43 protein-coding genes (2 of these 43 running past the window's edge) are annotated in these 57,671 nt (G+C 62.0%); 19 read left to right on the top strand and 24 right to left on the bottom strand.

Going from position 1 to position 57,671, the window contains the following annotated elements:
• From PQQ86_RS03000 to PQQ86_RS02985, 4 genes are all read left to right on the top strand, one after another.
• Positions 1-2,201, top strand: the 3' portion of a protein-coding gene (locus PQQ86_RS03000; protein ID WP_408264830.1) for a hypothetical protein. 106 nt of this gene lie to the left of the window's left edge; only the last 2,201 of its 2,307 coding nucleotides appear in the window; its start codon lies off the left edge, out of view; it ends in the stop codon at positions 2,199-2,201.
• A gap of 180 nt (positions 2,202-2,381) precedes the next feature.
• The gene (locus tag PQQ86_RS02995; RefSeq protein WP_408264828.1) at positions 2,382-2,531 is read left to right on the top strand and encodes a hypothetical protein; all 150 of its coding nucleotides are present in this window, start codon (positions 2,382-2,384) and stop codon (positions 2,529-2,531) included.
• 64 nt (positions 2,532-2,595) lie between these two features.
• The gene (locus tag PQQ86_RS02990; RefSeq protein WP_408264826.1) at positions 2,596-3,048 is read left to right on the top strand and encodes a GDP-mannose mannosyl hydrolase; all 453 of its coding nucleotides are present in this window, start codon (positions 2,596-2,598) and stop codon (positions 3,046-3,048) included.
• 145 nt (positions 3,049-3,193) lie between these two features.
• On the top strand, positions 3,194-5,575 hold the full coding sequence (locus PQQ86_RS02985; protein WP_408264825.1) for a hypothetical protein: 2,382 nt from the start codon (positions 3,194-3,196) through the stop codon (positions 5,573-5,575).
• A gap of 25 nt (positions 5,576-5,600) precedes the next feature.
• Here PQQ86_RS02985 and PQQ86_RS02980 read toward each other — a convergent pair whose 3' ends face one another.
• On the bottom strand, positions 5,601-6,686 hold the full coding sequence (locus PQQ86_RS02980) for a glycosyltransferase family 4 protein (protein ID WP_408264823.1): 1,086 nt from the start codon (positions 6,684-6,686) through the stop codon (positions 5,601-5,603).
• A gap of 850 nt (positions 6,687-7,536) precedes the next feature.
• Here PQQ86_RS02980 and PQQ86_RS02975 point away from each other — a divergent pair.
• Positions 7,537-9,486 (top strand): hypothetical protein, encoded by a 1,950-nt coding sequence (locus PQQ86_RS02975; protein WP_408264821.1) that lies wholly within the window; start codon positions 7,537-7,539, stop codon positions 9,484-9,486.
• Between the two features lie 114 nt (positions 9,487-9,600).
• Here the strand turns inward: PQQ86_RS02975 and PQQ86_RS02970 are convergent, their stop codons facing one another.
• Entirely contained in the window at positions 9,601-11,139 is a 1,539-nt protein-coding gene (locus tag PQQ86_RS02970) for an amino acid permease (RefSeq protein ID WP_408264819.1), read from the bottom strand.
• Between the two features lie 68 nt (positions 11,140-11,207).
• Complete coding sequence (locus tag PQQ86_RS02965) at positions 11,208-11,984, bottom strand: SDR family NAD(P)-dependent oxidoreductase (RefSeq protein ID WP_097391422.1); 777 nt, start codon at positions 11,982-11,984, stop codon at positions 11,208-11,210.
• 326 nt (positions 11,985-12,310) lie between these two features.
• On the opposite strand from PQQ86_RS02965, the gene PQQ86_RS02960 reads away from it, so the two are divergent.
• Positions 12,311-13,294, top strand: a complete 984-nt coding sequence (locus PQQ86_RS02960) for a helix-turn-helix domain-containing protein (protein WP_408264816.1) — start codon at positions 12,311-12,313, stop codon at positions 13,292-13,294.
• A gap of 317 nt (positions 13,295-13,611) precedes the next feature.
• Here PQQ86_RS02960 and PQQ86_RS02955 read toward each other — a convergent pair whose 3' ends face one another.
• The 7 genes from PQQ86_RS02955 to PQQ86_RS02925 form a co-directional block, all read right to left on the bottom strand.
• The gene (locus tag PQQ86_RS02955) at positions 13,612-15,387 is read right to left on the bottom strand and encodes a tetratricopeptide repeat protein (protein WP_408264814.1); all 1,776 of its coding nucleotides are present in this window, start codon (positions 15,385-15,387) and stop codon (positions 13,612-13,614) included.
• A 152-nt stretch (positions 15,388-15,539) separates the two neighbouring features.
• The gene (locus PQQ86_RS02950) at positions 15,540-17,666 is read right to left on the bottom strand and encodes a S8 family serine peptidase (protein ID WP_408264812.1); all 2,127 of its coding nucleotides are present in this window, start codon (positions 17,664-17,666) and stop codon (positions 15,540-15,542) included.
• Between the two features lie 390 nt (positions 17,667-18,056).
• A complete protein-coding gene (locus PQQ86_RS02945) occupies positions 18,057-18,359 on the bottom strand; it encodes a hypothetical protein (RefSeq protein WP_408264810.1) in 303 nt (100 codons plus the stop codon).
• Positions 18,360-19,232: 873 nt separating this feature from the next.
• Complete coding sequence (locus PQQ86_RS02940; RefSeq protein WP_408264808.1) at positions 19,233-20,717, bottom strand: MFS transporter; 1,485 nt, start codon at positions 20,715-20,717, stop codon at positions 19,233-19,235.
• 79 nt (positions 20,718-20,796) lie between these two features.
• Positions 20,797-22,041, bottom strand: coding sequence for a CaiB/BaiF CoA transferase family protein (locus tag PQQ86_RS02935; protein ID WP_408264806.1), 1,245 nt, complete (start codon positions 22,039-22,041; stop codon positions 20,797-20,799).
• Entirely contained in the window at positions 22,038-23,015 is a 978-nt protein-coding gene (locus tag PQQ86_RS02930; RefSeq protein ID WP_408264804.1) for a hydroxymethylglutaryl-CoA lyase, read from the bottom strand. Before PQQ86_RS02930 ends, PQQ86_RS02935 begins: the two co-directional genes overlap by 4 nt.
• A gap of 324 nt (positions 23,016-23,339) precedes the next feature.
• Positions 23,340-24,233 carry a LysR family transcriptional regulator gene (locus PQQ86_RS02925; RefSeq protein WP_408264802.1) on the bottom strand — a complete coding sequence of 298 codons (894 nt, stop codon included), beginning with the start codon at positions 24,231-24,233 and terminating at the stop codon, positions 23,340-23,342.
• A 179-nt stretch (positions 24,234-24,412) separates the two neighbouring features.
• Between PQQ86_RS02925 and PQQ86_RS02920 the strand changes: the two genes are divergently transcribed.
• Complete coding sequence (locus PQQ86_RS02920; RefSeq protein WP_408264800.1) at positions 24,413-25,060, top strand: LysE family translocator; 648 nt, start codon at positions 24,413-24,415, stop codon at positions 25,058-25,060.
• Positions 25,061-25,107: 47 nt separating this feature from the next.
• Here PQQ86_RS02920 and PQQ86_RS02915 read toward each other — a convergent pair whose 3' ends face one another.
• Positions 25,108-26,010, bottom strand: coding sequence for a DMT family transporter (locus PQQ86_RS02915; protein ID WP_408264798.1), 903 nt, complete (start codon positions 26,008-26,010; stop codon positions 25,108-25,110).
• A gap of 63 nt (positions 26,011-26,073) precedes the next feature.
• On the opposite strand from PQQ86_RS02915, the gene PQQ86_RS02910 reads away from it, so the two are divergent.
• The gene (locus tag PQQ86_RS02910; RefSeq protein ID WP_408264797.1) at positions 26,074-26,991 is read left to right on the top strand and encodes a LysR substrate-binding domain-containing protein; all 918 of its coding nucleotides are present in this window, start codon (positions 26,074-26,076) and stop codon (positions 26,989-26,991) included.
• Between the two features lie 156 nt (positions 26,992-27,147).
• Entirely contained in the window at positions 27,148-27,936 is a 789-nt protein-coding gene (locus tag PQQ86_RS02905; RefSeq protein WP_408264795.1) for a sulfite exporter TauE/SafE family protein, read from the top strand.
• A gap of 10 nt (positions 27,937-27,946) precedes the next feature.
• Here the strand turns inward: PQQ86_RS02905 and PQQ86_RS02900 are convergent, their stop codons facing one another.
• Positions 27,947-28,195, bottom strand: coding sequence for a hypothetical protein (locus PQQ86_RS02900; RefSeq protein WP_097391412.1), 249 nt, complete (start codon positions 28,193-28,195; stop codon positions 27,947-27,949).
• Positions 28,196-28,532: 337 nt separating this feature from the next.
• Positions 28,533-28,886, bottom strand: coding sequence for a BON domain-containing protein (locus PQQ86_RS02895; RefSeq protein ID WP_408264793.1), 354 nt, complete (start codon positions 28,884-28,886; stop codon positions 28,533-28,535).
• 687 nt (positions 28,887-29,573) lie between these two features.
• Between PQQ86_RS02895 and PQQ86_RS02890 the strand changes: the two genes are divergently transcribed.
• The 3 genes from PQQ86_RS02890 to PQQ86_RS02880 all read left to right on the top strand — a co-directional run bounded on the left by PQQ86_RS02890 (position 29,574) and on the right by PQQ86_RS02880 (position 33,092).
• Complete coding sequence (locus PQQ86_RS02890) at positions 29,574-31,052, top strand: TAXI family TRAP transporter solute-binding subunit (protein WP_408264791.1); 1,479 nt, start codon at positions 29,574-29,576, stop codon at positions 31,050-31,052.
• A 167-nt stretch (positions 31,053-31,219) separates the two neighbouring features.
• Positions 31,220-31,864 carry a 2-hydroxychromene-2-carboxylate isomerase gene (locus PQQ86_RS02885; protein WP_097391409.1) on the top strand — a complete coding sequence of 215 codons (645 nt, stop codon included), beginning with the start codon at positions 31,220-31,222 and terminating at the stop codon, positions 31,862-31,864.
• 247 nt (positions 31,865-32,111) lie between these two features.
• Positions 32,112-33,092, top strand: a complete 981-nt coding sequence (locus PQQ86_RS02880; protein ID WP_408264789.1) for a LysR substrate-binding domain-containing protein — start codon at positions 32,112-32,114, stop codon at positions 33,090-33,092.
• A gap of 80 nt (positions 33,093-33,172) precedes the next feature.
• Here PQQ86_RS02880 and xdhC read toward each other — a convergent pair whose 3' ends face one another.
• Genes xdhC through xdhA form a run of 3 tightly spaced genes read right to left on the bottom strand, consistent with a single transcriptional unit; the run spans position 33,173 to position 37,716 of the window.
• Positions 33,173-33,739 (bottom strand): xanthine dehydrogenase accessory protein XdhC, encoded by a 567-nt coding sequence (gene xdhC, locus PQQ86_RS02875; RefSeq protein WP_408264787.1) that lies wholly within the window; start codon positions 33,737-33,739, stop codon positions 33,173-33,175.
• Between the two features lie 60 nt (positions 33,740-33,799).
• Positions 33,800-36,166 carry a xanthine dehydrogenase molybdopterin binding subunit gene (xdhB, locus tag PQQ86_RS02870; RefSeq protein ID WP_408264785.1) on the bottom strand — a complete coding sequence of 789 codons (2,367 nt, stop codon included), beginning with the start codon at positions 36,164-36,166 and terminating at the stop codon, positions 33,800-33,802.
• 26 nt (positions 36,167-36,192) lie between these two features.
• On the bottom strand, positions 36,193-37,716 hold the full coding sequence (gene xdhA, locus PQQ86_RS02865; RefSeq protein WP_408264783.1) for a xanthine dehydrogenase small subunit: 1,524 nt from the start codon (positions 37,714-37,716) through the stop codon (positions 36,193-36,195).
• A 389-nt stretch (positions 37,717-38,105) separates the two neighbouring features.
• Here xdhA and PQQ86_RS02860 point away from each other — a divergent pair, with 389 nt between their 5' ends.
• The gene (locus tag PQQ86_RS02860; protein ID WP_408264781.1) at positions 38,106-39,317 is read left to right on the top strand and encodes an MFS transporter; all 1,212 of its coding nucleotides are present in this window, start codon (positions 38,106-38,108) and stop codon (positions 39,315-39,317) included.
• 791 nt (positions 39,318-40,108) lie between these two features.
• On the opposite strand, the gene PQQ86_RS02855 is transcribed toward PQQ86_RS02860, so the two are convergent.
• From PQQ86_RS02855 to aspT (PQQ86_RS02840), 4 genes are all read right to left on the bottom strand, one after another.
• The gene (locus PQQ86_RS02855; protein ID WP_154566596.1) at positions 40,109-41,338 is read right to left on the bottom strand and encodes a pyridoxal-phosphate-dependent aminotransferase family protein; all 1,230 of its coding nucleotides are present in this window, start codon (positions 41,336-41,338) and stop codon (positions 40,109-40,111) included.
• 113 nt (positions 41,339-41,451) lie between these two features.
• The gene (locus PQQ86_RS02850; RefSeq protein WP_408201113.1) at positions 41,452-43,116 is read right to left on the bottom strand and encodes a bifunctional aspartate transaminase/aspartate 4-decarboxylase; all 1,665 of its coding nucleotides are present in this window, start codon (positions 43,114-43,116) and stop codon (positions 41,452-41,454) included.
• A gap of 103 nt (positions 43,117-43,219) precedes the next feature.
• Positions 43,220-44,902, bottom strand: coding sequence for an aspartate-alanine antiporter (gene aspT / locus PQQ86_RS02845; protein WP_408270032.1), 1,683 nt, complete (start codon positions 44,900-44,902; stop codon positions 43,220-43,222).
• Positions 44,903-45,021: 119 nt separating this feature from the next.
• Positions 45,022-46,704 (bottom strand): aspartate-alanine antiporter, encoded by a 1,683-nt coding sequence (aspT, locus tag PQQ86_RS02840; RefSeq protein WP_408264779.1) that lies wholly within the window; start codon positions 46,702-46,704, stop codon positions 45,022-45,024.
• Positions 46,705-46,827: 123 nt separating this feature from the next.
• Here aspT (PQQ86_RS02840) and PQQ86_RS02835 point away from each other — a divergent pair, with 123 nt between their 5' ends.
• Both PQQ86_RS02835 and PQQ86_RS02830 read left to right on the top strand, forming a co-directional pair.
• Positions 46,828-47,013 carry a hypothetical protein gene (locus PQQ86_RS02835; RefSeq protein ID WP_408264777.1) on the top strand — a complete coding sequence of 62 codons (186 nt, stop codon included), beginning with the start codon at positions 46,828-46,830 and terminating at the stop codon, positions 47,011-47,013.
• Positions 47,014-47,255: 242 nt separating this feature from the next.
• Positions 47,256-48,254 (top strand): 2-hydroxyacid dehydrogenase, encoded by a 999-nt coding sequence (locus PQQ86_RS02830; RefSeq protein ID WP_408264775.1) that lies wholly within the window; start codon positions 47,256-47,258, stop codon positions 48,252-48,254.
• On the opposite strand, the gene PQQ86_RS02825 is transcribed toward PQQ86_RS02830, so the two are convergent.
• Entirely contained in the window at positions 48,251-48,874 is a 624-nt protein-coding gene (locus PQQ86_RS02825) for a plasmid fertility inhibition factor family protein (protein WP_408264773.1), read from the bottom strand. The genes PQQ86_RS02830 and PQQ86_RS02825 overlap by 4 nt on opposite strands.
• An 89-nt stretch (positions 48,875-48,963) precedes the next feature.
• Between PQQ86_RS02825 and PQQ86_RS02820 the strand changes: the two genes are divergently transcribed.
• The 3 genes from PQQ86_RS02820 to PQQ86_RS02810 all read left to right on the top strand — a co-directional run bounded on the left by PQQ86_RS02820 (position 48,964) and on the right by PQQ86_RS02810 (position 52,551).
• The gene (locus PQQ86_RS02820; protein ID WP_408264771.1) at positions 48,964-49,788 is read left to right on the top strand and encodes a crotonase/enoyl-CoA hydratase family protein; all 825 of its coding nucleotides are present in this window, start codon (positions 48,964-48,966) and stop codon (positions 49,786-49,788) included.
• A 228-nt stretch (positions 49,789-50,016) separates the two neighbouring features.
• Complete coding sequence (locus PQQ86_RS02815; RefSeq protein ID WP_408264769.1) at positions 50,017-51,183, top strand: MFS transporter; 1,167 nt, start codon at positions 50,017-50,019, stop codon at positions 51,181-51,183.
• Between the two features lie 207 nt (positions 51,184-51,390).
• Positions 51,391-52,551 carry an MFS transporter gene (locus tag PQQ86_RS02810; protein ID WP_408264768.1) on the top strand — a complete coding sequence of 387 codons (1,161 nt, stop codon included), beginning with the start codon at positions 51,391-51,393 and terminating at the stop codon, positions 52,549-52,551.
• 138 nt (positions 52,552-52,689) lie between these two features.
• Here the strand turns inward: PQQ86_RS02810 and fahA are convergent, their stop codons facing one another.
• The 3 genes from fahA to PQQ86_RS02795 are packed head-to-tail and all read right to left on the bottom strand — an operon-like array spanning position 52,690 to position 56,773.
• Positions 52,690-54,018: a fumarylacetoacetase gene (gene fahA, locus PQQ86_RS02805; protein WP_408264766.1), complete on the bottom strand. Its 1,329-nt coding sequence runs from the start codon at positions 54,016-54,018 to the stop codon at positions 52,690-52,692.
• The gene (gene hmgA, locus PQQ86_RS02800) at positions 54,015-55,361 is read right to left on the bottom strand and encodes a homogentisate 1,2-dioxygenase (RefSeq protein WP_408264764.1); all 1,347 of its coding nucleotides are present in this window, start codon (positions 55,359-55,361) and stop codon (positions 54,015-54,017) included. The genes fahA and hmgA overlap by 4 nt, the downstream gene beginning before the upstream one ends.
• 47 nt (positions 55,362-55,408) lie before the next feature.
• Positions 55,409-56,773, bottom strand: coding sequence for an MFS transporter (locus tag PQQ86_RS02795; RefSeq protein WP_408264762.1), 1,365 nt, complete (start codon positions 56,771-56,773; stop codon positions 55,409-55,411).
• Positions 56,774-57,120: 347 nt separating this feature from the next.
• On the opposite strand from PQQ86_RS02795, the gene PQQ86_RS02790 reads away from it, so the two are divergent.
• Positions 57,121-57,671, top strand: the 5' portion of a protein-coding gene (locus tag PQQ86_RS02790; RefSeq protein WP_408270030.1) for a diguanylate phosphodiesterase. Its footprint extends 283 nt past the window's final position; the window shows 551 of its 834 coding nt (coding positions 1-551); its start codon is at positions 57,121-57,123; its stop codon lies beyond the right edge, outside the window.

The raw sequence follows: 57,671 nt of genomic DNA, 5'->3' as shown, positions 1-57,671 counted from the left end.
TGGCCATCATGGCCTCCTCGTGTAGTGCGGCAGCGGCTTCAGCCGGTCCTGACAGCGCAAGCAATGCCGATCTAACGGTCGACGGCAGAAAGTGGACACCATGCGCGGCGGAATATGGAACCTGCCGGTTCAGCGGTACGCGCGACGTGCTGTACGGCACCGTCGAGCAACATGTCATCAAGACGTTCACGACCAGCGCCGATTGCAATAACGGTGTGTTCGGCGATCCTGCGCCCGGGCTGGAGAAGCGCTGCGCGGTTGCGATCACTGCGGCTGATTCGGGCACGGCGGCCAAGGCCGAGGCCGCCGCCTCGGCGAAAAAAGACGCAGCGACGACCGCCGCTCCGGAATCTGCGGGCACGGTGCCCACTTCATTGAAGGCACCGCCCGGGCAGGGTCTGCGCTGCGCCTCGCCCACTTCACAGGTGCGCGCGGCCGCAAACGGCGATCTGCTGGAAGCGGACACGCCGAGCGACGGCACGCGCATGTTCGCAGCGGACAAACCGTTCGCGCTCGTCTTCACGACCCGAACTGCGCAGAACGACACGCTTAACTGGCAGATCCGCGACAGCTGGAATATCGTGCGTGCCAGCGGCCGCTTCACCGTTGTGGCGGGCGCCACGCTGTCGACCCTCAGTTGCGCCTCGACCGTTGCCGGCTACTTCGCCGTCTCCGCTTCGCTGGAACGCGCACATGGCCAGCTCGAATCGCGTGGCACACGTCCTGCGGGAATCGCCACCTTCGGCGTCCTGCCCGACACCTCCGCTGCATTGCCGGCCGTTCGCTTTCCCTACGAAGACCTGCACCGATTCGGCGGACAGGGCACTGCATACCTTGCGCCCGGGCAGCATTGCTGCGACGGCGACGGCTATCGGCCGGCCTATACCGCGCTCGGCCTCTCGTGGGCGAACGACAATCGCAACTGGTATATGGAAGAGCCGAAAAGCGCGGGCACGTTCGATCCCGCGAGCAAGCAGTTGCTGCCCTACTTCCGGCGCGGCGACATCATGCGTCTGATCCAGCTCGACGGTATTCCTCAGTGGGCAAGTCCGACCGGCAAGGAAACGCATAGCTATGCGCCGACCTCGCTCGCGCAAATGAAGGACTACATGGCCAAAGTCGGCGCGGAGTCCAACCGCACGCGGATGACCTACTTCCCCAAACAGCGCGACAACTATTATCAGGTGACGTGGGAACCGGACGCCGACGGCGGTCTGCCGTGGCGCGATACCGACGCGAATTTCGTCGCGATGTATAAGGCCGTCTGGGAGGGCATTCATCAGACGGACCCGCATGCCGTAGTGATGGGTGTGACGTATGCCTCGGTGCAAGTCAATGTCGAGAAAATGCGCCGTCTCGGTCCGCTCGGGATCGGCCGCTATATGGATGGCATGACTATTCACGGCTATTACGACATCGGCACGACACCATCGCACCCGCCCGAACGCGTCGCCGACTCAGGCAATCAGGGCACCGTGCCGGGCGCGCTGCCCGCCGCGATGCGTGCGCTGCGTCACGAGTTGCGTCTATACCTGAAGCCCGGCGCGCCGCTGTTCGTCACCGAAACCGGCATCAGCTACGACATCGGTGCGGCGTATGGCAAGAACTATCCGGGCGCGAACGTGCTGTATGCGCAAGCCGCAGTCGTGGCGCGCACGCATCTCATCCTGCTCGGCGAAGGCGCGGACATGACCTACGTTTTCTACCTCGCGGACATGCCGGACGCCGCGCCCGGCTACGGGGTTTTCTTCGAACTCGATCATCCGACTGGCGCCTATGGCGCCGCTCGCATCAGCCCCAAACCTGCCGCGCTCGCGGTGGCGGCAATGACGCGGATTATCGACGGGACGGATACGCTCGGGCCGCTCAAAGCTTTGCCAAAAGGCGTCTACGCCTACGCGTTCCGCCGGCTCGGCGGCGGCAAGATCGTGACGGCGTTGTGGACGCATGACAACGACGCCTGGAATGCCAAAACCGGCTTCAGCGCGGACCAGAGCGCGGACTATCGTCTGCGTGTCGACGCGCCCGGCACGTCGGGCGAAGTGACCGTGTTCGACATGATGGGCAATGCATCGAGCTTGCCGTATCGCGACGGTGTCGCGAACCTCAAGCTGTCGCCGGCCCCTATCTACGTGGTGTCCGTCAACGCCGGCGTGTTCAAGGACGCGGTCACGACGCCGGAGGGTTACGTGCCTCGCTAGATGTGCCGCGCAGGGTGCGGGGTGCGCATAGCGGCGGCCGTGCCCCCCTTCGATAGGCAACGCTTGCTGTCGAGACGCGGCGATACTTCGGCGTGATGTGACAGGGCAAGTGGTTTCTTACACCCGTAAAATCCAGACGAAGACTACCTCGCATGCATATCAACGCGCTGGAACCGAGAAATGAACGGCCTCGCATGGACAATGCTGGTGCTGGCCGGGATGGTTGGGGCGTTTCTCTTCGCCACGGTCGGCGCGATTCTGGTCGCACTGCTACTGGCGAATGTCTCAAACCGAATCACCCGGAATGATGAGCACCATGGCGACTACTAGCGCCTTCAACATCGCCTCACGATCACCCAGCGCTCAACGCGACGCGCGCCCTGCAGGAGATGGAATGCTGACCGAGATCGATTTCCTGGACGTGGTGCGTCTGACGCCGCTGGTCGCGATCGATCTGATCGTCAGCGACGCCGAGGGCCGCGTGCTGATCGGCCATCGGCGTAATCGCCCTGCCCGCGGCACATGGTTCGTTCCCGGCGGGCGCATTCTTAAAGACGAAACACTCGACGCAGCGTTCACGCGCATTGCCGACGCCGAATTGGGCATCGGCAGGCTGACGCGTTCGACCGCGCGCTTCGAGGGCGTTTTCGAGCACCATTACAAAGACAATTTCGCCGCCGAGCCTGACGTGTCGACGCACTACATCGTGCTCGCCTATGCCTTGCAGTTCACCAGCACTGTCTCGGTCGGCCGGCCCGACCAGCACAGCGACTATCTCTGGTTAGCACCTTCTGAGTTGCTCGCGCGCACCGATGTCCACGAGAACACCAAAGCCTATTTTCGCTAGCGGCAGCGCCAGGGCTACCGCCAACGGCCCCGCCACCCGCATGACCTATTGCCGTCGCGCAAAGTGATACCTACTGTGAGTTCGCCAACGTGGCGGCTCACGCCGGTACAGTATGATCGAGCTCACCGTCAGGGCTCGAATCAACATGCGATCATCGGCAGCCAGGCTCGTTCGCGATTCATCCATTGCTCTTCTAGCACTACTTTTTTTCGCTCTCCTTCCCAGCGCGGCGCGCGCGGCGGATTGCGGCGCCGGCACGCTGGTCACGGTCGTCGCCCACCTCGATGACGATCTGCTCTTTGTGGACCCCGCCATCAGCGAACGGCTCGACGCCGGCTGGTGCATCACCACCGTCCATCTGATCGGTGGCGCCAACGGTGCCGATTTCGCTTACGTGCAGACTCGCGAGCGGGCCTCGCGGCTCGCGTATGCGCGCATGGCCGGGGTGTCCGACGAATGGATCGAAACGAATATTCCGATCGCCGGCAAGCTCGTGCATCAGATGGTGCTGAAGGCCAAGCCGCAAGTCCGTCTGCTCGAATTCCGCCTGCCCGGCGGCGCCGTGCGCGGCGGGCGCGAACCGCTCGGCCTGCTGTGGGAACAGCACGCCACGCTTTCCACCTATCCGATGAACGCCGACGGTTCCGTGCGTGTGCAATACGACCGGGCCTCGCTGTCGGCCACACTGAAAGTGATCCTCGCCGGCGCGTCGCAGATCTACACGCTCAATCCGGACACCGTACCGTTTCTCGAACATCCCGATCACATCTACGCCGCGCGCATCACGCGTCACGTCGCCCAGACCCTGAACAAAAGCGTACCGATCGAATACCACATCACCTATCCGACCGGCGACTGGCCCGGCAATGTGCCGGCGGCCGAAGTTCAGCGCAAGCGTGACATCGTCGCCAGCTATTTTTCTGTCGACGGTAGCGAGTTTTCGCACGTATTCGGCGAGTTTCAGTGGGACGGTAATTGGGTCGCACGCCGCTATGCCTTCGCCGATCGCAGCGATCGCCACGTCGCGGATTTCCAGCCGCATCCCATTCAGCTCTTCAACGCAGCGGCGAGCCGTTGTCTAACTTCCGCAGGCAGCGGCCAGGCGCCGACACTCGCCGCATGCACGGGCTCGTCCGCACAACAATGGCGCTGGGATCCCGTGACGGTCTATCCCGGCAATCCGCGCAACGCCGCGCTCGTCAGCGTCGCGACTTCGCAATGCATCGCCGAGCGCGACGGTTATCTGATCTCCGAGACCTGCGATCAATGGGACATGGCGCAGCGCTGGACGCCGTGGGACTTCGGCCTCGTCTACACGCCGCTGCGGCACTGTCTCGGCGAAAACGACGGCAAACTCACCATGCGCGGCTGCACCCTGCTCACCACACGCTATCGGTGGGCGACCCAGCAACGCACCCAGGCAACCGATTTACGCCTCGCAACCGCGATGGTCGGCGACATCGGCGGCACGGGGGAGCAAGCCGCCGTCTATGTGCAACGACAACACGACGGACCCGGCTTCAATGTGTATGCGGCCTCGCTCGTGAAAGCGTCGCCCCCCGCGCTCTGGTACGCCGGCCTCGTCCCTTTCGATCCCCGCGCCACGGCGCCCAGTTGCGCGGATGACAAGCTGTGCTTCGATAGCGCGCGCTTCCTGCTCGGCGATTTCGACGGCGACGGCAAGGCCGACCTGATGGTGATCACCGCGCGCCAGGGTGGTACCGCGTTCTGGTTGCTCCGCAGTACAGGCGAGCGCTTCGAAGCCCCGCGTCTCTGGCTTCAGACCAGCCGTGAGTTCAGGTCTGCGTTGACGCAGCAATATGTGGCCGCGGATTTCGGCGGAACCGGACGTGCCGGCGTGCTGATCGCGCAGAAACGGGTCGATAGCGGACTCGACCTTTGGCTGGCGTCTTCCGCAGGCTCGACGGGCTCGGCGCCGACGCTCATGGCACAAGCAAAAACCCTGCGGCAAAACGCCAATCTTCTGCCAGTTCAAACGACAGGATTACGCGTGTCCCTGATCGCGTTGGATGGCGCGGACGGCCGGCTCGCGCTCACGCCAATCGCCAATGACGGCACGCGCATGACTATCGGCGAGCGCAAGCTATTGCCGGCGAGTTTCCTGCCCGACTTCGTCAAAATGACGGTCGGGGCCGTGCACGGCAAAGCAAGCAATACGCTGATTCTTTTGACACCGCATCTCGATGGAACGAACGACGACGCGGTGATCGACATTGCCACGCTCGACACAGCGGATGCGAACGGCGTGCCGGTCCAGGCGGCAACATTGCGTGGCATGTCGTGGTCGGATGTTTTTCCGGCTTTCGTGCGTGACAAGCGCAATACCGCGCTCGTGCTCTATCGAAGAACCGACGCGACGCTCGGCGATTTCTATTTCACCGGCGGCGCACCGGCGCTGACGCGCTATCCGGTAGGCGATGGTTTCGCCCTGGGCCCAGCCCAGGATCTCGGTGAACTGCCGGGGCTGTTCTCGGAGACGGTGCGGATCGACCGGTTGGCGCAGTAGCGCGAGCCGATCGACCCGACGCGATTCAGGTCGACACGCGCAACGGCTGAACGAACTGCCGCGCGATCGTCATGTAGCGATCCGCCGTGTCGTGCAACGTGTATCCCGCCAGCTGCCGGTTCGCTCGCGGCATGTCGAGCGCCTTGAGCAAGGCGCGGCCATAGGCCTCCGGATCAGCCGTGTCGACGAGATTGACGCCGGCAAATCCACTGGCAAAGCCGAACGACGGAATCCGGCTCGCCACGACAGGAATACCCGAGGCGAGCGCCTCCAGAAAGCCAATGCTCTGCGCTTCGAAACGCGAAGGCATGGCAAAGACACGCGAGGAACGAAGAATCGCGGCGACATCCAGGCGCGGCCCGCATACCGTCACGCAGCTGTCCAGTCCGAGCTGATGAACCAGCGACACCACCGCTTCGTAATAGGGAATCTCCTCGATGACTCCGCACAGCAGCAGGCGTGCTTCAGGCTCGCTCTGCACGACGCGCTCGAACGCGCGGATTGTATCCAACTGGCTCTTCCCTTCGATATAGCGGCCTAGCTGAACAATCTGCTTCGCAGGCACGGCGATATCCGGTACGGATGGGTTGTTGTCTTCGGCGAACAGCGACGCGTCCACACCATTCGGGATCACGACCATCGCCGGATGCTTGCCGATTTCTCGCAGGTAGTCGTCGATATTTTGCTGCGACACGCCGATGATCGCTCTCGCCCGCCGTGACAGCAGGCGCTCGGCCTGCTTGAGCGCGCCGTTCTCGAAATCGTTGACGCCGGAGTGCATCACCCAGGCGATCGGCGTGTGCACCGGCAAAAGACGCACATAGAGTGCGGCGAGCGTGGCGTGCGCCACGATGAAGTCGGGACGGAACTGGCGCACCACGCGATACAGGTGCAGCAATTTTCCCGCCCTGCCGTGATGGCTGCTCGGGAACAGGCACGTGACGCCTGCGGCTTCCAGCTCCGCACGAATGCCGACGAAATCGTCCTGCTGCGGAAGCAGTGACGTGATACAGACCTCATGGCCACCGCGCTGATGTTGAATCGCGAGACCCTTTACGAGTACTTCTGCTCCGGAAAGTCGCGGTGCGTGAACCAACTGAAGAATTCTCACGATTTATCTCTCTGGACAACCGCCTTTTTTGCGCAGCGGATGGACAAGCCGACCAGCTAGTACCGGCCCCAAAAACTGTCGGCATCCATCATCGTTTTATCTGGCGCGCCTCTTTCTCGGGGCGCGGCCTCGTCTCCGTAAAACAGCGACAGTTCCGCCGCGAAGTCACTGTCGCGAGGAAACGTTACACCGAAGGCCCAGCACTTTTCCGCCATCTGCAAGGTTCCATCGGCTATGCAATGAGCGCTATCGCCCATTTCTCAGCGGTTTACCCGGATTCGTATAGTTAGGCATCCGTTGCAAATCTTTTCGACCCTACTTCTGATTGGCGGACAAACACTAATCTCCTCATACGGATTTTTTTGTGCGATCAATGCAATTAGTACTGCGTCATTGTTCATACGTAACGACTCGTTACTTCTTTTAAACATACTAATGCGTATTGTTGCAGTCGATTCTTCCCATCAGAGCCTTTCTTGCTTACAGGACAGTAAAAAGTTCATCGAATGGCGCGATGAACTCAAGCACTTCGATGTGGATTGCGCTGTTTCTCAAGACGTTCGTTGTTTTCGTCACACTTTCCCCGGTCGTCCGATTCCGCCAAATCCGCCATGACGAGTGGCATGGATTCGTACGATGAGAATTTCTCTGCAGAGAAATGCGTTCGGGGCCGACAACCCGGGAAGGCATCACACCTTCGCGCGACCGAATGGTTGCGCATCCAGGACGGCCCGTGTCGGTGCCTCGGTCATCGGCTGGCTTGCAATTGAACCCCGATGTTCGCTCTGCCTCCCTACGCGCTGTGCGCGAAGAGGCAAGCGAATATTCAGAAAACGCATTGGTTAGATTGATGAAATCGCAAATACTCCTACTCTCGACACTTTCTCTCGCGCTAGCGGGCTGCGGTGGCGGTGGCGGCGGCGGTAACGGCGCCAGCAACAACACAACAAGCCAGCTCAATGGCAGCTCCGGCTCGTCCAACTCGACTGCGGCGGGCAACAGCAGCACCGGCGGCACCGCCACGGTGAACGGCGCGGGCACCACCGTCGCGACACTCAGCTGTGCATCGCCGGCCGTCTCGGCGGGCTCCGGCAGCGCCACCATTTCCGCCGACACGCCCAGCGCGGACGGCACACGCATCTTCGCGTCCGGCACCGCCTTCCAGCTCGCCTTCAGCACCAACGTGCCGAACGCCGACACGCTGAACTGGGCCGTCACGGATACCATCGGCCGAGTCGCGGCGAGCGGCAGCACCGCCGTCCCGAGTGGGTCGAAGACCATCACGCTCAACTGCACCTCGACACTCGCCGGCTATTTCGCCGCGACGGGCACGCTGGCGCAGAACGGCGGTCAACTGCCACAGGCCGGCACGCGTCCGGTCGGCATCGCGACCTTCGGCGTGCTGCCGAACCTGTCCCAGGTCGTGCCTGCGGTCACGTACGCGCACCAGGAACAGCACCGCTTCGGCATGCAGGGCGCGAACGACAACGGGCCCCTGCTGGCGGACCTCGGTATCTCGTCGACGATCGACGACCGCCAGCTCTCGACGATGGAGCCGAACGGAGCGAACACCTTCAATCCCTCAGCCAACAATCTCGATCCGTTCTACAAGAGCGGCAACGTGATGCGCCTGATCCGTCTCGACGGCATCCCTGCCTGGGCGAGCAGCACCGGCGCGTTTCAGGACGACACGAGCGTGCCGACCAGCCTTTCGTATTACCAGAGCTACATGAGCCGCGTCGGCACGGAATCGAGTGCGATTCGCGCGGCGTACTTCCCGACCCAGTCGGCGAACTACTATCAGGTGACGTGGGAGCCCAACCAGTTCTGGACCGACACCGACGCCAATTTCATCGCGCTGTATCAGTCGGTCTATCAAGGCATCCATTCGACCGATTCGAACGCGGTGGTGATGGGCCCGGCCGATGCGTTCCCAAGCCTGACCACGACGCGTCTGAAGCGCCTCGCGCCGCTCGGCTTCGGCCAGTACATCGACGCGGTGGCGACGCACGGCTACTACGACGCGGGCACCTCGCCGTCGCATCCCCCGGAGCGCTACGACAGTGACCCGTCGACAGCCTCGGGTTCGCTGCGCGGCCAGATGCGCGCTCTGCGCGCCGAAATGGCTACCGACTACCGCACGGGCATGAAGCTGTTCTCGACGGAAGCCGGCATCAGCTACGACCTCGGCACCTCGTACGGTCCGAACTATCCGAGCGCGAACGTGCTGTATGCGCAAGCGGCGGTCGCGGCGCGCATGCACATCATCACGCTGGGTGAAGGCGCGGATCAGACCTACGTGTTCTACGGTGCGGACTATCCGGGCGAAGTCGGCTACGGCACGTTCTTCGACCTGAGCGACGCGCAAGGCGCATTCGGCGCGACGAACATCAGTCCGAAGCCGGTCGCGATGGCGATCAGCGCGATGACGCATACGCTCGACGGCACGCACACGCTTGGAGCGGTGAATGGCACGCCAACCGGTATCTACGCCTATGCGTTCCAGCAGGTGGGCAACGGCTCGGTGATCACTGCCTTGTGGGCGCACAACAATAGCGTGTGGGACGCAAGCGTCGGTTTCAGCTCGACCTATAGCGTGCCGTATAGCCTCACGGTGGATGCGCCGGGCACGAGCGGCACGGTAAAGGTGGTCGACATGATGGGCAATGCGTCGAGCGCGAACTACAGCAACGGTACGCTGACGCTCAATCTGACCGAATCGCCTGTGTATGTGGTGTCGAATAATGCGTCGGTTGCCAAGTCCAACGCGACGGTGCCGGTGGGATACGTCGGTATCTAAATAGCAACCGCGACATCATGCGGCGGATGAAAAAACGTCAGCCGGCTTCAGGGCCGGCTGACGTTATTTTTTTCAGACATGGGTGGCGGCGACTAGCCGCGCAGCCGCAGAGCGTCAGCTTTCCCCCAGTTGCCCTTCCATCCCGCTCAGTTCCCGCTCGCGCTCCTTCGACACCTTGCCGATCGGCGGACCCGCAAAGCTCTTGCGCACACCCGCTCCGTACCAGATCGCCAGCAGCACCGCGAGCAAACCGACAATCACGTACACCACCTTCTGGTTAGGCGGCTGCATGCCGACATAGGCGAGCACGAGCGCGCCGAACACCGCTGCCACCGCGAACGGCTTCGACAGCATGCCCAACTGGAACGGCCCTTTTTCCTTCCACGTGCGCCCCTCGGCGAAGATACCAGCTGCAATCGGCATCGCGTAGGAGATGAACAGGAACACAGCGCTCCCCGCGCTCAGCACCGTGAACGCGTCGCCGTACAACGTCACCACGATCGCGAGCACCGCCGAGGTCCAGATCGCAGCACCCGGCGTGCGGTGTGCCGCATTCACCTTGCGCAGCCACTTCGAGCCAGGCAAGCCGCCGTCGCGGGCAAACGCGAACATCATGCGCGAGGTCGACGTGACGGCTGCGAGACCGCATACGTAGTTGATGAAGAACATCAGCAATTCGATCAGGATGCGCAGCGGTCCCGGAATCGGCGCAAGAATCGCTTCGAAGAACCCGGTGCCCTGCTTCACCCCCGCCGTGATATCCGGCATCACCAGCACGAACGCGCACACCATCACGTAACCGAAGGTCGTCGACCAGAACACGGAGCCAACGATGCCGCGCGGCACATTGCGCGCTGCCTGATGGGTCTCCTCCGAGGTATGCGCGGAAGCGTCGAAGCCCGTGATCGTATAAGCGGTCAGCAGCAGGCCGGACAGAAACGCCATGGCGATGGTTTGCTTCGGCCATGCGCCGCCATCGATACCCGTGAAATTGGTGAACGTGTAGAGCCGCGACAGATCGATCTTGATCGGCGAATACACCAGCAGGGACACCACCAGCATGACCGTCACCACGAAGATCAGATAACCCGACAGGTCCGTGATCTTGCTGGTAATGCGAATGCCGCGATGATTCAGGAATGCTTGCGAAGCGGTGATCACCGTCAGAAAGAGCGTCTGTTGCCACCAGCCGAGCGAATCGGGACTCACCCCGAACATCGGCGCGATCAGCGTGCGAAAGAACGGGTCATAGGTACCGTAATTGATCGCGGCGACGACGAACACGAGACCGAGCAGATTTATCCACGCGGTGAGCCAGCCCCACAATTTGCCGCCGAGAATCGAACTCCAGTGATAAAGACCACCAGCCGTCGGATACGACGACGCGATCTGCGCCATCGCTGCCGCCACGACCAGGGCGAATAGCGAGCCAAGCGGCCAGCCAAGTCCGATCGACGCCCCGCCGGCCGCCGACAGGCCCATCTGGAACGACGTGATGCCGCCCGACAGAATGCAGATCAGCGAGAACGACACCGCGAAGTTCGAGAACGCCCCCATGCGCCGGGATAGTTCCTGCGCGTAGCCCATCTTGTGCAACAGCTTGACGTCGTTGTCGGCGGGGTCCACCGACGGCACGGCCGTGTTGATGTCCATGACGCGATCCTTTGAACAGGGTTATGACGAAGCGGCAAACTGGCGTGACCGCGCGACGAAGGATCGGCTCACGCAGCCGTAAAGCAGTTGTCGACGTAAAGGTGTGCGCCGTTGACGAAACTGGCGTCATCGCTGGCGAGAAAGAGCGCGGCGCGTGCGACTTCTTCCGGCGCGCACAGACGGCCCTGCTGCACCGACAGCGCCGCTTCGCTCGCATCAAAGCCATACTTCGCGAGCGCGCTGATTTCGCGGCGCCCATGCGGCGTATCGATGAAACCGGGGCATACGGCGTTGCAGCGAATGCCCCGGTCGCGATACTCGACGGCAATCGAACGCGCGAACATAGCGCATGCGCCTTTGGTCGTGCAGTACAGCACTTCGAGCGGCGTGGCCGCGACCGACGAAATCGACGCAGTGCACACGATCGAACCGCCGCCCGCGGCGAGCATGTGCGGCAGCACCGCGCGGGTCATCATGAACATGCTTTTCACGTTGACGTTCATGAGCCAGTCGTAGTCTTCGTCTGTGGTATCGACGAACGGCTTCACGACGATGCTGCCGGCGTGGTTGAACAGCACGTCGATGCGCCCGAAGCGCGCCACGATGTTTGCTACGGCGGCGTCCACGGCTGCGCGCTTCGACACATCGGCGGCAAACAGTTCGGCTGTGCCGCCTGCCGCGCGGATTCGCGTCACGACTTCCTCGCCCGCATCGGTATTGATATCGACCACGGCGACCTGCGCGCCCTCCTGCGCGAATAGCAGCGACGCTGCGCCGCCCGCGCCAGTTGCGCCGCCTGACACGATTGCGATTTTGCCTTCCAGCCTGCCTGTCGATCTGCTCATGCGCGACTCCCGTTTCAGTGCCCAGTGCCCAGTGCAATACGTTGCGTTGTACACAAAGTAGGGGCGGCAAAAAGCGGCGACTATCCAAAATTGGCAAAAACGTAAAAATCCCGTAAAAATCCGGCATGCTGACAAATGCATTACATCTAGACCGGAATGCTTGCCGTATCTGGCAGCCGCCGTGTTCGTGATCTTCGCGGACACGTGGCAGGAAGCCCGCATGCGTGCCCCGGATGGGCCGCTCCAACACTGCGACGTAAATTTTTTTTCGCATACACTGATCCGCACGAGGCTTTCGGGGAGCGCCAACAGAATCGGGAGAAGCTATGCAGGCGGTCAGTCAGACAAGCAGCGCCGTCGAGATTCGCTGTTGCCGGAACATCGATGAGCAGGCGATGTTGCTCGACGCGTGGAACCAGAGCTATTGCCAGATTTCGCGCGGCGACTTCGACGGCTCGGTGAGTTCGTTCGCCGCGGGCGGTGTGCGGGTGTTGGTGGAGCGGCTGAACCGCACGGTCTATCAACGCGGGCAGGTGGCGCGATCCAGGTTGGCCGTAGGGATTCCATTTCAACTCGAAGGGCATGCGCTGCTGTGCGGGCAGACAAGTCATCGTGACGGCCTGCATGTGTTTTCCGGCGATGGCGGGTTCGAGTTTTTATCGCCTGACAAGCATGTGGTGGTGAATCTGGAGATCGAGCCTGATGCGATTGGCGATCGTCTGCTGCGCTCGCAGCTCGATGGAATTGCGCTGCTGCTGGGCGCGAGGCCTGGCGTGTTGAATGTCGATCCTGCGAGATTGCAGGGCTTTCGCGAGGTACTGAAGCAATTGCTCGACGCCGTGGGTGCGACGCCGACTTTGCTTGATGATGCCGGCGTGGCGGCGTCGTTCGAGAAGTCGGTGATATTCGGTCTTGCCGATGCATTACAGGGAATGCGGGATGCGGATCCGCACGGGAATGTCGAAGCGCGTACCGCGCGGAACTGGCAACTCGTGCGTAGCGTTCGTGAGCTGGTGGAAGAGTCGCCCGATTGCCCGCTGTCCGTGGCCGAGTTATGTGCGCGGTTTCGCGCGAGTCGGCGCACTTTGCAGTATGCGTTTGAGGATACGGTTGGGGTGAATCCTTCAGCGTATGTACGTGCTGTTCGACTCGATCATGTGCGGCGTGAACTAAGCGCCGCTGCGTCTGTTACCGAAGTCGCTACGCGGTGGGGGTTTTGGCATTTCGGGAATTTTTCCAACGAGTATCGGGGGCAGTTTGGGGAGTTGCCATCGGAGACCTGGCGGCGCAGTAGGGCGCGCGCGGGTTGAAGAAAGCAGCTCAAACCGCTAATGCTAAGCGGGGGCCGTAGTTTGCCAGGGGTAGTGGTGCATCTGGAATTTGGGTTCGTGCACCTGCATACGCTAGTGACAAGGGCGTCATACTTCCGGCGGCGCTGCGCGCGCCGAAGAGTACTTCATAAAACCGATCGCTAGGGTTTGGCGTTCGAGTTTCGCTCAGCACCGTTGTATTGCTCTTTCCATTGCGCCGGTTCGCCTTCGTTGCAGCTCGTCACTTTCATGGCGTTACGACCAAAAAATGCCCGCGATTGCAGGCATTGTGAAACCAAAAGGTTGGGGGTGACGCATCAGCTATCACCGCACCAATCCCACAACGCGTCTCGTACTTCTTCGACAACTGGTTTCCATTCACCTAGCTCCCGTTGACGGAACAGACGCATGGACGGATACCAGGGGCTATCCGTGCGACCAGTCAGCCATCGCCATTCTGAATATGCAGGCAAAAGCACCCAGACAGGAAGGTTCGCCGCACCGGCAAGATGCGCGACGGACGTGTCAACAGTAATGAGTAGGTCTAGCGTCTCAAGTATGGCGAGCGTATCAGTGAAGTCTCCGATAGTCGGCCCAAGTGTGTGCAAATCGAACTCATCCGCCAAGGCTTCGCTGTCGCGCTCACGCTCGCCTTTCTGCACCGAAAACCACGTCGTCCCTGGATGCGAGAACAGAGGCCTGAGCGCTTCGATATTGATCGACCGGAACCGATCCAGAGCAGTGTAGGGACCACCCGCCCACACGACACCTATTCTCCGGTTTCTCTCTTGTGTCCCCAATGGCGAGACCGCATCAATCTGGACCTGCCAATGGTCAATTTTGTTCTGCGATGCCGCGATGTATTGCATAACGATGGGCAGCATTGGCAAGTCGAGTTTCATATGCTCTGGCATCCTTAACATATGACTCCAGTAGTCATAGGGTCCGGGTGGCTTACTGGTTAGAACTGACCGTACACCTTTCACGCTGGCTGCGATTCGAGCAATGGGCTCACTGACCAGCAGATCAACAATTGCACCCTGTTGATACAGCCATTCAGCGAATCGGATGAACTGGATTTCGTCGCCGCGCCCCTGCTCGCCAACGAGCAGGAAGCTGCAGCCGGCAATCGGTTCGCCATTCCATTCAGGAAAGCTCGGAAAAACGAGTGTGTGCCGTGCTAGCGCCGTTGTGTAATAGGTCTTGCGCCGCTGCCAGCCATTCTTATAATCACCTTGGCTCAATTCCAGGTTCGCAAGCTGAGATTGCATAGTTGGGTCATCTGGTGTGAGCCGTACCGCCTCCCTGCTGTGACCCATAGCTTCTAAAATCCTGCCGCGTACACTTAGGGAATGTGCAGCGTAGTGATGCAGCACGGCCCGGTGTGGATCGATGTCGAGCCCTTGGCAAGCAACACTTAGCATATCGCCGAAACGGTCAATTCTATACAGCACGAGACACAGTGCCTCTAGTGCATCGGCATTGACTGCCTGGCGGGTTCTGATCTGTTTAACCGTTTCGTCAAGCCGCGCGACTCGCTTGACTTTTGCCAACGCAGCAACCAGGTCAAGGCCGTCCTGAAGGGCAGACGGGTCAAGCGCCCAGGCGCGCAACCAGTAGTCCGCAGCATCATCGCTTTCGCCGAGTTCCGTACTGATACGCGCGACGGCGCGAATCGCATGATGCAAGCCCGGCTCTATCGAAATGGCCAGTTGGTACTGCTCTTTAGCCTCAGCGAGACGCCCTGACTGCCGCAGGCAGTCACCTAGGTTCCGATGAAGGCTGGCGGCGCTGCCTCCAAGGTAAAGCGCTCGACGATAGTACGCTTCGGCCTGCGCACCATCGTTCGCGAGCGCCGCGAGCAATCCATTCTGTTCGAGAATATCCACGCGGTCGGGAGCCGCAAGCGCGGCCCGGCCCATGAACTCACGCGCGCGCTCGGGCTTATTATCGAGAAAGCAGGCCAGTCCTGCGCAATGAAGCGCGTGCAAGTTCTGCGGTTGCAGGTCCAATATTCGGCCATATCCCTTTATAGCCTCCGCCAGATTTTGTTCGGCAAAGTACGCGTCAGCGTGCGAGACAAGATCGTCCACGTTTAGGTCCGCATCACCTGTATTGATAGGGGGAGTTCTTTGCATCTATAGCGATCGCATACGTTAATCAGTAGTCCGTCGATCGGGACGGAGACACGCCCTTACGATCCTTATCTGCGATCCAAGGGGGGCGTGCTTCTCGAACAACTGGATTATTTTGTGTAGGTAGCCAGAATGGCGGCATCCGTGAGGTTCGAATTAGGGTTCACTGTGCCGTAGTAAGTCCCTGGCGCCGGGTTGGAAACGGTGCAGGTGGCGGCTCCGCCTCTCACGAAGACGGACTGGCAATCCGCATTACGTGTCGTAGGTGAGTTGGCTCTGAGATACAGCGTGCCAAGGTCACTGTAAGACGCAGGTGACAGGGTAAATGTCAGCGTTTTTACACCCGCCGGAACGTCCAGAGAGAAAAACCGCGGGATGAAGTAATTCGCCGAGAACTTCACTGGAATATTGGAACTCAGTTCGGTTGCAGCGGGAGCAATGACCGTAAAGGGCCTCGACAACCTGCTAACGGCGCCCGTGCTGTCCGTGACCGTCAGTGTGATGTTGTAGGTGCCCGGATATTCGTAGTCGTAGTATGGGTTCACTGATTGCGTGCGCACCATATCATTAGGATCACCAAAGCCCAGGTTCCAGGCCCACGACTTGATCGACGCAACACCTCTCGAGGTAGACCGGTCTGTGCATGTCACCAGCATCCCCGCTGCGCTCTGCGAGCATTGGAAATCCGCCGCTGCTGGAATTTCGCCAGCCTTTGCGGCAGTAACTGTCGCCGTTGCATCCAGAATGCCCGAGCCCAGCGGCTGATCTGGCTGTTTCAGGAACCGCTGCGCGTGCCGCGTGATTAGAGTTCGCATTTCTGCAGCGCTTAGCGGCGTCGGTGCGACGGACTTTACAAGCGCGACGACCCCGCTAACCATCGGCGTAGCCATCGATGTGCCGGACATGTACGCGTAACTTTCAGCGCCCAACGACGACGTACCAGCGTTATAGGTCGAGTAAATGTTGGTGCCCGGCGCGGCAACATCAACTATCGGCCCATAGTTAGAGTCCGAAGCCCGCGAGCCATCTGGCTGGGTATTTCCAACAGCAATGACTCCGCGACAATTAGCGGGCTGGTTATTCATTGCGTCGGCGTTATTGTTCCCGGCAGCAACGACGACGATTACACCATGACTGGTTGCGTAGTCAATTGAGTCCTGAAACGCTCTTGAACACTGACCTGCAGCGCTGAGGCTTGCGTTAATTACGTTCACCGGGTGGGGATTGATATCAAAGCCCGGAACCGGGCCACCAGAAGCCCACAGCATTGCGTCCGAAGAACTGGAAAGCAAGCCAGTCCCACAATCGTTCAACGTGCGCGCGGAGATAATTTTTGCCGACGGGGCAACGCCCGCAATGCCGATGCTGTTATTTGTGACAGCGGCCATGATGCCTGCGACGTGAGTGCCGTGATACGAGATTTGGCACTTTCCGTTTCCAATGCCTGGATTGGAACCACCCGGTGGACCAAGAAAGGTAAAGTCGTAACCATACGGCAGGATATTCGCGTTCAGGTCGTTATGACTTGTTACGCCGTTATCGACCAATCCAATAGTGACTCCCGCGCCTGTCGCAATGGTCCACGCACTGGCCGCGCGAATCCCTACATTGGACTGGCCGGGGTCCAGGTTCGAGAAAAGCCCCCATTGCACGTTATAGAACGGATCATTTGGCGCGGAGTTGATGGATACAGGCACGTCCGGTTCCACATACTCCACGTCGGGATCAGAAGCGATAGCGCGCATGAATGCCTTCGCTTCCCTGGCGTTCAGTTTGCGCTCCGTTGTAATCACGTCCGAGCCGACACCCATGCGACGCAAATGGTGTGCCTTCGAGGGAAAGGCACCTGCAAGCCGGTCGAGTCTTGACTGCACCGCAGTCGTTGACCCGCCCTCAATAGTGCCCGATTTGTACTTGACGATGAAACGATCAACTGAAGCGTCCGACGACAACCCGCTCGCGTTCATCTTCAGCGACATGGCTAAAGGTAGGGTTGTCGATTTCGCCGCCAGAGCCGCCGTCGCCTCCAGGCTCTGAGGTGCTGTGGCAGTCGTTGACGGCGTAGCGGTCGAAGTTGAATCGCTACCGCCATTTCCACCGCATGCCGCAAGTGCAAACGAGATACAGGCAGCACTCGCAAACACTCGATATGTCTCTGCTTTCCACCGTTGGGGACTGCTGCCTCCGACGGCTTCGCGGGGAAATGCCCGCTCGTTTTCTCGTCTCGTCTTTTGCATATTTCTTGCACCTTGTACGGCCAGTAAAAGGATTGCCCCTGTTTTTTATCTTTGATGCTGCAGCCTTAGTCGCGACCGCTTTCCGACCTTTTGCGCAACGTCGGCGCAGGTCATATCTCTATCCTCGGAAAACTCTCAGCGAACGATGAGCAGCGACGCGCATGTGCTACGACGTTTCACCGCCTGTAATCAGCGCGTTAGCGTTGCAATCGTTCTTAGTGCATGAGCCTAAATAGCGGGGGCGAGCGGGGCCATCAGAGATGTCTATTTATTCACAGGGAAAATTCGCCGGAGCGTGTACGACTGCTGGTGTGTCGTTGAGGAAATAAAAAAGACGCGAGCAATTTCGCGCCTTCTTCGTTGTTGCGGCGTGGTGGCCGCTATTGCTGGTTAGTGCTGCACGACTTCCGGCTGCTCACCGACCCTCGCGGCAGGTCCTGTCCGCACCGACTTGCGCGTCGCTGTCATACTCGGCTCTGCGTCGGCCCAAGCTTCCCCTGCCGCCTGTGCGGCTTCGGAAAGCAGCTTCGCCGCGACGCTGGCCGTGATGCGACTGTGAGGAATCCCCTTGGCGTCGAGTGCGATCACCTGGTACAGCTCGCGATCGCATTCAACCTCCCGCTCATACCCCTCGGCAGTTTCAACCAGCAGTTCCAATAGCGCCTTCTGGCTTTGCCGCTCCATCCCTGTCATCGAAGGACTCCTGCATATTGAGGCCGCAAGAATAGCCAGTCTCCTGAGTTGGTCCAGCTGCCGGCCGCACAAATTGTGCGCCGATAGCGCTAGTTTTTCGTACTGGAGAGCGTCAACAGGGAGACGTGTTGCGGGTTGGGTCTTTTTAGTGGCTTTGCTCATGGTGCGATTTCCGGTTCGTTCCTGAATCGCCCGACACGCACTTACAGATGGGTGAGCGGGCACGTAGCAAGGTTGACGGACCGGGTGATGCACCAAACCGGCGAGCCTCGCGGCTCCCTCACGACTGCCCGCCCATAGAAAAGGCGCACATAGGTGAGCACCACCCGCTTTCACGGGCAGTGCGGTGCATCACAACGGGCCGTCAAACCCGCGCCGTTTTGTCTAACGGCAGGAACAATGTAAATCACCTATTTTTTGGGACGATCAACCAAACAGGCTAAACGCGCAAATTATAACTAATCTTTACATTTGCCCCGCGAGCGACACATCAAGGAAAAGCCAACGCCATAGGCAAACGGACCAGAAGGGGAACTCGACTCCGCAGGCAAACAGTCAACCATGCACCGCACACGCAAAAAGACCAAATTCCCTCCCATAAACCCAAAATTCAGCGCACACTATCTAACTGCTCCCTCTCGGAGCGATAAAAGCCTACTGGGGAGCCCATCATGGCAAAAGGTCAAATGCGCAGTAACCGCGAAGTAAAGAAACCGAAGCAGGCCAAGAAACCCACACCGGCCACGACGCCGTCGGGCGCACCCCCGATCCGCGTAGCGCCAACCGTTTCGGCAACGCCAAAGAAACACTAAGGCAGCGCCAACCGAGCAGCAAGCCCGCCCCGCCAGGCGGGCCTCGAGCATCCACAAAGCACTACCTCGAAATATCCTCCAGCGCGACATCCCGCGTCTTCGGCCCAAGCGTTCCAATGGCCAGCATCACGATCATCATCGCCCCCGAAATAAACACAAACACCCCATTCACGCCAAAGCGGTTCAGGCATCCCGCAATCACAAACGCGGAAAACATCGCCGAAATCCGGCTCCACGAATAAACAAACCCCACTGCCCTTGCTCGAATACTGGTCGGAAACAGCTCGGCCTGATAGGCGTGATAGCTATAAGAAATAATGTTGCCCGCCAGCACCAGGCACACGCCCAAACTCACGAGCAATACCGTCTCTCGCGCCTGGCTGAACAGCAACCCGCACACGACGTTCACCGCCGCCATGCAGATAATCACCGTCTTACGCTCGAAGCGGTCGGCAATCAACATCCCCAGCAACGGTCCAAGAGGCGCCGCAATCGCAATGATGCTCGCGTACATCAAACTCGTCGTGACAGTAATGCCCTGCTTGATCAGCAACGTCGGAATCCAGTTCGCGAAGCCGTAATAACCCATCGTCTGGAACACGTGGAAGATGATCAGCATCAGCGTGCGCTTGCGATACGGCGGCACCAGCAGATCGCGAAACGCCGCACGCGCGCGCACCGGTTCAGGCAACGCCGGCTCCGGCAAAGGCCGTCCATATTCTCGTTCCACGCGTGCTTCGAGTCGCTTCATCACGGCGTCGGCTTCCTCGATGCGGCCCTTCTGTGCGAGCCAGCGTGGGCTCTCCGGCAAACGCAAACGAATCCACCACACCACGATTGCACCCACTACGCCGGTCAGCACGACCAGGCGCCAGCCGTCGAGGCCGAAGTAACGGTGCGGCACCAGCAAATACGATAGAAACGCGACGATCGGTACCGCGCAAAAACCGACCGCCTGTGAAAAGGCCGATGCGCGCCCCCGCACATGCTTCGGCACGAGTTCGGAAATGTACGTACCGATCGTCACGATCTCCACGCCGATGCCGATCCCCGCGATGAAGCGCCAGAGATTGAGCCCAAGCGCCGTGTCCTGGAACGCCATGATGATGTTGGCCGCGGTGTACCACAGCAGCGACCATGTGAAGATCGCGCGCCGCCCGAAACGGTCGGCGAGAAAACCGCATGCGGCCGTGCCGATGAACAGGCCCGCGAATAACGCCGCGATGAAGCTCGCCACACCGCTGGTGCCGAACAGACCGTGCGTCGTCGCGGTGAGGATGCCGCTGCGTACGAGGCCCGGTGCGATGTAGCCGGAGAACATCAGGTCGTAGAGTTCGAAGAAGAGGCCGAGGCTCAGCAGCATTACCAGTTGCCAGACGGAACGCGTGGCGGGCAAGCGGTCGAGCCGCGCGGAAATGCGCGCGCCTTCCAGCGCGATCTCTTCAGCACGGCCGGCGGCCGATGCACCAGCGCCTGAGGGCAAACCACCCAGCGTGCCGGCATCGCCGACCACTGTCGCATACACCGCATGATTCGACGATTTCATCGTCTGTCTCCGTGATTTCCGGTCTGACGCCGGATGAGATTGATTGACTACGTTTAACGCATCGAGCGCAGCGCTACCTTCACGCAGCTTCTCGCGGCGTCTGCGCCACGCCGCCGCCCAACGCCGTGATCTGCGCTTCGTCGTAGCCCAAACTGCGCAGCACGTCGGCGGTGTGCTCACCGATCTTTGCGATAGGCGCGCGCGGTTGCAGACGAGCGCCATCCATCGAAATGGGCAGCAAGGGCATCGCGGTTTCGCTTCCGTCATCGAGCGTCAATCGCGCGAGGCCGCCGCTCTCATTCAGATGCGGATCGTCGAACAGGTCCTCGGGTTTCGTGATCGACGCGAAGGGAATGTGGTCACGTTCGAACTGCGGCACGAGCGCCGCGCCTTCGAAGCAGCTCAAGGTTTCACCGAGCGTCTGCAGCAACCACTCGCGCGCCAGCACGCGGTCGTTGTTAGTCGCGAGGCGCGGGTCGGCCAACAGGTCCGCGCGACCGAGAATCGCGCACAACGCGCGCCACTGTCCATCGCCGGTCGCAGCGATGAACATCTGCTCGTCGTTGGCAAGCCTGAACACATCGTAGACGGCCCATGCGCTGATGCGTTCGGGCATCGGCGCAGCGGGCACGCCAGTCGCGGCGAATTGCTGCATGTGTTGCGCGGAAAGCAGCACGCAGTTTTCGAAGAGCGCGCTCTGCACTTCCTTGCCGCGTCCGCTCGTATGCCGTTCGTGCAGCGCGGCAAGCACGCCGATCGCGCCGAACATGCCGCCCATGATGTCGTTGACCGAACTGCCCGCGCGCAACGGCCGGCCTACCGGTCCCGTCATGTAGGCGAGGCCGGCCATCATCTGCACGACTTCGTCCAGAGCGAGCCGGTGTTCGTACGGACCGTTAAGGAAGCCTTTGTGCGAGACATAGATCAGCCTGGGATTGCGTTCACGAAGCGACGCGTAATCGAGGCCCAGGCTCGCCATGCGCCCCGGCTTGAAATTCTCGACGAACACATCCGCGGTATCGACCAGCTTATGCAGCGCGGCCAGTCCCGCTTCCGTATCGAGATCGAGGGCAACACTCTTCTTGTTGCGATTGAAGGTACGAAAAAAACCCGCGCCGGTGCCGAGCAAACGGCGTGTACCGTCACCACGCGGCGGCTCGACCTTGATAACTTCAGCACCGAGGTCGCCAAGAATCATCCCGCAAGTCGGCCCCATCACCATATGCGACAACTCGATCACGCGGATGCCCGCAAGCGGCAACGCGCCCTGTTGCTCCGAAGGAGCAGGTGCAGAAGAAGCAGCCGTAGAAGAAACTGAAGTCATTGCAACACCCGTGATTCGGAAGGTTCAAAACGTTGAGCAGCGGCACTGAACTGCTTCGGCAAACCGGCACGCGCCAGATAGCCGTACAGCGGTTCGCCGGGGAGCGCGTCGGCGAGAATGTCGCGCGACGCGATGAGTCGGGTGAGATCGATGCCGGTGTCGTAACCCATGCTGTCGAGCATGAACACGAGGTCTTCGGTGTTCACGTTGCCGGTCGCGCCGGGCGCATGCGGACAACCACCGAGGCCGGCCAGCGACGCGTCGAATTCACGGATGCCGTGCTGCAGCGCGATCAGCGTATTCGCGAGACCAAGGCCGCGCGTGTCGTGGAAATGCAGCGAGCGCAGCTTGCTGCCCGCGACCTCTCGCACCAGTTCGATGATCTCGCCGACCTGGCGCGGCGTCGCTTCGCCGGTGGTGTCGCCAAGCGCGATGACATCGGCGCCCGCCTGCAACGCGGCGCGCGCAATCGCGGCGATATCGGCGTAGGGCACCGCGCCTTGCAACGTGCAGCCGAACACCGTCGACAATCCGGCGATCAATTCGACGCGTCGCACGTTCGCACTGGCCGCGCCGTCGATCAGTTCGCGCATCGCGGCAAATGACTCGATCATCTCGACTGGCGTCTTGCGAACATTGGCAAGGCTATGCGCCGCGCTCACCGAAATCGGCGCGACGATCCGATGCACGCCGGATTCGAGCGCACGTTGCGCGCCCTTCAGGTTCGGCACCAATGCCGTCACGATCAGATCTTTGTAGGTGAGCGCGTGGGCGATCACTTCGTCGGCGTCGGCCATTTGCGGCAACAGTTTGGCCGGCACGAACGACGCGACTTCCATATGTCGCACGCCGGCGGCATATGCGGCGTCGATCCAGCGCCGCTTGAACTCGGTGGGCATTGTGCGTGCGATGCTTTGCAGGCCGTCGCGCATGCCGACTTCGGTCACGACGACGCACTCCTGGGTGTCACTCATGGTCTTGAATCCCGGTCTTGAATCTTGCGTGGAATGCGGGAAATGAAGCCGCTGAGTGACAGCGTGCCCGCGCGCGGCCGTGCCGCAAAGTCTGCGTTGACGACGCACTCCATCGCCGCCCGCGATGGCGGCAGTGGCATGCGGGACGGGCGTGCGCCGTCGCAAAGGGGAAACCCTTAAGGGCTTTTCAGAGGATGCAGCGCGGCCGCTGAAAGGGTGTCGCGAGTGCGTGCGGAGGACGTCGGGATGACTCTGAGGGGATTTGGAGCGGGGACGTTGAGCGAGCCTCCAGATCGTTCGTCAGAGGCAGCCAGGAGCCCACGCTCAAACCGAACACAGCAGATGGTCGAGTAAATGCGACGCCGTCAGCGTCAGCGCCTTGCGGTCGCGCATGCAGATCACGAAGCGCCGCTCGGCCCATGCTTCGCGCAAGGGCACAGCGACGATGCCGTATTCGTCAGCCGCATGTTTGGGCAGCGCCTCGCTCGGCAGGATCGCCACGGCAAGGCCTGCCTGGATAAAACGATAGGCGGCATCGAAGGTCGACACATAGGTTCGATAGCTGAGCTCGCTGCCTTTTTCCACGGCAATGCGTTGCATCAGCGCATTCACCGATGCATTCGATGCGAGTCCGAGATGATCGAACGCCAGGGTCTGCTCGAAGCCAACCGCAGTTTCACCGGCCAGCGGATGATCGCGCGGCACGATCAGCGCGAGATGATCAGAGCGATACGGCAGCACATCGAGGCTGCCCATCGGCACCACATCGCGGCAGATGCCGAGATCGGCCACGCCCTCTTCCAGACCGCGCACGATCTCGGCGCTGACACGCTCTTCGACATCGACGCGAACCTGCGGATTGGCCTTCAGAAACACCGACAGCGCCTCGGGCAGAAACTCGACCATCGACGACACATTCGCCAGCACCCGCACATGACCTCGTGCACCAGCCGCGTATTCGCTGAGCTCGGCTTGCAAGCGTTCGTGGCCGCGCATGATGAGCCGTGCGTGCCTGAGCAGTGCCTCGCCGGCGGCGGTCGCGCGCACGCCGCGCTGGCTGCGCGAGAGCAGCGCGACGTCGACCAGCGCTTCGAGATCGGCGAGCCGCTTGCTGACCGCGGACGGCGCGATGAACTCGCGTTCGGCCGCCCGCGCGATCGTGCCTTCCTCGCAGACGGCGATGAACAAGCGCAACGTTACCTGATCGATTTGCCACATGAACGGGCGCGCCCTGGATGTTTGAAGTGGGAAAATTATGCCCGAGGAAGGCGGCGGCCAAGTCCATCCCAGGGTATGCACGGCCTGCCCGCTGGTGGGCATCGTCGACCGCGCGCCGGGTTGTAGAGGTTGATCGTGTGGCAAACTGCGCAATCAGAACAACCCAGCAAGGCTTGCCCATGTCCACCGCCAGTCTCTTCGTCACCTCCGCAGGCGTCGGCCTCGCGATAGCCGCACCGGTCGGCCCGATGGGCATGCTATGCATCCGCCGCACGCTGACGGGCGGTCCGCGCGCGGGGCTCGCAATCGGCTTCGGCATTGCGACCGGCGATGCTGTTTACGGTCTGATCGCGGCGCTCGGCCTGGTCGGCATTTCGCAGTTCATGCTCGCCTACGACCGGCCCTTGCATCTGCTCGCCGGTCTGTTTCTGCTTTATCTCGGCGTGCGTACGCTGCTGCAAAAAGCGCCCACCGACGCCGCCAACGGCAACGGCAACGGCGACACCAAGCTTGCACAGGTAGGCCGCGCCGGCGCACTGCGCGCGTATGCGAGTTCATTGCTGCTCACGCTGACCAACCCGCAAACCGTCATCATGTTTGCCGCGCTGTTCACAACGCTCGCGCCGCGTGGCGCGTTTTCATCGAGCATCGCGTTGACCACCGTCGGCGGCGTGTTTTGCGGTTCGATCGCGTGGTGGTGTTTTCTCGTGACCGTGGTGTCGCTCGCGCGCCATGCGATCGGCAGCAAACTGCGCGTCGCGATCGACCGGATCGTCGGTATCACGCTCGCGGCGTTCGGTATCGTCGAGATTCGCCGCGCGCTCTGAAGAGGGTTAGCGGGGCCGCAAGGGCGCTCAACGATGCGCCTTCTGACTCACGAGCGACCCCGCAACGCCACGAACACCACACCGGCAATCGCCATCAATCCACCGCATAGCGTCGCAAGCCCCGGACGCTCTCCGGTCAACACAGCGGACAACCCCGTCGCCACCGCAGGCGTCAGATACAGGAAATTGGCCGCGCGCGCCGCGCCGAAATAGCCCAGCGCGAACGTCCACGTTGCATAACCCAGTGCCGCCGGAAATACACCGAGCACCAGCACCGCCTGCAACGTGCCGTGCGGCGCACTGACAAGCGAACTCAACGCGCCCGGCAGCCACGGCGTCAGCAATACCGCCCCTGCCAGCAACGTGTAGGCGGTGCACGTCAACGCCCCGTAGACCGGAATCAGGCGCCGCTGCAGCACGAAGTAGCTCGCCGAACACAGCGCCGCGCCGAGGATCAGCGTACTGCCCGCGCCGAGCGTCAGGCCGCCTGGCTGACCCCGCGCAATCACCGCGATGCCGGCGAGACTGACTAACGAACCGAGCCATCCCCAACGATTAAATCGCTCGCCGAGAAACACGGCTGCCAGCAGCGCCGTGAAAATCGGCAGCGTATTGACGATGAAACTCGCCGCGCCTGGCGCGACCGTTTTTTCGCCGGTGTTGAGCAGCGCGTTGTAAAGCGCGATGCCGAGAAAACCGCACAGCGCAAAACGCAGACCGTCGCGCCATGTCGGCAATGGCGGCCGCCGGTAGGCAAGCCATGCGATCACCAGCAGCACCGCGGTAGCGAAACGCGCTGCCGCCAAGGGCAAAGGCGCCAAACCCTGCAAACCGATGCGAATAAATGGAAAGGCGGACGCCCACGACACGATGGTGAAGGCGACCGCGCCTGCCGCCAGCAACGGCTGCCGCGCCGAACGGGGCGATGGGGACGAAGTGAGTGTGTTCATGCGCAGATGGTGCCGCGCCGCGAGCTGCTAAGCTAGCGCACAAATGAACATCATGATGTGAATATGGCTCACACCTCCTCACCGACCTCGTTGGCGCGGCCGCCGCTCGCGAGCCTCGAAACCGTCTGCGCCGTCGCCCGCGAGGGCTCGTTTGTCGCCGCTGCCGAGGTCGCCGGATTGACGCACGGCGCGATCAGCCGACGGGTGGCCGCGGTCGAAAACTGGCTCGGCATGACCTTGTTCGAACGCCATGCGCGCGGCGTGCGGCTGACGCCGGACGGGCAACGCTTCGTCGGTCGTATCGAACAGGCGTTCGGCATCATCGACAGCGCGGCGGATCAGTGGCGCTCACCGCGCAGCCCGCAACTGGTCAAGCTGAGCGTGGTGCCCGCGTTCGCCAAACTGTGGTTCTTCGAGCGCCAGGCGGCATTCGAGAGCGCTACCCCGGCGCTGCGCATCCAGCTCGATATCGACCATCGCAACGTGGACATCGCCGGCGGCGAAGCGGATCTGGCGATTCGCTACGGGCGCGGCAGTTGGCGTCAGCTCGAGGTCAAACCTTTCCTGCCGGAGACGCTCTATCCGGTCGCGCATCCCGCGCTCGCCGCACGCATCGCGAAGCAGCGGCACAAACAGGGCGATGCGGCGCTGCTCGATGTGCCGCTGCTGCACGACTCGGATGTGACCGGCTGGCGCGCGTGGTTCGATGCGCTGGCTATTCCGCTGAAGCCGCGCGCCCAGGACCGGCGCTTCGAAGACTACACACTGGTGCTAGCCGCCGCCGAAGCGGGACTCGGCGTGGCGCTGGCGCGCGTGCCGTTCGCCGATGCGTATCTGCGCAAAAGCGGCCTCGTGCGGGTGAGCCGCCACGAAGTCGACTCGCCGCTGACTTATTACTTCGTGCATGCAAAGGGCGAGAGCCGGCCCGAAGTGCTGGCGCTGATCAACCGGATGCAGGCAGGGCAGCAGGGCGTGTCGTAGCAACTTCGTACGCAAGCGCGGCAGTTTTGCGACAATAGCGGCTTTCGCCGCGCCGTCGCGGGCCTGTCGCCGGGATGCGCCGGCGCTCGAAAGCAAACGCGCGCCGGCCTTGCCGTCTAACCTATCCAACCCACCCGGCCGTCAGCGGTCTGCTCAATGGCTCTTCCCCATATCGATCTGCTGTACTCCGTCTCCGGCCTGTTCGTCGGCTTTCTGGTCGGCCTGACGGGTGTCGGCGGCGGCTCGCTGATGACGCCGATCCTGGTCCTGCTGTTCAACGTGCATCCGGCTACCGCGGTCGGCACCGATCTGCTGTACGCGGCCGCCACCAAGGCGACCGGCACGCTGGTGCACGGCCTGAAAGGCTCCGTCGACTGGCAGATCACCCTGCGCCTCGCGGCCGGCAGCGTACCGGCGGCGACCATCACCTTGATCCTGCTGCATCGGTACGGGATGGACACGCCGGGCGCGAGCCGGCTGATCCAGATCGTGCTCGGCGCCGCGTTGCTGGTCACGGCCGTAGCGCTGATCTTCCGCCCGCAACTCGCGGCGCTCGGCGCGCTCCGACAGCGTGCGCCGAGGCAAGGGCGTACGCTCGCGCTCACCATGCTGACCGGCGCGGTGCTGGGCGTGCTGGTGTCGCTGACGTCGGTAGGCGCGGGCGCCATTGGCGTGACGGTGTTGTTGCTGCTGTATCCGTTGCTGCCGACCACGCGCATCGTCGGCTCCGATATTGCGCACGCGGTGCCGCTCACGCTGCTGGCGGGCGCCGGTCATTGGCTGCTGGGCTCGGTCGACTGGTCGATGCTGCTGTCGCTGCTGGTGGGATCATTGCCGGGCATCGCGATCGGCAGTTATCTGTCGTCGCGCGCACCGGACGCGCTACTGCGCAACGTGCTCGCCGCCACGCTCACGCTGGTCGGCGTGCGCCTCGTGCTGTCATGAAGCAGCCACGCTATTTGAAAAACCGGCAGGTCAGATCAGTCTCGAACTGCCGGACCCATTGACCGTGATGGTCGTGATATGACTGCGCCCAACCGCCGCGCCGAACCGTGACAAGGCGCTCGTGTGCGGCATCGCCCGGGTCCGGGCAGGCGCTGATGTCAAAATGCGCCGGCGCAAACCCATGCCGCGCACATACCAGTTCGAAAGCCGCCCGATCGCTGATCGGCAGATCGGTATAACGCAAATGCGTGGTTTCCATGGCGTTGACTCCGGTTCCGCTTGCATCACAGTACGCTTCGCGCCGCGTCGATAGTGTGTCACAGCGCACAGACGGGCTGTTGCGGCGCCGGCGTTCAGCCCGGTACTGGCTGACTCATCATCACCGCTTCAAAAATCACCGCTACGAAAAATAAAGCGAAAAAAAGGGCTCCGGGTATTCGCTGGAACCCTCGCACTGGCATGCATCACGATGGCGCATAACGCGATGTCGAATCGCATGCACCTCCTGTTGCAGCCTTTCGCGCCTGGCGGCGCCTCGTGCGCTTGTTGCAAGCCGCTTATGCAGGCCGCTTATCGCGGCCTGCTTTGCAACCGTATTACTGCTGCACAACGGTCAGCTTGTTCGTCACCGACGTCACGCCGGCGACGCCCTTGGCCGCTTCACCGGCAGCGTCGATCTGGCCTTGGTCAGGCACCGAACCCGTCAGCGTCACTGCACCGCCACGAGCACGCACGGCGATGTTCGAGACGTCGATGCCTTTCGCCTTAGCGAGCGCGCCGCGCACCTTGCGACCCAGCTGGCTATTGGCCTTCTTGCCGGCCTTGGCGCTTGCAGCCGGCGCTGCGGTCGTGCCCGTAGCCGTTGCATCGCTTGCCTGAGCGTACACATTGCACGCCACCACCATTGCCACAACCGAGCCCAGCGTTTTCAGAAAACCGACCGATTTCATAGTTTCTATTCTCCTTAGCTACACATTGGACCGCATGTACAAGCGGCTTCGTTACGACTACCGGCGGCCATTCGGGACGCGACAACGCGCGGCTCAGCGACGGCCGACTATGCTGCGACACGGTGTGCGAGAGGCGAGAGAGGCCGGCTGCCGTTAGTCGCATGCGATGCCACGCATGCAATGCGGTACGGGAGCCGGCAAGCCGCGAGGTCCGCCAGCGCGCCCGGTTCTTGTCTGTCGTGCCGGGTCACGCTGTGCAAACATCTGTTCGCGGCAGCGATGCACAATTTAATCTAGCCGCGCCGGAAGCGCAAAGGGTTTAGTCATACGTTGCAGTGCATTCCGGTTGTCAGAGGGGGCATCGGGCGTGTTTTGTTCATGCGCCGTTCATATTCTGGTGCAGGCATGCTTCGCCGGCCGGTCATATGCCGGTCATGGGACGCTGATGGGACGTTCATGTACCGGTCACGTGCCGTTCACGAATTGTTACGGGTTTGACGGCGCCCGCGCCGGCCGGACGCTGCGCCGCCGCACGAATCTCAGGTACCATCGGCGCGACGCGCTGCCGCGCGGCTTGTATGTCTTGTACGGCAGCCAGCCCGGCATGGCGCGAACGCTTCGCCCGGTTCGCGCGCCGCGGAACGCCACCATCCTGTTCACTTTCGACCGTAGCCGTCACGTCACCCGATGAAGCCAGCCACCGGCCGCACACGCCCTCCCCGTCTCGTCGCCCGTTTCGTGGCGATCTCCTGGCGCGATCTGGCGGTCTCGTTCGGACCGCTCGTGCTGATCGCCATCGCGGCGATCTGGGTCGCCGTGCGCCTGATCCAGCCCGCCCCGCCCAGCACGCTGACGATCAGCGCCGGCCCCGAAGGCAGCACCTTCTGGAATGCGGCCCAGAAGTACAAGGAGATTCTGGCGCGCAACCGTATCACCTTGAACGTCTTGCCCTCGGAAGGCTCGCTGCAGAATCTCAAACGGCTCTCAGACCCGAAGTCGAACGTCGACGTCGGCTTCGTGCAGGACGGGGTCGCGCCCGGCCCGGCGAGCGAGGGCTTGATGTCGCTTGGCAGCGTGGCCTATGTGCCGCTGGCGATCTTCTATCACGGGCCGACGATCGCACGGCTCTCCGAATTCAAGGGCTTGCGTCTCGCGGTCGGCGCCGAAGGCAGCGGCACGCGCGAACTGGCGCTCGCACTGCTCAAGGCAAACGGCATCGTGCCGGGCGGTCCGACCAAACTGCTGCCGCTCTCCGGCGACGACGCCGCCCAGGCACTCGTCGCCGGCAAAATCGACGCGGCGTTTCTGGCCGGCGATTCGGCGCAACCCGCGGTGATGGGCAAGCTCTATCGCACGCCAAACGTGCAGTTCTATGACTTCACCCAGGCCGACGCCTACACGCGCCGTTTTCCGTACCTAACGCAGCTCCAGATGCCGATGGGCGCGTTCGACCTCGGCAAGAACCTGCCGTCCACGCCGATTCATATGGTGGCGCCGACCGCCGAACTGGTGGCGCGCGACTCGTTGCATCCCGCGTTGTCCGATCTGCTGATCGAAGCGGCACGCGAGGTCCACGGTAAGGCAAACATCATGCAGCGCGCCGGCGAATTCCCCGCGCCGCTCGCCCACGATTTCCCGATCAGCGACGACGCCGCCCGCTACTACAAGTCAGGCAAGAGCTTCCTCTACCGGATCCTGCCGTTCTGGCTGGCGAGTCTCGCGGACCGGCTGCTGGTGGTGGTGGTGCCGCTGATCGTGCTGCTGATTCCGGCGCTGCGCGTCGTGCCATCGCTGTACACGTGGCGGGTGAAATCGCGCATCTACCGCTGGTACGGCGCGCTGATCGCGATCGAGCGCAGCGCGCTCAGCGAGCACTCGGCCGAAGAACGCGCCACGCTGATCGAGCGGCTCGACGCGATCGAAGAATCGGTGAACGGGCTAAAAATGCCGCTCGCGTATGCGGATCAGTTCTACGTGCTGCGTGAGCATATCGGCTTCGTGCGCGAGCGGCTCACGCATAGCCGTGAGGCTCAGCGCGACATAGCGGGGGACTCGGACGACGAGCCCCAGCCACCTGCTTCGGCGCACGCATCAGAAGCCGACGACGCAACGGAATCACCTGAAGCGCGGGGAGCCGACGAGCCTTCGCCCGGCCGTCACGCCTAGGGACCCGTATCGACCCATGGGGTCGAGTTTGACGTGCGCCGCGTCGGGCATCCCCGGTCCAAATCCATATTGACGGGTGCAAGCGGCGGCTGCACCGCGTAAGATCATTACAATTCCGACGGTCCAGCAGACGACACCGTTCGGCAAGGGCAATCCGGGAGACACTTATGACCGTAGGCATCGACGCCAGGCAACCGCTGTGGTTTTACGATTTTGTCTCGCCGTTCACCTACCTGTTGCTCGAGCAACACGACAAGTGGCCGGGCTTCGACTTCGCGTTCACGCCGGTCGTGCTGAACGATCTGTATCACCACTGGGGCCAACGGCCCGCTTATAGCGTGCCCGCCAAACGCACCTTCCTGTATCGCCACGCGCTGTTTCGCGCGGACCAGCTCGGCATTCCGTTCAAGATGCCGCCGGCCCATCCGTTCGACTCAATGAAGCCGCTCCTGCTCGCGACCGCGGCGAAGGGCGACATCAGCTTCGTACGCGAGATTTTCCGTTTCATCTGGCGCGAAGGCCGCGATCCGTCGAGCAATGGTGCATTCGCCGAACTGTGCGAGCGCGTCGGCATGCCGGACGGCCCGGAACTCATCAAGAACGAAGAAGTGAAGGCGCAATTGCAGCGCAACACCACGGATGCAATCGGTCTGGGCGTCTATGGCGTGCCGACCTTCCGTCTGAACGACCAGTTGTTCTGGGGCGAAGACGCGTTGCCCATGGTGCTGTACTGCGCACGCACGCCGAACTGGCTCGACTCGAAGGAAGTAAAGCGGATCAGTTCGCTGCCTTCCGGCCTGGCCGACGATTAAAACGAAAGCAATACGTAATATTCGTGCAAACAGGCACGCCGTGCCTATGCTTGCGCAGGTCTTTTTGGACGTGATGGCGTCAAAAAAGGCCGTCCTGATGCCGGCCATACCGCGCCGGCTATGCCGCCACACCGCAAACGGGCCTAAGGTTATAACCTTTGCGCCCCGCTCTCGCGATCTGGCTCGCGGGCGGCTCCGTACGACGCTTCATCCGGGCCCGACCTGCCTGCATCGCTTCGCCTAAACCATGGACGATTCCGCCGCTTCCCTCGATATCTGGCTCGTGCGCGTGCTGCGCACGCTGATTGTCGAGCGCAGCGTCACACAAACCGCGCTGCGTCTGAATCAGACCCAGCCCGCTATCAGCACCGCGCTGCGCAAACTGCGCGAGACGCTGAACGATCCGATCCTCGTGCGCGGCAAGTCGGGCATGGTACCGACCGAATACGGCGAATCGTTGCTGGCCTCGGCGCAACGCGTGCTGCGCGAAGTCGATTTCGTGGCGACGCCGCACGGCGACTTCGATGCCGGCCGCTCGCGCCGCACCTTCCGCGTGGCGGCGCCGGATTATCTGAACGACTTCTTCATGCCCACTGTGATCGCGCAGTTTCGCGAAGCGGCGCCGCATGCGCGCCTGGAGATCGATTCGCTCAGCCCGATGCTCGACCATTCGGCCGCGCTCGATGCCGGTGAACTCGATCTGGTGATCGGCAACTGGCCGAAGCCGGATCCGCGTTTCGAGCGCAGTGACCTGTTCTCCGATACGGTGGTGTGCCTGATGCGCGCCGATCATCCGCTCACGCGCGCGCCGATGACACGTGAAGCGTATCTCGCCGCGCCGCATCTCGCGCCGACGCCTTATAGCGGCGCAAGCGGCGGCGCCGTCGACATCGGATTCGCAAGGGCCCGCGCCGAGCGGCGCATCGTCACCACGCTGCCCTACTTCGGCCTCGTGCCGCAAACGCTGTTGCAATCGGATCTGATCTTCACGACCACGCGTCGTTTTGCGATGCACTATGCGAGCATCCTGCCGCTCGCCGTGGTCGAAGTGCCGATTCCGTTTCCACGCATCAAGTGCTATCAGCTGTGGCATCCGCAGCCGGATCGCCCGAGCGATGTCGGCTGGCTGCGTACGTTGATGTCGCAAGTGTCAGATGAATTGATCGCGCAGAAGGTGCGGCGTGCGAAACGACCGGTGAAAAAAGAAACGTCAGCCGCGGAGGGCTGACGTTGTGGTTTGAAGTCTGGGGAGTTCAAGTTACGAGCCTGACGTTGAACTCCTTACGCCAGGCGCCTCGGTCAATCTACTCACACGCTCGCACAAAGCTTCTGCATTGCCGCCTGAGCTGCGGCCTGACGTGAACGGATCTGCAGCAACTCGGCACAGACCGCGACCGCGATCGCCGAAGGCGCTTTATCCACAATGCCGGTCACGCCAATCGGACACGTCATCTCCACCAGCCGATCCAGATCCACGCCTCGATCCAGCAAACGACGCTCGAATTTCACGCGCTTTGTCTTCGACCCGATCATGCCGAAGTAGGTGAAATCGCGCCGCCGCATGATGCGCGCAGCGAGCGAAAAATCGAGCGCGTGGTTATGCGTCATCACGAGGAAATACGCGCCCGGCGGCGCCGTGTCGACGATTGCATCGGGCGTGTCGGTCGCTTCGATCTGCACGTTGGCCGGCGTTTCGTCGGGGAACAGTTCATCGCGCTCATCGACCCACTGGACAACACACGGCAAGCTGCCGAGCAGCGTAACGAGCGCATGGCCGACGTGCCCCGCACCGAACAGCACAATGTGCATGGGCGCCGGACGCGGCGTTTGCACGGCGCTGCGTCGGCCGATCTGAACGGAGGAAAAGTCGTTCATGGCGATCAATCCAGTGAGTTTCGATATTTGCACGATTGTCCTTAGCTGGCCAGTTGCGCTTTACTGCCGCGCCGCCACGGTTGCTGCCCGCACTGCGCCGACTGCCTTCAAGATTTCCTCGCTGGTCGCGGGCGCATTCAGCGGCGGATTGACCTTGTGGTCACCCACGGCCGACACCGCATCGCGCACGGCAAAGAACACCGAGAACGGCAGCAGCAGCGGCGGCTCACCGGTCGCCTTCGAACGGTGGATGCTGTCCTCCGCATTGCGGTTCTTGAACAGGCGCACACGGAAATCGGGTGGCGTGTCGTTGACGGTCGGAATCTTGTAGGTAGACGGCGCGTGCGTCATCAGCTTGCCGCCCGTGTTCCACCACAGTTCTTCGGTCGTGAGCCAGCCCATGCCCTGGATGAACGCGCCTTCCACCTGGCCGACGTCGAGCGCCGGGTTCAGCGAGGCGCCGACGTCATGCAAAGCGTCCGCGCGCAGCACGCGCATTTCGCCGGTCAGCGTATCAATCACCACTTCCGACACGGCCGCGCCGTACGAGTAGTAGTAGAACGGGCGGCCTTGCAGCTTCGATTGATCCCAGTAGAGCTTCGGCGTTGCATAGAAACCGTCCGACCAGAGCTGGACACGCGCGACGTAGGCCTTCGCGATCACTTCTTCGAACGGCACGATCATCTCGCCGACCACCACGCGATCGTGCACGAAACGCACTTCTGACGCGGCCACCTGCCCTGCGCCGAAACGCTCAGCGGCGAACGCTGACAGACGTTCGCGCAACTGGCGCGCGGCGTCTTGCGCCGCTTTGCCGTTCAGGTCCGAGCCCGTCGATGCAGCGGTCGCCGACGTATTGGCGATCTTGCTCGTATCGGTCGCCGTGACGCGGATGCGGTTAAAGCCGATGCCCAGTTCATGCGCGACGACCTGTGCGACCTTGGTGTTCAAACCCTGGCCCATTTCGGTGCCGCCGTGGTTCACCAGCACCGAACCGTCGGTGTAGATATGCACGAGCGCGCCGGCCTGGTTGAAGTGGGTCACGTTGAACGCGATGCCGAACTTGACCGGCGTGAGCGCCAGGCCCTTCTTCAGCACTTCGTTGTTCGCGTTGAACTCGTTGATCGCCGCACGGCGCGCGCGGTATTCGCTGGTCGCTTCGAGTTCGTCGATCAATTCGTGAATGACGTTGTCTTCGACCACCTGACCATACGGCGTCTGGTTGCGCTCAGTCTTACCGTACAGATTGCGGCGGCGCACGTCGAGCGAATCCTCGCCCACCGAACGCGCGACGTTGTCCATGATGTACTCGATCGCGAACGCGCCTTGCGGACCACCGAAGCCGCGGAACGCGGTGTTCGACTGCGTGTTGGTCTTGCCGCAGAAGCCGTCGATCGTTACGTCGGACAACCAGTACGCGTTGTCGAAGTGGCACAGCGCGCGCGTCATCACCGGACCGGACAGGTCGGCGGAGAAGCCGCAACGCGAGGTCATGTCGACCGTCACGCCGTCGATCACGCCCTTGTCGTCGTAGCCCACTTCGTACGTGTAGTGGAAATCGTGGCGCTTGCCGGTGACCATCATGTCGTCGTCGCGGTCCGGACGCAGCTTGACCGGGCACAGCAGCTTCCATGCAGCGAGCGCAGCGCAACACGCGAACAGACCCGATTGCGATTCCTTGCCGCCGAAACCGCCTCCCATCCGGCGGCATTCGATCAGCACGTTGTGCGACGCCACGCCCAACGCGTGCGCGACCATGTGCTGCATTTCGGTTGGGTGCTGCGTCGAACAGTAGACGTGCATGCCGTCGTCGTCCTTCGGCACCGCGTACGAAATCTGGCCTTCCAGATAGAACTGCTCCTGGCCGCCGAGCAGCATCTCGCCGGCTTCGCGGCGAGCGGCGCGAGCGATCTTCGTATCGGCTTCGCCGCGCGCGAGTTTCATCGGCGGCAGGACGTGCTGGTTCGCGGCGCGGGCCTGTTGCGCGGTGAGAATGGCCGGCAGTTCTTCGTAGACGACTTCGGCGCGGCGCGCAGCGAGGCGCGCGATTTCATGCGAGGTCGCGACCACGATGAACATCGGCTGGCCGACGTATTGCACGACACCGTCCGCGAGAATCGGATCGTCGCCGTGGATGATCGGACCCACGTCGTTGACACCGGGGATATCGCCCGCGGTGAAGATCGCGACCACGCCAGGCGTGGCGCGCACTTTGTCGAGCGCCATCGAGACGATCTTCGCGTGCGCTTTCGGCGACAGGCCGAGTGCGGCGTGCAGCGTGCCGGCGAGCGTCGGAATGTCGTCGGTGTAGGTGGCGCGGCCGCTCACGTGCAGATGCGCGGACTCGTGCGGGCGCGAGATGTGGACCTGGGTAAAGTCGTCGAGATCCTGAAGGTCTTTCAGGAACGGTTCTGCGTGCTGATTCATTCTTTGTTCTCCGTATCCTTGGCTTCTCAGGCGCTCGCCGGGGCGCAAGCAGCGGCAACCGCACGAACATCCAGTGCGCTCTTGGGCAGCGGATTGTTCGGCCGCGTTTCGAGCCAGAAGCGATACAAGGTGTTCTTCGCCGCTTCGAGGCGGTAGTTGCTGGTCGCGCGCATGTCGGAGAGCGGCGCGTAGTCGTTGCCGAGTGCGAGCATCGCGGCTTGCGCGGTGGCTTCGTGCCATTCGGCATCGCGCAGCACGGCTTCAGCGTGCGTTGCGCGCTTCGAGGTGGCGGCCATGCCGCCGAACGCAATGCGCGGCTCGCGGATCAGGTTGCCGTCGGCGATGAAGGAGAACGCGGCGCACACCGCCGAGATGTCCGAGTCGAAACGCTTCGACAGTTTGTAGGTGCGGAACTGCAGATTCTTGCGCGCGCCGATGCGGGTCGGCACCTTGAGTCCGACGACGAATTCGTGCTCAGCCATGTCCTTCTTCTGATACGCGAGGTACAGATCCTCGAGTGGCATTTCGCGTTCAATCTCGCCGCCGCGCACGATCACATGCGCGCCGAGCGCAATCAGGCCAGGCATCGAATCGCCGATCGGCGAGCCGTTGGCGATATTGCCGCCGAGCGTGCCGGCATTGCGGATCGGCAGCGACGCGAAGCGTTGCCACATTTCGGTGAGTTCCGGATATTGCTTCGCAATTTCCGCGTAAGCCTTTTCGACGGTCACGCCTGCGCCGATTTCGATCCAGTCGTCGTTGGTTTCGAGCTTTTGCAGCTCCGCAATCTGACCGACGTAGACGATGTTGCCCAGTTCACGCATCTGCTTCGTCACCCACAAGCCGATGTCCGTGCTGCCGGCGAGGATGCGGGCGCCCGGTTCGGCTTCCTTGATTTTCGCGAGCGCGTCGACAGTGCGCGGCGCGTCGAACTGCTGGCCGGCGTGCTGGTAATGGAACGTGTCCTTGCGCTCGAGCGTGGCGAGCGTGTTCGACAGGGCTTCGATATTGACCGGCGCTTTCGGCGCGGGCGCTTCGAACATGCGCACGGCCGCGTCGACGATCGGACGATAGCCGGTGCAGCGGCACAGATTGCCGGTCAGCGCATTGCTGATGTCGTCGCGCGACGGCACCGTCTTGTTCGCGCAGCTATGTTCGTGGCCGTGCTTCTCGTACAGCGACCACATCGACATCACGAAACCCGGCGTGCAGAAACCGCATTGCGAACCGTGACACTCGACCATCGCTTCCTGCACCGGATGCAGCGAGCCGTCCGGCTGACGCAGGTCTTCGACGGTGTAGAGCGCTTTGCCGTCCAACGTCGGCACGAACTGGATGCAGGCATTGACCGCCTTGAAGTCGACGCCGCCCGCCTCGTTGCGCTCACCAATCACGACCGTGCACGCGCCGCAGTCGCCTTCGGCACAGCCTTCCTTGGTGCCGGTGCAATGCACGTTTTCTCGCAAATACTGCAGGACGGTGCGGGTGACGGGCGCATCTTTGATCTCACGGATCGCGTTGCGGTGGTAGAAGCGAATCGGCTCAGTCATGTCTCGTTGCTCTCAATGTTCTGTGTCCGTTGGGACGTGCTGCGATGATGGTTCGAAAACTATCACCATCAATAAATACAACCCATAGCGGGGATCGCATGCGGGACATATTCGCGAAACGATATAGAGATGGGTTTGAGGGTAGGCTGGCTTATGTTGATCTGGCTGTTTTGCCACATTTATATAACAATTATAGTTTTACAGCCATTGATGACCATGCCCCACTCATCCGTTTCACATCAAAACACCGCTCGTGCAGCGTGAGAACGGACCACTATATCGATCCGGCACCGTTATTTAGCTACCGAAAGTATTAAGCAATCCCTGCAAGGGAATCGGTTCCATGGGAAAATCACGCCTTCCTGCCGTTTTCAAGTCTCGTTTTCCCCATGTCCACCGACTCAGCGACACCTCGCAGCGAATTTGCGACGACCATGCAGATCATTCCGGTCGTCTTTTTCACGTTTCTTTGCTACCTGACGATCGGAATTCCGCTCGCGGTGCTGCCGGGCTACGTCCACGATGACCTGGGATACAGCGCGATTCTGGCCGGCGCGGCGATCAGTGTTCAGTACCTGGCGACGCTGGCATCGCGGCCGCTCGCTGGCCGCTCGGCCGACACGTTGGGGCCGAAGCGGACGGTAACAATCGGCCTGCTGGGTTGCGGCGCGAGCGGGATCTTGTTGCTGGTGGCCGTATTGTGCGGGCGCTGGCCCGTGGTGAGCCTGGGTCTGCTGGTGTGCAGCCGTCTCGTACTCGGCTTCGGCGAAAGCCTGTGCGGCACCGGCGCGATTTTGTGGGGCATCGGCCGGGTGGGCACGAGCAACAATGCCCGGGTGATTTCGTGGAACGGTATCGCGACTTACGGCGCGCTCGCGATTGGCGCGCCGCTCGGCGTAGCGATTGCGCACACGATAGGGTTCGCCGCGTTGGGCGTTCTGGTGATTTTGCTGGCGGCGCTCGGGTTTTATCTGGCGCGGCCTATCGCACCGGTGCCGATCGTGCATGGCGAGCGGATGTCGTACCGGAGCGTGTTCACGCGGGTGCTGCCACATGGAATTGGGTTGGCGCTGGGTTCGGCCGGCTTTGGGTCGATTGCGACGTTTATCACGCTGTTTTATGCCGCGCGGCATTGGCCTAATGCGGCTTTGTCGCTGACTGTTTTTGGCACGCTGTTTATCGGTGCACGCCTGTTGTTCGCTAATACGATCAAGGCTTACGGTGGGTTCCGGGTCGCGATTGCTTCGTTTTCGTTTGAATGTGCTGGATTGTTGATGTTGTGGTTGGCGCCGGAGCCGCATATTGCCCTTGCGGGGGCGGCGTTGACCGGGTTTGGGTTTGCTTTGGTGTTTCCTGCTCTTGGTGTGGAAGCGGTTGGGCTTGTGCCGCCCGCTAGCCGGGGGGCGGCTTTGTCGGCTTATTCTGTGTTTCTTGATCTCTCGCTGGGAATTACCGGGCCGTTGGCCGGGTATATCGCTGGGGAGTTTGGCTACGCGCAGGTGTTTCTGTTTGCAGCGGTGGCTTCCGCGATGGCGGTCGTGCTGTCGACGATGATGTATTTGCGGAATTCGAGAGCGCCTAATGCGCCTGCGGCGACCTGATTTTTTTGCTTGCTCGGTGCTTGTTGTCTGTGTTCTTAGCGCTTTGGCCTTTCCTTGAATTGTTAGTGGTCTATTAGTGTTGCCCCTGTGCGGGGCGGCACCTACTTTTCTTTGCCGGCTGCAAAGAAAAGTAGGCAAAAGAAAGCAGCTCAAACCGCTAATACTAAGTGGGCACCGTGGTTTGCAGCGGGTAGTGGTGCATCTGGAATCTGTGTTCGTGCCCCTGCATGTGCTAGTGACAAGGGCGTCATTCTTCCGGCGGCGCTGCGCGCGCCGAAGAGCACTTCACAAAACCACCCTCTACGTTTTGACGGCCACGCCTCGCCAACGGGGCGTGGCCGTCATTGCACTGCCACCACCGCAGCCGTGACCGTGACTATGATTGCGGCACACCGACATATCATTTAAGTGGGGGGTTCCCGGGTGAATGCAGGAGCGCCTCGCCGAGGCGAAGCCGACGGCCCCCGCTACGCCAACCGAAGCCCCTGGTTTCCCATGCATACCCGTCCGCGACGCACGCAGTGCGGAGTGGGAGTTGATGACTCCTTTGTCACTCACGCGGAATGTGCGAGAACACGGATTCCAGATGCACCACTACCCGCAGCAGACCACGGACCCCACTTAGCATTAGCGGTTTGAGCCGCTTTCTTTTGCCTACTTTTCTTTGCGGCAAGCAAAGAAAAGTAGGTGCCGCCCCGCACAGGGGCAACACTAATAGACCACTAACAATTCAAGGAAAGGCACCAAAGCCAGAGGCACGAACAACAAGCGCCGCGAAGGCAAAAAAACCCTCACTTCCCTTCCGACAACCCACGCTCAAGCGCCGCCACCCCAGCCGGCAACTCAACCTTAACGCCAAGATCCACCATTGTCCGCCCAAGCGCATGCAAGGTCCTGAACAGGTTGTGCTCCCGGCACTGCTCGCCCATCTGCCCAATACGCACGATTGGCAAACCAAACGAACCCGAAATTTCCACCTGATGATGCCGCGAGATATGACCGCAGATATCAGCAGGACTCAAGCGCTCCGGTACAACGATGCCAACAACTGAATTCAGACGACAAGGCGCTGGCGCATAGAGCTGCAAACCCAACGCAGTAATCCCCGCCTGCAGCGCCACCGAACACTTCAAATGCCGCGCAAACCGCTTCTCAAGCGTCTCCGCACACACAAGACGCAACGCCTCATGCAACGCCAGCACACCCGACACCGGCGCCGTATAGTGATAGCCTGCGTTGTGCCAGAAATTCTCAGCAAGCGACGCATCAAGACACCAATGCGCATTCGGCGCCGTGCGCCCCTTCACCCGTGCCCATGCCTCATCCGAAAACGCGATCAGCGAAACACCCGGGATCGACGACAAGCCCTTCTGCCCGCCGGTAATGACCGCATCGATGCCCCACGCGTCCATCTCCAAGGGCATCGTGCTCAACGTACACACCGCGTCGACGATGACCAGCGCGCCGGCCGCTTTCGCGAGCGCCGCAATCTCCTTCAATTGATGATTCCACACGGTGTTCGACGTCTCGCCCTGCACGATCGTCACGATCTCGGGACGCTCGCGGCGGATCGCCTCAGCCACGCTTTCGAGACTCGCCACGGTACCGTCCTCGACGTCGAGAATCGCGACTTCCGCGCCGACGCGCCGACCCATCTCCGCCATCCGTTCACTAAAAAAACCGTTCTTGATGCTCAGCACTTTCGTGCCTTCCCACGCGAGGTTGGAGATCGCCATTTCCATCGCGGCAGAACCCGGCCCGGCTACGCCCAGCACCCACTTCGAATTCGTCTGGAATACGTAGCGCGCCATGGTTTTCACCTGGCCGATCACCTTCACCATCGTGCTGCCCAAGTGGTTGATCACCACCGTATTGGCCTTGGCCACCGCCGCGGGAATCGGCACGGGGCCGGCACCCATCATCAGCAACGGCTCTTCGGGAAGAATGGCGTCGAGGGATTCGACAACCGGACAAGGCACAGCGTAGGAAACCGGTGCGGCAGAGGTGGATGAAGTCGGCATGATCGGTACGTGAATGTCAGAGTGCAAAGGGACAAGCGGCCCCGCCAGCAATGACACTGGCGGGGCCGCTTAACCGATCATTCACTGATCCGCACAATTGCGCAAGGGGTTTGTCACTTCACCTTGGTCTTATCGAGCTTCTTGCCGGTGGCCGCGTTGTAGCGCTCGACGTATTCCTCGATCAGCTTGCGCATCGCGCGGCCGATCTGCCGATAGTCCGACTCGTTCAGATTAGCCAACGACACCCGTCCCGACGGATGCTGCGTACCAAAACCGCGTCCCGGCAACAGCACCACGCGTGCTTCGCGCGCGAGGCGGAACAGCAATTCCGAAGGCTCGGTGTTCTTCAGCAGCCAGTCGACGAACTCGCGCCCGAACATGCGCTCGCCAAGGAACTCGATGTCGAGAATCGTGTAGTAGTCGACCTGGTTAGGATCGTCGTCTTCGAACGAGATGCCGACCTCTTCGTACAGCGCCTGCTTGCGCTTGCGGATCAGGCGCTTCAACGCGTTCTTGTACGCGTCGGGCGTGTCCATCAGCGAAAACAGCGAGAACAGCACCATCTGCACCTGCTGCGGCGTCGACAAACCCGCCGTGTGATTCAGCGCGACAGTGCGGCTGTCGGCAACGAGCCGATCGATGAACTTGAGCTTGTCCGGTTCGGTCGTGATCGATTCATAACGCTCGTGCAACTGCTTCTTCGCGTCCTTCGGCAGCTCGGCGATCAGCTTGTCGAGCACGTTGTCGCGATGCGTCGCGATCACGCCGAGACGCCAGCCAGTCGCGCCAAAATATTTCGAGTACGAGTACACGAGAATCGTGTTCTTCGGCGCGAGCGCGAACAGCGAGACGAAGTCGTCGGCGAAGGTGCCGTACACGTCGTCGGTCAACAGAATCAGATCGGGGCGTTCCTTGACGATGTCCGCGATATATTGAAGGCTCTCGTCGTCGATCTTCACCGAAGGCGGGTTGCTCGGGTTCACGAGGAAGAACGCCTTCACCTTCGGATCGCGCAGCTTGTCGAGTTCCTTCTTCGAATACTGCCAGCCGCTTTCAACCGTGGCTTCGAGATTGACGACGTTCAGCTGATAGTCGTTCAGGCGCGGAATTTCGATGTACGGCGTGAAGATCGGCAAGCCCAGCGCAATCGTGTCACCCGGTTTGATCAGGTGATTTTCGCGCATCGTGTTGAAGATGTACGTCATCGCCGCCGTGCCGCCTTCCACCGCGAACACGTCGAACTCGCCGACGAACGGATGGTTGCCGATCATCTCCTTGCGCAAATACTGCCCGACAATCAGTTCGGATAGCTTGAGCATCCGATCCGGCACCGGGTAGTTCGACGCGAGAATGCCCTCGCACATTTCATAGAGGAAGTCGCCTGCGGAGAGTCCGAGCTGATCGCGCACATACGACACCGCGCCGCGCAGAAAGTCGATGCCGGGCACGCCCTTGTTTTCGCGCAGGAACAGATCGAAGCGCTCCGTCAGCCCTTCACGTCGCGGGAATCCACCGACACCCTCGGGCATGAACGCAAACGATCGCTCCGACTCGCGCATCGCAAACAGGCCAAGCTGCCAGAAGCCGTGGCGCGGAATCGTCGCGAGGAAGTTCGGGTTGCCGCGGCCGGCGTTGAGCATCGATGCGTTGGCGGCGCGCTCCACTGCGCCGCCGCCCGCGGCCTTGATCAGTTCGTCCTTGAGTTCGAACGGGCTGAGCGCCGCAAAGCCGGCTTGAGCCATGTCGCCTTGTTTCTTGCCGCTTTTCTCTTTTGCCATGATGCGTTCTCCAATGTGCAAGTGAATGACGCCGGCGCCACGAAGGACACGTTCAGTTGCCGCCGGCGTAAGAGAGATCGATAAATGCGTACGCTGAACCGGCCTAAACCAGCCCGACCACGAGCGGTCCGAGCAACGTCAGTGCGACGTTCGCAATTGCATACGTGATCGCGAACGGCACGGTGGGTACGGCGCTTTCAGCCTTGTCGAGTACCCCGCCGAATGCGGGGTTGGCACTGCGTGAACCTGTCAGCGCGCCGGCGAGGATGGCCGCGTTGTTGTAGCGCAGCACGTAACGGCCGAATAGCATCGTCAGTATCAGCGGCAGTACAGTGACAACCACACCGAGCAGGAAGATCGTCATACCGCTTTGCTTGACGGTCACCACGGCCTGCAAGCCCGAATTCAAACCGACCACCGCGACGAACGCCGCGAGGCCGAAGTCCTTCAGCAACTGCGAAGCCGCAGACGGCATTGCGCCATACATCGGATGCTTGCCGCGCATCCAGCCGAACAGCAGGCCGGCCAGCAGACAGCCGCCGCCGGAACCGAGCGTGAGCGGAACGCCGCCCACGTCGACGACAATTAGACCGATAAGCAGACCTAGCACAATGCCGACACCCATGTAGATGAAGTCGGTTTTGTTGCTGTACGGCAGCTCATAGCCGGCTGCATCGACGGCGCGCTTGGTGTCTTTCGGCGAACCGTAGAAGGTGATCACGTCGCCGTGCTCGAGTTTGGTTTCGGGCAGGATCGGCAGCGGCTGGCCCGCACGCGAGGCGCTCTGGATATAGACGCCGTGACGCATGTCGCGATCCACGACTTCGCGTGCAGCGGCGATCGTCGTGTGGTTCATGCCTTTACGTGTGAACACGCCGTCGCGCGTCTGCATCACGACACCAATATCGTCGACGCTGGCGATCTCGTTGCCGTTCGCACCGAAGGCGACCACCGCCTCCCGGCGGCCCACCACCAGCACTTCGTCGTTGAGTTGCAAGGCCAGATCAGGCGTCGGCTCGAGATTCTTACCGTCACGCTTGATCCGCTCGATCGTCAACATGTCCTGATGCAGGGTCTCGACTGCCTTGACCGTTTTCCCGGCGCTGACGTCGATCTTGTACGCACGCCCCACCAGTTCAGGCAACGCACGAATTTGCCCCGCTCCGAGTGACGACGAACCTGCAGATAGTTCACGCTCTGCTTCGATCGAGGCGTCGCGCAGACTCTGCCCCATGAACTTCGGCAGGATGTTCACGCAGACAATGATGGCGCCGAGCGAGCCGAACACGTAGGTCACCGCATAGGCGATCGCCACATCGGATTGCAGCGACTTGACCTGATCGGCGGGCAGACCGAGACGCGCGATGGCGTCGCCGGCCGTGCCGATGATCGCCGACTGCGTCAGCGCACCGCCCGCGAGTCCGGCTGCGAGACCCTTGTTCAGATGGAACAGCTTCGCGCAGATCACCACAGTGATCAGTGCGGTGACGGCGAGAAATATCGCCATTGCGATTTCACGCAGCGTCTTGCGGTTCAGCGAGTTGAAGAAGCCCGGTCCGGAGTCGTAGCCGACCGCGTAAATGAACACGGCGAACATCACCGATTTCACGCCGTTGTCGATCGTCACGCCCGCCTGACTGATCAAAACTGCGGCGAGCAATGAACCGCCTACGCCGCCTAACTGGAATTTTCCGAAGTTGATCTGCCCGATGAAATAGCCGGCTGCAAGTGACAGAAACAGCGCAATCTCGGGTGATTTCTGAAAAATGTGATGTAGCCAGTCCATCATGCCCTCGCTGGATAGTTTGCGGTACTGAGTACTGGATGCTGCATGTGCATACGAACCTCACGGCATCCGTATACGATCGACTGCGCGCCACGCCGCGCGCAGCCCATCTGCCCCGCCTAGCCGAACTTCCCGGCAAGACCGACCACGACCGGCCCCATCAACGGCAGCAGAATGTTCGAGAGTGCATAGGTGATCGTGTAGCCGATCACGGGTGTCGAGTTGCCGGTTACGCCGACCAGCGCGCTAATCGCCGGCGTGCTGCATTGCTGACCGGCAATGGCGCCGAGCAGCATGGGCGCTTCGAGTTTGAGAAACGCGCGGCCGATCCAGAGCGACAACAGACCGGGAACGAGCACCATCAGGATGCCGGCGACGGGCAGCGCCAGACCGTATTCGCGCACCAGCTTGATGGCATCGGGCCCCGCCGACAGCCCGACGGCGGCAATGAAGGTGGCAAGGCCGAAGTCCTTGAGAATTTGTGCGGCGGCCGAAGGCAGCGAGCCGACTAACGGATGGCGCGAACGGATCCAGCCGAACAGCAGGCCCGACAGCAGGCAGCCGCCGCCCGTGCCGAGCGCGATCGACACACCGCCGATGCGCCCGCCGAGATGGCCGATCGCCATGCCGAGCAGCACGCCCAGGCCGAGATAAACGAAGTCGGTTTTCTGGGTCGCGGTGAGCACGTAGCCCAGGTTCCGCGCACCACGCTCGACGTCGGCTTTCGCGCCCACCAGCGTCAGCACGTCGCCGCGATTGAGCTCGGTGCCGGGCAGCGCGGGCACAGTGGTTTCAAGCCGCGTGACTGCCGCGATGTAGATGCCGCGCCCTTCCTCCGGCTTCGCCCGTTCGCGCAGCTGAGCGACCGTCAGACCATGCGCGTCGCTGCGCGTCAGCACGACGTCGAGCTTCTCCGCGACGATCTGGCTGAAGCCGGCGTCCGCCACTTCTTCGCCGAGGCTGGCAGCCGCGGCGACCATCGCTTCGCGCCGCCCGCCCACGAGGATCAGGTCGCCCGCGGCCAACGTCAGCTGCGGCTCGACCGGCACGTCGGCTCCGTTGCGCCGAACCTGCTCGATGGTCAGATTGAAGCCGTGCTTCTGTTCGAGCGCCTGGATCGTCCCGCCGGCCGCCGTGCCGACCCGGAACGCGCGGCCCACGAGCGCCGGGGCCGCGGCCCGCTGACCCTCGCCGAAGGCACCGTCGCCGCCGAGCTTGTGCCATACGCGCTCGGCTTCTTCGCGCAGATTGACGCGCAGCAGCAGGGGCGCGAACTGGCTCGTGAACAGGACGATGGTGATCAGGCCGAACAGGTAGCTCACGCTGTACGCGGTCACGATGTTGGCCTGCAAGCGCAGCGTCTCAGCGTCGCTGAAGCCGAGCTTGGCAATCGCCTCCGAAGCCGTGCCGATCACGGCCGACTCCGTCGCGGCGCCAGCCAGCAAACCGGCCGCTGTGCCGGCGTCGAGCCGCATCACGAGGACCGCGATCATGATCAGCACCAGCACCGAGACGATCTCGACCACCGACAGCAAGCCATAGCGCCAGCCCCGGCCAATGTTGGCAAAGAACTGTGGTCCACCAGTGAAACCCAGCGCAAAGATGAACAGCGCAAAGGCGATGTTCTTCAAATCGGGGGCAAGCCGCGCGCCCGTCTGCCCCAACAGCAAGGCCACGATCAACGTGCCGCAGACGCCGCCCAGCTGAATTGGCCCCACGCGAAACGAACCAATGAAATATCCAATTGCAAGGCTTGCGAACAGCGCGATCTCCGGTTGAGACCTCAGCAATTCACCGATCATGTTGGCTCGCCGATTTACGGTTTATTAGCAGAAAGATGAAAAATCTTTCTGGAATTTGAAATGAATTCGATCCGAGTCACCCCGACTCAGGAATTATTCATCCGGCATGACCGGATTCGGTGAATGGAAAGTTTATGGCAATGGCATGACGCTCTCGGCGCCAAAGAAGATATGCCGCAATGCAGCGACGATAGCGATAGTGAAATAATTTTCAGCAAGTTCGACAGTCACACTTTCCTCGCGAAGTTTGCCCGACGCCTTGAAAAGGCCATGCTCTTCTGGCGGCCGGTTCTCTCTTGGCATGATTGAACATGCTTTTTTGGTACTGCTTTTTTAATAAATATTGTAGTTCGGCAGCGCTGTCAATATGATTTTCAATTGCGGCCGTTTTCGCTTCGCAAAAGATGATCTTTAGTAAAGGTCGAAATGGTTTTCGGACCGTACATCGCAAGCGGCGGTCATTGCCATTAAGTGCCGATATACTGACTTGCCTGCATGCCGCGTCGTGAATCGGCATTCGCCGCGCCGGCACTCATCCTTCGGAGCCGCTCATGCGCATGATCCTGTTCAGCAGCCGCCAATACGATAGCGACACGTTCGGCGAGGCCAACGGCACGCATCGCTATGAACTGCACTTCCAGGAATCGCACCTCGATGTCGAAACCGCGATCCTCGCGCAGGGCTATGAAGTGGTCTGTCCGTTCGTCAACGACAACGTCGACGCCGCCGTACTGGAACGTCTCCATGCCGGCGGCACGCGCATGATCGCGCTGCGCTCGGCGGGCTTCAATCACGTCGACCTGGCCGCGGCCGAACGTCTCGGCATGACGGTTGCGCGAGTGCCGGCCTACTCGCCGCACGCGGTCGCGGAACATGCGGTCGGTCTGATTCTGGCGCTAAACCGGCGCTTACCGCGCGCGGTCGCGCGCACCCGTGAAGGCGATTTCTCGCTGCATGGGCTGCTCGGCTTCGACCTGCACGGCAAGACTGTGGGCGTGATCGGCACCGGCGTGATCGGGCACGTGTTCGGCCGCATCATGGCGGGCTTCGGCATGCAGGTGCTTGCTCATGACCCCGGTACGCCGGCCGACGATCTGCTTGCCCTCGGCGCGCGCTACGTGCCGCTCGACACCCTGCTCGCTGAAAGCGACGTCGTCAGCCTGCATTGTCCGCTGGTGCCGGGCACGTACCATCTGATCGACGAGCCCGCGCTCGCGAAGATGAAGCGTGGCGCGATGCTGATCAATACGGGGCGCGGCGGTCTTGTCGAAAGCAATGCGCTGATCGGCGCGTTGAAAGATGGCCAGCTCGGCCATCTCGGGCTCGACGTGTACGAGGAAGAAGGCGGCCTCTTTTTCGAGGACCACTCGAACCTGCCGTTGCAGGACGACGTGCTGGCGCGTCTGTTGATGTTCCCGAACGTGATCGTCACCGCGCACCAGGCATTCTTCACGCGCGAGGCGATGAACGAGATCGCGCAGACCACGCTCGAGAACGTCGCGGCATGGCAGGCCGGCACCCCACGCAATGTCGTACAGGCGCGAAGTTAGGTAGTGCCCCTGCCATCCACGGTAGTCGGGCGGATTACCGTGCGGGCGTCGTCCGCTGCGCCGCATATCTCGCGCAGCAAGGCCGCCTCGCGTTCGTGCACTTCCACCGGAAACCAGCGCGCGCCCGCGTCGGCCAGATAGCGCGCACGATGCTGCCCGTTGCGAAACGCCACCACGCCCTCGCGCTCGAGACCGAACCAGCCGAGCAAACCCGGCGCGCGACGCGTCGATATCGTCACGTACGGCATCGGCGGAATGCGCGGATTCTCTGGATCGAGAAATTCGCGGATGCCACGCACCTTGCCCGAATGCCATTCGGCGACCGGTTTCAACACGTAATCGGTGTTGTCGCGATCCGCGCATTCCAGCAACTTGCGCGCATCGACCATGACCACCTGATGGCGCGTACCGTCCGTCACGAAGACACGTTTCAGCCGCACATGGTCGTACCATGGATGTTCATGTTCATGCAGAGGCACGTTCCAGACCATCTCGGCACTGGCCGGTGCGGATTCGGGCGATGAATTGGGCAAGGGCAAAGGCAGGCTCGATAAGCTGGCAAAAAAACGCCAGCACGTTAAAAGAGCGCTAACGCTACGAGCCGATTGTGAAAGATGCATGACAACCAACGGTATTAGTCGCACTGCATGAACGCAGCGCATGAAGATCCAGCATGAGCGGCCGGACGCGAACCTTTACGGACAGAACGATGATAACCACGCAAAATCTAAATGAACATGTGTGCATCGAAGCCAATGAGGACACCGGCGTCGCCACAATCGTGCTCGCACGGCCGGCGCGGCGTAATGCCGTCGACCGTCCTACCGCGGAAGCGCTCAGCGCCGCCTTCCTCCGCTTCGAAGCGGAGCCGGCATGGCGCGCGGCCGTGCTGTTCGGCGCGGGCGGCACCTTCTGCGCCGGTGCGGATCTCACCGCGCTCGGCGACGAGACCCGCCGCAATGAACTCCACGCTGACGGCAGCGGTCCCGGTCCAATGGGACCGACGCGCATGAGCTTCAGCAAGCCGGTGATTGCCGCGATTGCCGGCTATGCGGTCGCGGGCGGCCTCGAACTGGCCGCGATGTGCGATCTGCGCGTGGTCGAAGAAGACGCCGTGCTCGGCGTGTTCTGCCGGCGTGTCGGAATTCCGCTAATCGATGGCGGCACAATTCGCTTGCCGCGTCTGATCGGGCTATCGCGAGCGCTCGACCTGATTCTGACCGGCCGTGCGGTGGAGGCGCAGGAAGCGCTCGGCATTGGTCTCGCCAACCGCGTCGTGCGGAAGGGCGAGGCACGCGCGGCGGCGGAACAGTTGGCCGCTGAACTGGCGGCCTTTCCGCAAGCGGCGCTGCTGGCGGACCGCCGCTCCGCGTTGGAAAACAGCACGCTCGAGGAGCTTGCCCTAGCGTTGCAGCGCGAAGGCGCCGCCGGCTATCAGGCAGTACTCGACGAAGGTGTCGCGGGCGCCGCGCGTTTTGCCGAAGGCGCCGGCCGTCACGGCAACACTTTCAAGTCAGACGAAAGCGCGCCATAAAACGGCGCTGTTCCATGGGGCAATCTGTTGTCGCAGTGCATTCCCAATGCACGCTCCGAGGCGTGCTTTCAGCAAAAAACAACAGCCTGCCTGACGTTCAGCAAGGGTGTTTTGACTTAGGTAGAATCCCCTACTGTTTTCCCCTCGCATGGCGCATGCGTTCTCGTCCCGAAAAATGCGCGCCTGCCGCACGACGCTTCCCGTCGCGCTGATTCACGCTCCGTCACCATGCCTTTGCCTCTGCTCGCCCTTGCCGTTGCCGCTTTTGGAATCGGTACCACTGAATTCGTGATCATGGGGCTGCTGCCCGATGTCGCACGCGATCTGTCCGTATCGATCCCGGCGGCCGGCATGCTGGTGTCCGCTTATGCGCTTGGCGTCACGATCGGCGCGCCGATCGTCGCGATCGCCGTGGCCAACATGCCGCGCAAGAAAGCGCTGATGAGCCTGATCGGCGTCTTCATCGTCGGAAACCTGCTGTGCGCGGTCGCGCCGGGCTATGCGGTGCTGATGGCCGCGCGCATCGTCACGGCGTTCTGCCATGGCGCGTTCTTCGGCATCGGTTCAGTGGTCGCGGCCGGTCTGGTCGCGCCGAACCGTCGCGCGCAGGCCATCGCGCTGATGTTCACCGGCTTGACGCTCGCCAACGTGCTTGGCGTACCGCTCGGCACCGCGCTCGGCCAGGCGGTGGGCTGGCGCGCGACGTTCTGGGCCGTGACCGGCATCGGCATTCTCGCTGCGGGCGCGCTCGCCGTGTGCCTGCCGGCGAAGATCGAGATGCAGAAAGCGAGCCTCATCCACGAATTCAACGTGCTGAAGAATCCGCAAGTACTGATGGTGCTCGGCATCAGCGTGCTCGCGTCGGCCAGCCTGTTTTCCACCTTCACCTACATCACGCCGATTCTCGAAGACGTGACCGGCTTCACGCCGCACGCGGTCACCTTTGTGCTGTTGCTGTTCGGCCTCGGCTTGACGGTGGGCAGCACGCTCGGCGGCAAGCTCGCCGACTGGCGGCTGATGCCCTCGCTGGTCGCGTTTCTGCTGGCGATCGTCGTCATCCTGACGATCTTCGCCGGCACGATGCACGCCGAGATTCCGGCCATGATCACGATCTTCGTGTGGGGCATTCTGGCCTTCGCGATCGTGCCGCCGCTGCAAATGCTGATCGTCGACCGCGCGAGCCATGCACCGAATCTGGCGTCGACCCTGAATCAAGGTGCGTTCAACCTCGGCAATGCAACGGGCGCGTGGCTCGGCGGCATGGCGATCGGCGCGGGCGCGCCGCTCACCACGTTGCCGTGGGTCGGCGTGGCGACCTCGATCGGTGCACTGGCGCTGACGCTGTGGTCTGTGTCGATCGACCGGCGCTCGCAACGGATGGCCGTGGCCGGATAACCGAGGCACGAGCGCCCAGACTGCGCGGACGACTTCAGCCAGGACAGGTTTCGCATCTCCGCCGCCGGCCAACGGCGTCGGCCACCGTGCCGCTACGGACCGGGCTGCGGGCAGCGCCTCGATAGCACGCGAACCCGGCCCTCGACCGCGTTCATGCAATCCGCACACAGGTGCGAATGACTCGCGGCCGTAGTAGCATCTCGCCCGATGAAAGTCATCTTCACTCGCGATTTCCTCGCTCTGATCCTTAGTGTTGCCGTCGTCGGACTCGGTAGCGGCGCCACACTTCCCCTCACTGCCCTCGCGCTGACGCAAGCAGGCTATGGCACCGACGTGGTCGGTCTCCTGACCGCCGCGCAAGCGGGCGGCGGCCTGATCGTCGTGCCGGTGGCCGCCTGGATCGCGGCGCGCTGCGGCGGCCGCCAGGTGATCGTCGGCGCAGTGCTGACGGTTGGGGCCGCCACCGCGCTGATGCAACTCACCTCGAACCTGTGGCTATGGGCCGCGTTGCGCGTACTCTGCGGCGCGGCACTGATGCTGCTCTTCACGATCAGCGAAGCATGGGTCAACCAGCTCGCTGACGACGCCACCCGCGGCCGGGTCATCGCGATCTATGCGACCAACTTCACGCTATTCCAGATGTCGGGTCCGGTGCTGGTGAGCCAGATCGCCGACTTCACGCACTGGCGCTTCCTGATTTGCGGCGCGATCTTCCTGCTGGCCTTGCCCGCGCTCGCCAGCATCCGCAAGACGCCGCAAGCGTCGAAGGATGAGCACGCCGCGCACGGCAGCTGGCGCCATGTGTTGCCGCAGATGCCAGCGCTCGTGATCGGTACGGGTTTTTTCGCGTTGTTCGATACGATCGCGCTTTCGCTGCTGCCGCTCTTCGCGATGTCGCACGGCATCACGAGCGAGGTGGCCGTGCTGTTCGCGTCGGCCCTGCTGCTCGGCGATACGACCATGCAGTTTCCGATCGGCTGGCTCGCCGACCGGCTCGGCCGCGAACGCGTGCATATCGGCTGCGGCGTGATCGTCGTGGTGTTGCTGCCGTTGCTGCCCTGGGCGATCAATTCGCCGTGGCTGTGCTGGCCGTTGCTCTATGTGCTTGGCGCGACGGCCGGGGCGATCTATACGCTGTCGCTGGTCGCTTGCGGCGAGCGGTTTCGCGGTGTCGCGCTGGTGTCGGCAAGTTCGGTGGTGGGGGCGTCGTGGAGCGCGGCCAGTTTCGGTGGGCCGCTGGTGGCTGGCGCGTTGATGAAGGGGGTTGGCAACGATGCGATGGTCGGTGTGCTTCTGGTTGCTGCGCTTGCGTTTCTTGGTGCTGCCTGGTGGGAAAAGCGGCGTGCGCCCGCGCGGGCGATCGGCTGACGGTGCGGCTGCGCTGCAGCGTTGAGCCGTGGAGCCGTCGAACCACGCTCGCCTCAGGATACGAAAACGGGGAAGCCACAATGGCTTCCCCGTTTTGCATCGCACTTCCTTCCGCGTGATTTCCGCGCTACTTTTACTCTACTTCCGCGCCGGCAGAATCGCCCCAGCACACGTGCCGAAGCCCACACGGTACCCAGCGCCCTGGCACCATCCGGCGAGCGTCAGTTCGTCGCCGTCTTCGATAAACCCGCGTATGCCACCCTCCTTCAATTCCAACGGATTCTTGCCGTTCCATGTTGACTCGAGCAGGCTGCCGCATGAGTCGGCGGTCGGGCCGCTGATCGTGCCCGAACCCATCAGATCGCCAACCCGCGTATTGCAGCCCGATACCGTGTGATGTGCGAGCTGTTGCGCCATCGTCCAGTACATGTGCTTGAAGTTGGTCCGCGAGATCGTGGTGGCCTGCTTGGCCGTCTGCGGCCGCAGCGTCACTTCAAGCGAGATGTCGAATGCGTGCTTGCCCTCGTGGCGCAAGTACGCCAGTGGCTGCGGTTCCTGCACCGGCTGCTCGACACGGAACGGTTCGAGCGCGTCGAGCGTCACGATCCACGGCGAGATCGTGGTCGCGAATGTTTTTGCGTTGAACGGGCCGAGCGGCACGTATTCCCATTGCTGGATATCACGCGCGCTCCAGTCGTTCAGCAACACCATGCCGAAGATGTGCGCTTCGGCATCGGCACAGGCAATCGGCTCGCCCAGTGTATTGCCGCCGCCGATCACGAAACCCGTCTCCAGCTCGATATCCAGCTTGCGGCATGCGCCGAACACCGGACGTTCCTGATCCGGCAGTTTCAACTGGCCGTTAGGACGCCGCACCGGCGTACCGCTCACCACCACCGACGATGCGCGTCCGTTGTAGCCGATCGGCATCTCCGACCAGTTCGGCAACAGCGCATTCTTCGGGTCGCGGAACATCGAACCGACATTTGTCGCGTGCTCCTTCGACGAATAGAAATCCGTGTAACCCGGGATCTGCACCGGCAGATGCAGTTGCGCATCGGACTGGCGCACCAGGGCTTTCGAACGCAGGGTTGCATCGTCGCGCAAGGTCGCGGTGTCCCGCGCCAGCAGATTGCTCAACTGGATGCGCACACTACGCCATGCATCGCGGCCAAGCGAGATGAAATCGTTGAGGGTGTCCTGCTCGAACGCCCGGTCCTTCGTCGCAATCGATTGATCGGTGGAGGCAGTCGGGAGCTTGAGCAAGCCGGCAGACTTAAGAACACTTAGATCGACGATCTCGTCGCCAATAGCGACACCCACGCGGCGCGCGTCGTTGTTCTTATCGCTGAAAATACCGAACGGCAGATTCTGGATCGAAAAATCGTTGGTCGAATCGTTTGCCGACTCGACCCAGCTCTTACGCGACGGATCGAGCGTCGCCTGAAGATCGCTCAATGCGTTCATCGTTGCTCCGGGTTGAAGTGTTTCTTGAGACCTTGCCAGCACTCGTAGTAATGCGCCTGCAGTTGCGCGGTTTCGAGCGCGAAACGGGTCGGCTTGATCAGCGTGCGCGTTTCGAACATGAAGGCCATCGTGTCGCCGACTTTCTTCGGCGTGGACGTATCGCCATGCGACGCTTTCTCGAAGGTGTCCGCGTCCGGCCCATGACCCGACATGCAGTTATGCAGACTGGCGCCGCCCGGCACGAAGCCCTCCGCCTTCGCGTCGTACACGCCATGCACGAGGCCCATGAATTCGCTCGCGACGTTGCGATGGAACCAGGGCGGACGGAACGTATCTTCGGCCGCGAGCCAGCGCGGCGGGAAGATCACGAAGTCGATCGTATCGACGCCCGGCGTATCGCTTTGCGATTGCAGCACCAGAAAGATCGACGGGTCCGGGTGGTCGAAGCTGATCGAACCGATCGTGTTGAAGCGGCGCAGATCGTATTTGTACGGCGCGTAGTTACCGTGCCACGCGACCACATCGAGCGGTGAGTGGCCGATATCCGCGCGCCACAGGTTGCCGTTCATCTTGGCGACAAGTTCGAAGTCGCCTTCGCGGTCTTCGTAAGCAGCATGCGGCGTGAGGAAATCACGCGGATTGGCGAGGCCGTTCGAGCCGATCGGGCCGAGGTCCGGCAGACGCAGCAGCGCGCCGAAGTTCTCGCAGATATAGCCGCGCGCGTTGCCGTCCGGCAGGCTCACCGCGAAGCGCACGCCGCGCGGGATCACCGCGATCTCAAACGGCTCGACATCGAGTTGGCCCATTTCGGTGGCGATATGCAGACGGCCTTCCTGCGGCACGATCAGCAATTCGCCGTCGGCGCTGTAGAAGAAGCGGTCCTTCATCGAGCGGTTCGCTGCGTACAGGTGGATCGCGCAGCCGTTCATCGCGTCGGCTGAGCCGTTGCCCGCCATCGTCAGCCAGCCGTCGACAAAATCGGTCGGCTCGGTGGGCATCGGCAATGCGTCCCAGCGCAGCTGGTTAGGCGGCGTCGGCGGCACCTCGGCGAAGTTGGCGACGAGCCGGTCCGCAGGCAGTTGTGTGAACGGCTTGTGAACGGCCGCCGGACGAATCCGGTACAGCCACGAACGGCGGTTATGGCCGCGCGGCGCAGTGAACGCGGTGCCCGACAGTTGCTCGGCATACAAGCCATAGGCCGCGCGTTGCGGCGAGTTGCGGCCTTCGGGCAGCGCGCCCGGCAAAGCCTCCGTAGCGAATTCGTTCGCGAATCCCGACTGATAGCCCGGCTCGATTTCGAGTCGCGAGCTGGCGGTATTCGGTGTGCGGGTTAAGGTATCCATGCAAGGTTCTCCGTTGATACTTGATCTGTCGACGTGCGCTGTCTGTCTCAGGCCGTCCGCGGCTCGGATGAGCTGCCGCGTTGCCGCGTGGCAGCGGCCAGCGCGATCACCAGCAACGCGGAGCACAGCACCGGTACCGCAGCCGCATGAAACAACGATTCATTCGACCAGTTCAGCGCAATCAGTTGTCCGCCGACCAGCGGCCCGATCACCGAGCCGATGCGGCCGATGCCGAGGCTCCAGCCGATGCCTGTGGAACGCAGTGTGGTCGGATAAAAATGGCCGGCCAGCGCGTTGACCGCCGGCTGTCCGCCGACCACGCAAAAGCCGCCCGCGAATACGACAAGCAACAGCCACGGCAGCGCATGCGCGACCGTTCCGATGGTGCCGACCGCCAGCGCCGCGCCCGCGAAACACACGAACAGCACGCGCACAAAACCAAACCGCTCGATGAACCAGCCGAGCAACAAGGTGCCCACCACGCCGCCCGTCTGCAATACGGTGCCAACGATTACAGCCGTGCTTGGCGAGTAACCGGCATCGCGCATCACGGTGGGCAGCCAGTTCGACAGGAAGTAAAGATCGATCAGGTTCATGAAGCTGATCGCCCACAGAATTAGCGTGACCGGGCCACGGCCCGCGCGGAACAGTTCGGCAACCGGCGCGCCGCCGTTACCCTTCTCACGCACAACGATACGGGTATTCGCGTCGATCGGCAGCGTCGGATCGAACTTCGCGAGCCAGCGCAACGCGCGATCGCTGCGTCCTTTGAGGACCAGAAACTGCAGCGACTCCGGCAATGCCGCCAGCATCGCGAACGCGAGCAACAAAGGCACCGTGCCGCCCACCCAGAACACCGCACGCCAGCCGTACGCGGGGATCAGCGCGGCGCTGATGAAACCACCCAAAGCCGCGCCCAACGTGAAGCCGCACGACACCAGCATCATGCGCTTGACGCGATGCGCGGGGGTCGAGAATTCGCCGACCAGCGCCATTGCATTCGGCATGATGCAGCCGAGCCCGAGGCCCGTGATGAAGCGCAGCGTCAACAATGCGGGAATCGTCGTGACGAAGGGCGTGGCCAGCATCGATAGTGCGAAGAAAAACGTCGCGCCAATCAATACCGGGCGCCGGCCGATGCGGTCAGCCAGCACCGACAAGCCCAATGCCCCCAGCAACATGCCGAACAGACTGGCGCTGAACACGGGCCCGAGCGCCGCCTTCGAGACATGCCATTCACCGATCACGCTCGGCGCGACGTAGCCCATCGCTTGCGCGTCGAAGCCGTCGATCACGAGGCACAGCCCGCATAACGCGAGCAGCATCAACTGGAATGCCGGGTGATGCGTTTCGCCGAGCACGCGCTCGACTTCGATCACATTGGCGGCGGCCACGGCCGGTTTGGCGCTCATTGGGTCGTCCCCTCGTCCTGACTGGATTGTTTGGTCGCGGCGCACGCTCGGTCAGTCGGCGATCAGTAATCACGCCCTTGCCCGCAAAGGGGACACAAACGCGCCAACCATCGCAGCCACGCTGCAATTTACGTATGGTAAAACTAATTACGCATAGTGAAATTAACGTATACCCTGGAAACTCGCCGCGAAAGCCGTGGCAGCCTGTAGCGACAAGCGTTCGGCCGATAACGTTATGAGCATTTTGTTCAAGTGCGCGCGGCGCGGACTGCTACCATCAATGGATGCGGCAACCGAGTCGCGTTGCCGAGCGCCGAGTGCGCACCTATCGCCATCCATTCGCCTACATGATTCCGCCGACCATCCCCAACCTGATTGCACGCGCCGCCGATCACCCATTTCTCGGCGAACATCTGGTGATGGGAACCGGCGTGCATAGCGATGTCGCGCTGGCGCAGTTCGACGGCTTCGAGCTCGCCAGTGCCTATGAGCCGATCTTCGATATCAGCGTGCATGCGTTGGCGCAGTCGTTGTCGTCGGGCGCTGAGGGCGTGGATCGTTTCGGCGATGAACTCGGGTTCCAGGCGGTCACGCAGCGTCTCGACGGCGCGCCCTTCGATGCCTTCGATCCCTTCGACCGCATCGCCGACGATCAGGAACTGGTCGCCCTCGACCGCATGTCACGCGCGCTGCACGCCATCAATTTCTTCGGCGCGCAACGGCACGGGCTGCTATTTCTGCGCGTGCACGAGCGCCTGCTCAAGAGCGTCAAGTACGACCACGGACGGCATTTCTCCAGCGTGCTGCTGTCGTTCGGACTGAACCCGTCGCGGGTGGTGATCGAGTTGCCGGCGGCCGCGGTCGCGCATAAGACATTCCTCGGCTATCTGACCACGAG

Source organism: Paraburkholderia sediminicola (genome assembly GCF_046026675.1).
Classification (GTDB): domain Bacteria; phylum Pseudomonadota; class Gammaproteobacteria; order Burkholderiales; family Burkholderiaceae; genus Paraburkholderia; species Paraburkholderia sediminicola_F.
The sequence above is the reverse complement of the archived record's forward strand: the minus strand, read 5'-3'. Positions and strand labels throughout refer to the sequence as shown.

Excerpts from the sequence above, each read along its gene's own strand:
- PQQ86_RS02995 (WP_408264828.1), top strand. The coding sequence starts at position 2,382 with ATGAACGGCCTCGCATGGACAATGCTGGTGCTGGCCGGGATGGTTGGG.
- PQQ86_RS02990 (WP_408264826.1), top strand. The coding sequence starts at position 2,596 with ATGCTGACCGAGATCGATTTCCTGGACGTGGTGCGTCTGACGCCGCTG.
- PQQ86_RS02985 (WP_408264825.1), top strand. The coding sequence starts at position 3,194 with ATGCGATCATCGGCAGCCAGGCTCGTTCGCGATTCATCCATTGCTCTT.
- PQQ86_RS02975 (WP_408264821.1), top strand. The coding sequence starts at position 7,537 with ATGAAATCGCAAATACTCCTACTCTCGACACTTTCTCTCGCGCTAGCG.
- PQQ86_RS02970 (WP_408264819.1), bottom strand. The coding sequence starts at position 11,139 with ATGGACATCAACACGGCCGTGCCGTCGGTGGACCCCGCCGACAACGAC.
- PQQ86_RS02965 (WP_097391422.1), bottom strand. The coding sequence starts at position 11,984 with ATGAGCAGATCGACAGGCAGGCTGGAAGGCAAAATCGCAATCGTGTCA.
- PQQ86_RS02960 (WP_408264816.1), top strand. The coding sequence starts at position 12,311 with ATGCAGGCGGTCAGTCAGACAAGCAGCGCCGTCGAGATTCGCTGTTGC.
- PQQ86_RS02950 (WP_408264812.1), bottom strand. The coding sequence starts at position 17,666 with ATGCAAAAGACGAGACGAGAAAACGAGCGGGCATTTCCCCGCGAAGCC.
- PQQ86_RS02945 (WP_408264810.1), bottom strand. The coding sequence starts at position 18,359 with ATGACAGGGATGGAGCGGCAAAGCCAGAAGGCGCTATTGGAACTGCTG.
- PQQ86_RS02940 (WP_408264808.1), bottom strand. The coding sequence starts at position 20,717 with ATGAAATCGTCGAATCATGCGGTGTATGCGACAGTGGTCGGCGATGCC.
- PQQ86_RS02935 (WP_408264806.1), bottom strand. The coding sequence starts at position 22,041 with ATGACTTCAGTTTCTTCTACGGCTGCTTCTTCTGCACCTGCTCCTTCG.
- PQQ86_RS02930 (WP_408264804.1), bottom strand. The coding sequence starts at position 23,015 with ATGAGTGACACCCAGGAGTGCGTCGTCGTGACCGAAGTCGGCATGCGC.
- PQQ86_RS02925 (WP_408264802.1), bottom strand. The coding sequence starts at position 24,233 with ATGTGGCAAATCGATCAGGTAACGTTGCGCTTGTTCATCGCCGTCTGC.
- PQQ86_RS02920 (WP_408264800.1), top strand. The coding sequence starts at position 24,413 with ATGTCCACCGCCAGTCTCTTCGTCACCTCCGCAGGCGTCGGCCTCGCG.
- PQQ86_RS02915 (WP_408264798.1), bottom strand. The coding sequence starts at position 26,010 with ATGAACACACTCACTTCGTCCCCATCGCCCCGTTCGGCGCGGCAGCCG.
- PQQ86_RS02910 (WP_408264797.1), top strand. The coding sequence starts at position 26,074 with ATGGCTCACACCTCCTCACCGACCTCGTTGGCGCGGCCGCCGCTCGCG.
- PQQ86_RS02905 (WP_408264795.1), top strand. The coding sequence starts at position 27,148 with ATGGCTCTTCCCCATATCGATCTGCTGTACTCCGTCTCCGGCCTGTTC.
- PQQ86_RS02900 (WP_097391412.1), bottom strand. The coding sequence starts at position 28,195 with ATGGAAACCACGCATTTGCGTTATACCGATCTGCCGATCAGCGATCGG.
- PQQ86_RS02895 (WP_408264793.1), bottom strand. The coding sequence starts at position 28,886 with ATGAAATCGGTCGGTTTTCTGAAAACGCTGGGCTCGGTTGTGGCAATG.
- PQQ86_RS02890 (WP_408264791.1), top strand. The coding sequence starts at position 29,574 with ATGAAGCCAGCCACCGGCCGCACACGCCCTCCCCGTCTCGTCGCCCGT.
- PQQ86_RS02885 (WP_097391409.1), top strand. The coding sequence starts at position 31,220 with ATGACCGTAGGCATCGACGCCAGGCAACCGCTGTGGTTTTACGATTTT.
- PQQ86_RS02880 (WP_408264789.1), top strand. The coding sequence starts at position 32,112 with ATGGACGATTCCGCCGCTTCCCTCGATATCTGGCTCGTGCGCGTGCTG.
- xdhC (WP_408264787.1), bottom strand. The coding sequence starts at position 33,739 with ATGAACGACTTTTCCTCCGTTCAGATCGGCCGACGCAGCGCCGTGCAA.
- xdhB (WP_408264785.1), bottom strand. The coding sequence starts at position 36,166 with ATGAATCAGCACGCAGAACCGTTCCTGAAAGACCTTCAGGATCTCGAC.
- xdhA (WP_408264783.1), bottom strand. The coding sequence starts at position 37,716 with ATGACTGAGCCGATTCGCTTCTACCACCGCAACGCGATCCGTGAGATC.
- PQQ86_RS02860 (WP_408264781.1), top strand. The coding sequence starts at position 38,106 with ATGTCCACCGACTCAGCGACACCTCGCAGCGAATTTGCGACGACCATG.
- PQQ86_RS02855 (WP_154566596.1), bottom strand. The coding sequence starts at position 41,338 with ATGCCGACTTCATCCACCTCTGCCGCACCGGTTTCCTACGCTGTGCCT.
- PQQ86_RS02850 (WP_408201113.1), bottom strand. The coding sequence starts at position 43,116 with ATGGCAAAAGAGAAAAGCGGCAAGAAACAAGGCGACATGGCTCAAGCC.
- aspT (WP_408270032.1), bottom strand. The coding sequence starts at position 44,902 with ATGGACTGGCTACATCACATTTTTCAGAAATCACCCGAGATTGCGCTG.
- aspT (WP_408264779.1), bottom strand. The coding sequence starts at position 46,704 with ATGATCGGTGAATTGCTGAGGTCTCAACCGGAGATCGCGCTGTTCGCA.
- PQQ86_RS02835 (WP_408264777.1), top strand. The coding sequence starts at position 46,828 with ATGGAAAGTTTATGGCAATGGCATGACGCTCTCGGCGCCAAAGAAGAT.
- PQQ86_RS02830 (WP_408264775.1), top strand. The coding sequence starts at position 47,256 with ATGCGCATGATCCTGTTCAGCAGCCGCCAATACGATAGCGACACGTTC.
- PQQ86_RS02825 (WP_408264773.1), bottom strand. The coding sequence starts at position 48,874 with ATGCATCTTTCACAATCGGCTCGTAGCGTTAGCGCTCTTTTAACGTGC.
- PQQ86_RS02820 (WP_408264771.1), top strand. The coding sequence starts at position 48,964 with ATGATAACCACGCAAAATCTAAATGAACATGTGTGCATCGAAGCCAAT.
- PQQ86_RS02815 (WP_408264769.1), top strand. The coding sequence starts at position 50,017 with ATGCCTTTGCCTCTGCTCGCCCTTGCCGTTGCCGCTTTTGGAATCGGT.
- PQQ86_RS02810 (WP_408264768.1), top strand. The coding sequence starts at position 51,391 with ATGAAAGTCATCTTCACTCGCGATTTCCTCGCTCTGATCCTTAGTGTT.
- fahA (WP_408264766.1), bottom strand. The coding sequence starts at position 54,018 with ATGAACGCATTGAGCGATCTTCAGGCGACGCTCGATCCGTCGCGTAAG.
- hmgA (WP_408264764.1), bottom strand. The coding sequence starts at position 55,361 with ATGGATACCTTAACCCGCACACCGAATACCGCCAGCTCGCGACTCGAA.
- PQQ86_RS02795 (WP_408264762.1), bottom strand. The coding sequence starts at position 56,773 with ATGAGCGCCAAACCGGCCGTGGCCGCCGCCAATGTGATCGAAGTCGAG.